54 protein-coding genes and 1 rRNA gene (1 of these 55 running past the window's edge) are annotated in these 57,671 nt (G+C 29.4%); 18 read left to right on the forward strand and 37 right to left on the reverse strand.

Annotation, left to right across the window (positions count from 1 at the left end; genetic code table 11):
* A 16S ribosomal RNA gene (locus MRZ80_RS06450) occupies positions 1 to 334 on the reverse strand; the annotation flags it as partial.
* Between the two features lie 590 nt (positions 335 to 924).
* Between MRZ80_RS06450 and MRZ80_RS06455 the strand changes: the two genes are divergently transcribed.
* Positions 925 to 1,272 carry a carboxymuconolactone decarboxylase family protein gene (locus MRZ80_RS06455; RefSeq protein ID WP_292537514.1) on the forward strand — a complete coding sequence of 116 codons (348 nt, stop codon included), beginning with the start codon at positions 925 to 927 and terminating at the stop codon, positions 1,270 to 1,272.
* Positions 1,273 to 1,316: 44 nt separating this feature from the next.
* Here MRZ80_RS06455 and MRZ80_RS06460 read toward each other — a convergent pair whose 3' ends face one another.
* Genes MRZ80_RS06460 through MRZ80_RS06475 form a run of 4 tightly spaced genes read right to left on the reverse strand, consistent with a single transcriptional unit; the run spans position 1,317 to position 3,948 of the window.
* Positions 1,317 to 2,054, reverse strand: coding sequence for a carboxymuconolactone decarboxylase family protein (locus MRZ80_RS06460; RefSeq protein ID WP_292537516.1), 738 nt, complete (start codon positions 2,052 to 2,054; stop codon positions 1,317 to 1,319).
* A 37-nt stretch (positions 2,055 to 2,091) separates the two neighbouring features.
* Positions 2,092 to 2,643, reverse strand: a complete 552-nt coding sequence (locus MRZ80_RS06465; protein ID WP_292537517.1) for a DNA-3-methyladenine glycosylase I — start codon at positions 2,641 to 2,643, stop codon at positions 2,092 to 2,094.
* A gap of 14 nt (positions 2,644 to 2,657) precedes the next feature.
* On the reverse strand, positions 2,658 to 3,671 hold the full coding sequence (locus MRZ80_RS06470) for a uroporphyrinogen decarboxylase family protein (RefSeq protein ID WP_292537519.1): 1,014 nt from the start codon (positions 3,669 to 3,671) through the stop codon (positions 2,658 to 2,660).
* A 22-nt stretch (positions 3,672 to 3,693) separates the two neighbouring features.
* Entirely contained in the window at positions 3,694 to 3,948 is a 255-nt protein-coding gene (locus MRZ80_RS06475) for a hypothetical protein (protein WP_292537521.1), read from the reverse strand.
* A 195-nt stretch (positions 3,949 to 4,143) separates the two neighbouring features.
* Between MRZ80_RS06475 and MRZ80_RS06480 the strand changes: the two genes are divergently transcribed.
* From MRZ80_RS06480 to MRZ80_RS06490, 3 genes are all read left to right on the forward strand, one after another.
* Positions 4,144 to 5,319, forward strand: coding sequence for a pseudomurein-binding repeat-containing protein (locus MRZ80_RS06480; protein WP_292537523.1), 1,176 nt, complete (start codon positions 4,144 to 4,146; stop codon positions 5,317 to 5,319).
* Between the two features lie 213 nt (positions 5,320 to 5,532).
* Complete coding sequence (locus MRZ80_RS06485; RefSeq protein WP_292537525.1) at positions 5,533 to 7,224, forward strand: ATP-binding cassette domain-containing protein; 1,692 nt, start codon at positions 5,533 to 5,535, stop codon at positions 7,222 to 7,224.
* Positions 7,225 to 7,249: 25 nt separating this feature from the next.
* Positions 7,250 to 7,642 (forward strand): universal stress protein, encoded by a 393-nt coding sequence (locus MRZ80_RS06490; protein ID WP_292537527.1) that lies wholly within the window; start codon positions 7,250 to 7,252, stop codon positions 7,640 to 7,642.
* A gap of 39 nt (positions 7,643 to 7,681) precedes the next feature.
* Here the strand turns inward: MRZ80_RS06490 and MRZ80_RS06495 are convergent, their stop codons facing one another.
* Positions 7,682 to 8,764 (reverse strand): adenosylcobinamide amidohydrolase, encoded by a 1,083-nt coding sequence (locus MRZ80_RS06495; RefSeq protein WP_292537529.1) that lies wholly within the window; start codon positions 8,762 to 8,764, stop codon positions 7,682 to 7,684.
* Positions 8,765 to 9,212: 448 nt separating this feature from the next.
* On the opposite strand from MRZ80_RS06495, the gene MRZ80_RS06500 reads away from it, so the two are divergent.
* From MRZ80_RS06500 to MRZ80_RS06510, 3 genes are all read left to right on the forward strand, one after another.
* Entirely contained in the window at positions 9,213 to 9,767 is a 555-nt protein-coding gene (locus MRZ80_RS06500) for a nicotinamide-nucleotide adenylyltransferase (RefSeq protein ID WP_292537530.1), read from the forward strand.
* A gap of 63 nt (positions 9,768 to 9,830) precedes the next feature.
* Positions 9,831 to 11,000, forward strand: coding sequence for an HD domain-containing protein (locus MRZ80_RS06505; RefSeq protein WP_292537532.1), 1,170 nt, complete (start codon positions 9,831 to 9,833; stop codon positions 10,998 to 11,000).
* A 5-nt stretch (positions 11,001 to 11,005) separates the two neighbouring features.
* Positions 11,006 to 11,245 (forward strand): pseudomurein-binding repeat-containing protein, encoded by a 240-nt coding sequence (locus MRZ80_RS06510; protein WP_292537533.1) that lies wholly within the window; start codon positions 11,006 to 11,008, stop codon positions 11,243 to 11,245.
* 304 nt (positions 11,246 to 11,549) lie between these two features.
* Here MRZ80_RS06510 and guaB read toward each other — a convergent pair whose 3' ends face one another.
* From guaB to rnz, 11 genes are all read right to left on the reverse strand, one after another.
* Entirely contained in the window at positions 11,550 to 13,040 is a 1,491-nt protein-coding gene (gene guaB, locus MRZ80_RS06515; RefSeq protein ID WP_292537668.1) for an IMP dehydrogenase, read from the reverse strand.
* Positions 13,041 to 13,175: 135 nt separating this feature from the next.
* On the reverse strand, positions 13,176 to 13,880 hold the full coding sequence (locus tag MRZ80_RS06520; RefSeq protein WP_292537535.1) for a (5-formylfuran-3-yl)methyl phosphate synthase: 705 nt from the start codon (positions 13,878 to 13,880) through the stop codon (positions 13,176 to 13,178).
* 26 nt (positions 13,881 to 13,906) lie between these two features.
* Positions 13,907 to 14,056 (reverse strand): hypothetical protein, encoded by a 150-nt coding sequence (locus MRZ80_RS06525; RefSeq protein WP_292537536.1) that lies wholly within the window; start codon positions 14,054 to 14,056, stop codon positions 13,907 to 13,909.
* A gap of 41 nt (positions 14,057 to 14,097) precedes the next feature.
* Positions 14,098 to 15,651, reverse strand: coding sequence for a phenylalanine--tRNA ligase subunit alpha (locus MRZ80_RS06530; RefSeq protein ID WP_292537537.1), 1,554 nt, complete (start codon positions 15,649 to 15,651; stop codon positions 14,098 to 14,100).
* Positions 15,652 to 15,686: 35 nt separating this feature from the next.
* A complete protein-coding gene (locus MRZ80_RS06535; protein WP_292537539.1) occupies positions 15,687 to 16,616 on the reverse strand; it encodes a triphosphoribosyl-dephospho-CoA synthase in 930 nt (309 codons plus the stop codon).
* A gap of 178 nt (positions 16,617 to 16,794) precedes the next feature.
* On the reverse strand, positions 16,795 to 17,766 hold the full coding sequence (gene hemB / locus MRZ80_RS06540) for a porphobilinogen synthase (protein WP_292537541.1): 972 nt from the start codon (positions 17,764 to 17,766) through the stop codon (positions 16,795 to 16,797).
* A gap of 81 nt (positions 17,767 to 17,847) precedes the next feature.
* Entirely contained in the window at positions 17,848 to 18,756 is a 909-nt protein-coding gene (gene speB / locus MRZ80_RS06545; RefSeq protein ID WP_292537543.1) for an agmatinase, read from the reverse strand.
* A gap of 143 nt (positions 18,757 to 18,899) precedes the next feature.
* Positions 18,900 to 20,480, reverse strand: coding sequence for a replication factor C large subunit (locus tag MRZ80_RS06550; RefSeq protein ID WP_292537545.1), 1,581 nt, complete (start codon positions 20,478 to 20,480; stop codon positions 18,900 to 18,902).
* Positions 20,481 to 20,497: 17 nt separating this feature from the next.
* Positions 20,498 to 21,457, reverse strand: a complete 960-nt coding sequence (locus MRZ80_RS06555; protein WP_292537547.1) for a replication factor C small subunit — start codon at positions 21,455 to 21,457, stop codon at positions 20,498 to 20,500.
* Between the two features lie 207 nt (positions 21,458 to 21,664).
* Positions 21,665 to 22,357, reverse strand: coding sequence for an SHOCT domain-containing protein (locus MRZ80_RS06560; RefSeq protein ID WP_292537549.1), 693 nt, complete (start codon positions 22,355 to 22,357; stop codon positions 21,665 to 21,667).
* A gap of 117 nt (positions 22,358 to 22,474) precedes the next feature.
* Positions 22,475 to 23,410, reverse strand: a complete 936-nt coding sequence (gene rnz / locus MRZ80_RS06565; protein ID WP_292537671.1) for a ribonuclease Z — start codon at positions 23,408 to 23,410, stop codon at positions 22,475 to 22,477.
* A 205-nt stretch (positions 23,411 to 23,615) separates the two neighbouring features.
* Here rnz and nadC point away from each other — a divergent pair, with 205 nt between their 5' ends.
* Positions 23,616 to 24,458: a carboxylating nicotinate-nucleotide diphosphorylase gene (gene nadC / locus MRZ80_RS06570; RefSeq protein ID WP_292537552.1), complete on the forward strand. Its 843-nt coding sequence runs from the start codon at positions 23,616 to 23,618 to the stop codon at positions 24,456 to 24,458.
* Between the two features lie 255 nt (positions 24,459 to 24,713).
* Complete coding sequence (locus tag MRZ80_RS06575) at positions 24,714 to 25,130, forward strand: hypothetical protein (RefSeq protein ID WP_320786689.1); 417 nt, start codon at positions 24,714 to 24,716, stop codon at positions 25,128 to 25,130.
* A gap of 171 nt (positions 25,131 to 25,301) precedes the next feature.
* Here MRZ80_RS06575 and MRZ80_RS06580 read toward each other — a convergent pair whose 3' ends face one another.
* From MRZ80_RS06580 to cbiM, 13 genes are all read right to left on the reverse strand, one after another.
* Positions 25,302 to 28,277 carry a DEAD/DEAH box helicase family protein gene (locus MRZ80_RS06580; protein ID WP_292537556.1) on the reverse strand — a complete coding sequence of 992 codons (2,976 nt, stop codon included), beginning with the start codon at positions 28,275 to 28,277 and terminating at the stop codon, positions 25,302 to 25,304.
* Positions 28,270 to 29,421, reverse strand: coding sequence for a restriction endonuclease subunit S (locus tag MRZ80_RS06585; RefSeq protein ID WP_292537558.1), 1,152 nt, complete (start codon positions 29,419 to 29,421; stop codon positions 28,270 to 28,272). The genes MRZ80_RS06580 and MRZ80_RS06585 overlap by 8 nt, the downstream gene beginning before the upstream one ends.
* 55 nt (positions 29,422 to 29,476) lie before the next feature.
* Positions 29,477 to 31,570, reverse strand: coding sequence for a class I SAM-dependent DNA methyltransferase (locus MRZ80_RS06590; protein WP_292537560.1), 2,094 nt, complete (start codon positions 31,568 to 31,570; stop codon positions 29,477 to 29,479).
* Between the two features lie 277 nt (positions 31,571 to 31,847).
* Complete coding sequence (locus MRZ80_RS06595) at positions 31,848 to 32,354, reverse strand: nitroreductase family protein (protein WP_292537562.1); 507 nt, start codon at positions 32,352 to 32,354, stop codon at positions 31,848 to 31,850.
* 27 nt (positions 32,355 to 32,381) lie between these two features.
* Complete coding sequence (locus MRZ80_RS06600; protein WP_292537564.1) at positions 32,382 to 32,990, reverse strand: ZPR1 zinc finger domain-containing protein; 609 nt, start codon at positions 32,988 to 32,990, stop codon at positions 32,382 to 32,384.
* A gap of 27 nt (positions 32,991 to 33,017) precedes the next feature.
* A complete protein-coding gene (locus MRZ80_RS06605) occupies positions 33,018 to 33,989 on the reverse strand; it encodes an AAA family ATPase (RefSeq protein WP_292537566.1) in 972 nt (323 codons plus the stop codon).
* 265 nt (positions 33,990 to 34,254) lie between these two features.
* On the reverse strand, positions 34,255 to 34,839 hold the full coding sequence (locus MRZ80_RS06610) for an Hsp20/alpha crystallin family protein (protein ID WP_292537568.1): 585 nt from the start codon (positions 34,837 to 34,839) through the stop codon (positions 34,255 to 34,257).
* Between the two features lie 212 nt (positions 34,840 to 35,051).
* Complete coding sequence (locus tag MRZ80_RS06615; RefSeq protein ID WP_292537570.1) at positions 35,052 to 36,089, reverse strand: GTPase; 1,038 nt, start codon at positions 36,087 to 36,089, stop codon at positions 35,052 to 35,054.
* A 67-nt stretch (positions 36,090 to 36,156) separates the two neighbouring features.
* Positions 36,157 to 37,533: a TldD/PmbA family protein gene (locus MRZ80_RS06620; protein WP_292537572.1), complete on the reverse strand. Its 1,377-nt coding sequence runs from the start codon at positions 37,531 to 37,533 to the stop codon at positions 36,157 to 36,159.
* 347 nt (positions 37,534 to 37,880) lie between these two features.
* The gene (locus MRZ80_RS06625; RefSeq protein ID WP_292537574.1) at positions 37,881 to 38,729 is read right to left on the reverse strand and encodes an ATP-binding cassette domain-containing protein; all 849 of its coding nucleotides are present in this window, start codon (positions 38,727 to 38,729) and stop codon (positions 37,881 to 37,883) included.
* A gap of 74 nt (positions 38,730 to 38,803) precedes the next feature.
* On the reverse strand, positions 38,804 to 39,616 hold the full coding sequence (gene cbiQ, locus MRZ80_RS06630) for a cobalt ECF transporter T component CbiQ (protein ID WP_292537576.1): 813 nt from the start codon (positions 39,614 to 39,616) through the stop codon (positions 38,804 to 38,806).
* Between the two features lie 109 nt (positions 39,617 to 39,725).
* Complete coding sequence (locus MRZ80_RS06635) at positions 39,726 to 40,022, reverse strand: energy-coupling factor ABC transporter substrate-binding protein (protein ID WP_292537577.1); 297 nt, start codon at positions 40,020 to 40,022, stop codon at positions 39,726 to 39,728.
* Between the two features lies 1 nt (position 40,023).
* Complete coding sequence (cbiM, locus tag MRZ80_RS06640) at positions 40,024 to 40,713, reverse strand: cobalt ECF transporter S component CbiM (RefSeq protein WP_292537579.1); 690 nt, start codon at positions 40,711 to 40,713, stop codon at positions 40,024 to 40,026.
* 447 nt (positions 40,714 to 41,160) lie between these two features.
* Here cbiM and pyrF point away from each other — a divergent pair, with 447 nt between their 5' ends.
* Positions 41,161 to 41,811: an orotidine-5'-phosphate decarboxylase gene (pyrF, locus tag MRZ80_RS06645; RefSeq protein ID WP_292537581.1), complete on the forward strand. Its 651-nt coding sequence runs from the start codon at positions 41,161 to 41,163 to the stop codon at positions 41,809 to 41,811.
* On the opposite strand, the gene MRZ80_RS06650 is transcribed toward pyrF, so the two are convergent.
* The 3 genes from MRZ80_RS06650 to MRZ80_RS06660 all read right to left on the reverse strand — a co-directional run bounded on the left by MRZ80_RS06650 (position 41,776) and on the right by MRZ80_RS06660 (position 44,515).
* A complete protein-coding gene (locus MRZ80_RS06650) occupies positions 41,776 to 42,318 on the reverse strand; it encodes a hypothetical protein (protein WP_292537583.1) in 543 nt (180 codons plus the stop codon). The genes pyrF and MRZ80_RS06650 overlap by 36 nt on opposite strands.
* A 72-nt stretch (positions 42,319 to 42,390) precedes the next feature.
* Positions 42,391 to 43,311, reverse strand: coding sequence for a deoxyhypusine synthase (locus MRZ80_RS06655; RefSeq protein WP_292537585.1), 921 nt, complete (start codon positions 43,309 to 43,311; stop codon positions 42,391 to 42,393).
* Between the two features lie 319 nt (positions 43,312 to 43,630).
* The gene (locus MRZ80_RS06660; protein ID WP_292537587.1) at positions 43,631 to 44,515 is read right to left on the reverse strand and encodes a CBS domain-containing protein; all 885 of its coding nucleotides are present in this window, start codon (positions 44,513 to 44,515) and stop codon (positions 43,631 to 43,633) included.
* Between the two features lie 465 nt (positions 44,516 to 44,980).
* Here MRZ80_RS06660 and atwA point away from each other — a divergent pair, with 465 nt between their 5' ends.
* Positions 44,981 to 46,579, forward strand: a complete 1,599-nt coding sequence (gene atwA, locus MRZ80_RS06665) for a methyl coenzyme M reductase system, component A2 (RefSeq protein ID WP_292537589.1) — start codon at positions 44,981 to 44,983, stop codon at positions 46,577 to 46,579.
* Positions 46,580 to 46,773: 194 nt separating this feature from the next.
* Here the strand turns inward: atwA and cofH are convergent, their stop codons facing one another.
* The 4 genes from cofH to hisA form a co-directional block, all read right to left on the reverse strand.
* Positions 46,774 to 47,823, reverse strand: a complete 1,050-nt coding sequence (gene cofH, locus MRZ80_RS06670; RefSeq protein ID WP_292537591.1) for a 5-amino-6-(D-ribitylamino)uracil--L-tyrosine 4-hydroxyphenyl transferase CofH — start codon at positions 47,821 to 47,823, stop codon at positions 46,774 to 46,776.
* Positions 47,824 to 48,087: 264 nt separating this feature from the next.
* Positions 48,088 to 48,360, reverse strand: a complete 273-nt coding sequence (locus MRZ80_RS06675) for a hypothetical protein (protein WP_292537594.1) — start codon at positions 48,358 to 48,360, stop codon at positions 48,088 to 48,090.
* A 104-nt stretch (positions 48,361 to 48,464) separates the two neighbouring features.
* Positions 48,465 to 48,914 (reverse strand): FAD synthase, encoded by a 450-nt coding sequence (locus tag MRZ80_RS06680; RefSeq protein ID WP_292537596.1) that lies wholly within the window; start codon positions 48,912 to 48,914, stop codon positions 48,465 to 48,467.
* 38 nt (positions 48,915 to 48,952) lie between these two features.
* The gene (gene hisA, locus MRZ80_RS06685; RefSeq protein ID WP_292537598.1) at positions 48,953 to 49,666 is read right to left on the reverse strand and encodes a 1-(5-phosphoribosyl)-5-[(5-phosphoribosylamino)methylideneamino]imidazole-4-carboxamide isomerase; all 714 of its coding nucleotides are present in this window, start codon (positions 49,664 to 49,666) and stop codon (positions 48,953 to 48,955) included.
* Between the two features lie 175 nt (positions 49,667 to 49,841).
* On the opposite strand from hisA, the gene truA reads away from it, so the two are divergent.
* The 7 genes from truA to tes all read left to right on the forward strand — a co-directional run.
* A complete protein-coding gene (gene truA, locus MRZ80_RS06690) occupies positions 49,842 to 50,708 on the forward strand; it encodes a tRNA pseudouridine(38-40) synthase TruA (protein WP_292537600.1) in 867 nt (288 codons plus the stop codon).
* 5 nt (positions 50,709 to 50,713) lie between these two features.
* Positions 50,714 to 52,024: a UDP-N-acetylglucosamine 2-epimerase (non-hydrolyzing) gene (gene wecB, locus MRZ80_RS06695; protein ID WP_292537602.1), complete on the forward strand. Its 1,311-nt coding sequence runs from the start codon at positions 50,714 to 50,716 to the stop codon at positions 52,022 to 52,024.
* Positions 52,025 to 52,200: 176 nt separating this feature from the next.
* On the forward strand, positions 52,201 to 53,505 hold the full coding sequence (locus MRZ80_RS06700) for a nucleotide sugar dehydrogenase (protein WP_292537604.1): 1,305 nt from the start codon (positions 52,201 to 52,203) through the stop codon (positions 53,503 to 53,505).
* A 95-nt stretch (positions 53,506 to 53,600) separates the two neighbouring features.
* On the forward strand, positions 53,601 to 54,602 hold the full coding sequence (locus tag MRZ80_RS06705; RefSeq protein WP_292537606.1) for an ATP-grasp domain-containing protein: 1,002 nt from the start codon (positions 53,601 to 53,603) through the stop codon (positions 54,600 to 54,602).
* A complete protein-coding gene (locus MRZ80_RS06710) occupies positions 54,599 to 55,660 on the forward strand; it encodes a hydantoinase/oxoprolinase family protein (RefSeq protein WP_292537608.1) in 1,062 nt (353 codons plus the stop codon). Before MRZ80_RS06705 ends, MRZ80_RS06710 begins: the two co-directional genes overlap by 4 nt.
* 101 nt (positions 55,661 to 55,761) lie before the next feature.
* A complete protein-coding gene (locus MRZ80_RS06715; protein WP_292537610.1) occupies positions 55,762 to 56,325 on the forward strand; it encodes a CDP-2,3-bis-(O-geranylgeranyl)-sn-glycerol synthase in 564 nt (187 codons plus the stop codon).
* Positions 56,326 to 56,602: 277 nt separating this feature from the next.
* Positions 56,603 to 57,671, forward strand: partial view of a tetraether lipid synthase Tes gene (tes, locus tag MRZ80_RS06720; RefSeq protein ID WP_292537612.1) — the 5' portion only. It continues 497 nt past the right edge of the window; the window shows 1,069 of its 1,566 coding nt (coding positions 1-1,069); it begins with the start codon at positions 56,603 to 56,605; the stop codon falls past the right edge of the window.

Here is a 57,671-nt window from a genome sequence, read left to right on the forward strand (position 1 = left end):
TGCTGCACCCCGTAGGGTCTGGAACCTTGTCTCAGGTTCCATCTCCGGGCTCTTGCTCTCACAACCCGTACCGATCATCGGCTTGGTGGGCCTTTACCCCACCAACGACCTAATCAGCCGCAGATCTATCCTTAGGCGAAAAACGTTTCATAAGCAAACCATTGCAGGCATAGCTTAATATCCAGTATTATCTTCAGTTTCCCAAAGTTATCCCAGTCCTAAGGGTAAGTTATCCACGTGTTACTGAGCCGTATGCCATGAATATGAATTCATTCGACTTGCATGGCTTAATCGAATCCCAATAGCAGTAGCTTCCGCCAGGATCAAACGGATTTACACATTTAATGTTGTAAATCAGTATCAATCTAAGCAGATTTTGTAGTAATTTACACACTGTTTTTATATTGTCTAGTAAATAAGAAGTATTTATTAGAAAAGTACAAAAAATTTCTTTTAAACTTAAAAAAAATCTAGCAGTTTTTTCACAATACATTATTTGCGGATGTATTGCACCACACAACCAAACTTTTAAACACAGTTATGTTTTCAAAGTTTTAGTTGTCTACACTTTGCGTTTAACATACATCAAACTAAATCACTACTTGAATTTCAAGTAGCTTTACTTTAGCTTTCAATATTATAAATGTTTCGTTATAATATAATAAGAAATATTATTGCTACACTTGGAAAAAACATTCAATCATAACAAAACATACTTAATGTTTTTGTTCATGTGTCTCGCTTTTTGTAGCACATACTATTCTCACAACACCTACCTTAACAATATAATTAGAAAATATTGCATAAATAATTAATTGAAAATACATGAAAAAATAACAGAAAATTAATTACTAAAAAACTATTTTAGAGTTAAAATTAATATTATCAAATATCTAAAAAGAAACATTTTAAAGGTGATTTATAATGGATGAAAATATGCAGAAATTTGCAAGTTCCCACATGCAACTTTTAAAAGAAGATTTTCCAGATCTTCACAAAAACATGATGGACTTTAAAAAAATAATATTTGAAGATAGTACTGTTGATAAAAGAACATTAAAACTTGTTGCAATTGCACTTACAGCAGCATCAGATTCTGAAATGCCTATACGTAAACAAATGAGTACAGGTATAAAACAATTTGGTTTTACAAAAGAAGAAATTATGGATGTTTTAAAACTTGTACTTTTAGTATCTGGAAAACCAGGATTTCTAAAAGCTGTAGGTATTATGTATGATGAACTTGAAAAACAAGGAAAACTTGATGAGTAAATAAAATTCTCATCATAATCCCCTCTTATATATTACTATTTTTTTTATTCTAATTTATTTAATACAGCTAGTACATTATGTATTCTTGGAAAACCTATGTATGGTATTAGTATCATTATCATTGCAATTAATTGATCATCACTAAATCCTACACTTTTACATCCTCTTAGATGTATTTCTAGTTGTGGTTCACATCCACGCATTGATATTAGTATTGCTATGGTTATTATTTCTCTTTGTTTATCATCTAGTCCTCCTCTTGCATAGAAGTCTCCAAATCCAAATTCTGAGATATAGTCCCATAGTCTTCTCTGATTTTGTTGTGTTGCTTGTATTTGATCTTCCATCCATTGTTTTCCATAATGTTGTTGTTGTATTTTATATCCTTCTTGTTTTCTGGTTTTTTGTGTTACTGTTGATTGTCCTGGTAGTGGTAGTGTTACTCCTTTTTCATCAAATACATTGTTTGTTATATCTATAAATTCATACATCTTTCCTATTCCAAGATATACTATTGACTGATATAACATTTCTTTTACTATGATTGGATCTAATCCTTCAACTATTGCCTCTGTTAGTATCTTTTCATATAACTTATGTGATTGATTTGCAATTAGTGTTGAAAGTATTAGTAGCATTCTTTCTGTAAATGTGATTTTTTCATATTCTTCTTTCAGATCATTTACTATGAAATTGTCTAGTATTTCAACTAGTTCTGGATCTGTATCTTTTAGTTGTGTGTCATATATTGAGATTTGTTCGATAATTTCATTATTTTCCATTTTTTCCCACTCTTTTCTAATCTTTTTTTTATAATTACTATTTTTTATACATGAAACAATCTGGTGTATGTGAATTTATCACACCTATTGCTTGGAGGTATGAATAGATTGTTATTGATCCTGTAAATTTCATTCCACGTTTTTTAAGATCATCTGATAGTCTATCTGAGATCTCATTTTGTGTTTTATCATATTCATAGATTATTTCATCTTGTATAAAATTTTTTAGATAATTATAAAAACTTCCATATTCATCTACTATTTGTTTGTATATTTTTGAGTTTTCTACTGATGCATTTATTTTAAGTTTGTTTCGTATGATGTCTTTGTTTTCATATAGTTGTTGTTTTTTTGTTTCATCATATTTTATTATCTTATCTATGTTGAAGTTATCATATGCATCTTTGAATGCTTTTCTTTTATTTAGTATGATTTCCCAGCTTAGTCCTGCCTGGAATGTTTCTAGTATGAACATTTCATATAGGTATTGTTCATCTTTTGTTTGTTGTCCCCATTCTTCATCATGATATTTTACATACTGGGGATTTTTCATGTTACACCATTTACATCTAGTCTTTTCTTCTGTCATGTCACATACTCTAATTATTGTTGGTAGTATTCATCTCTTGCTTTTATCATTTCATGTACATTTTCTTCAGGCGTATATGGTGGTACAGAACAGCTTGATGCTACTATGTCAATACCTTTATTTAGTGCTGTTTTTACCTCAGTATTTATCTGTGTTTTATCACCTAGTAGTAATGTTTTTGTTGAAACATTTCCACATACCTTTGTTTTTGATTGTGTTTTTGTTCTTTGTTCATTTACATAGTCAAGATCTACTATATTTTCTATACTTATTGCATCATAGTTACATGTTAGCATATCTTCTATTATTTCTGTTGAATTTCCACATACATGTAATATACTATGTGATTGTATTGAATCTGCAATATATTCTACTTCTTCTTTTATGAGTTTTTTAAATATTTTAGGATCAAGCAAGTCACATGAACAGCTTGGTTCACATATACATATTGCAGATGGGTTGTGTTTATCAATTTCTTCACAAAACATTATTAGTGCTTCTGTTATGACACTTATTGCTTCTTCTATTTCAAAGTACTCTGTTTTTATGTATTTGAGTAGATCTTCAATTCCTAGTAGTTGTCCAAGTAGTGTAAATGGTCCTACTACTCCTACTATTAATGGTACATCTGGATATTGCATGTTTATTTTATCCATTGCATCAAAGAGTATTTTCATACGTGATGAGTCTGTGAAGTTTTCTGGTATTTCTATGTCTTCTGGTTTGCTAAATGGTGATGATGCTACCTCCGGCATGTTTGATCCATCACGCATATCTATTTCACATCCAAATGATTGTGATTCTATTGTCATGTCAAATGGTATGTTTATTCCCTCAATTTTTGATGTATTATATGGTGCTGTTGCAAGTTTTACCATATCATCTACATTAAGGTGTGCTTCTGGAAATTGCACATCTAGATTTTGTCTGTATTTTATCAGATTTATTGTTGTTATTGGTGCTACTATTGTTTTTTCATTGTTGTTTTTATCATCTAGTATATCTGAAAATTTCTCTCTTAGTGTCATATTTATTATCTCACATCTAATTTTATTCGTCTTGTTTGTCTTCTTTTTCTTCTATTTCTGCTAGTTTTGCTTCCATTTTTGCAAATACTGTGTTTGCATCATATTCTCGTTTTCTTTCATCTCGTATATCATCTGGTAGTGGCATGTGAAGACCACATCTTGGACATTTTACTTGTCCTCCTCCACATCCAAATCCACAGTCACAACATCCTGAATTTTCTATGTCAAATTCACATCCACATATGTCACATGTTACCATATAATTATCATATTCCATAGGATTCACTCCCCCATTTTTTTAAGTATTGTAATTTTGTTTGAATTTAAAATTTTATTTTTATCTATATTATTGTTATATGTATATATGTTAAATATTTTTTAATATCTATAATAGTATTAATATATAATGTATTATATAACCAAGAAAAAGAAATTTTTAATATTATTTTTTCCTTTAGGAGGGAGGTAAGTTTTGAGTAAATTTAAATCAAAGATGGAACTTTTTATAGTTCTAATTTTAGTATTTGCATCAGTACTTCAATGTGTTAGTGCAACTAGTGTATTTCTAACATCTGATAATATTGGAGGATCTGATAATGACTTTGAAATGCTTAATGAAATTAAAGATTATATTATGGAATTTTCTAATGGTAAGCTTGATGTTATAGTTGACCCTGAATCTTCAACTCCTGGTGAGGGTACTCGTGCAATTGAAAGTAATTGTGATGTTAGTGTTAATTTTGCCGCTGTTGATTGTGGTAATTTGAAGCTTCTTGCTAAGTATTCAGCAGGTAGTGATAAACAGGTAATATTTGTTAATACTGGAAATCTTGACCTTGAAAGTCGTGATTTTATTAAAAGAGCATGGGATGATAATTATTCAGAAACATCTTTTGCTGCAATTGCAAGTCCTTCAAAGTTTTTAGATGATGCTGGTATTAGTTATATTCAGCCTCTTAAGAAGTTTCCAAATGCAGCATCAGATGGTGTATATACAAGATCTCAAAGTGATGTAAATAAGTATATTGCACAGGAAGTTGTTAATTCAATTAATAGCTATGATGCATCAGAATCTAAAAGTTATGATGAATCTCTTATATTAAAACATAATCTTCAACCACAAGTTATGGCAGAGGCAAGTAGTGCATATCTTGAAAGTAACACAACAGATAGTAGCATGAATGATACATATAATTCATATTCTCAGGCTCAACTTCTCTATCTTACATCATCATATCTTAATGGTAGTGCTCTTGTTGATCCTAAAGATTATGATGCACCATCAAATCCTCTTAAGTATTCATTTCTTACAAAGGATAGTTATTCCTACTATGACTATGTAAATATGGCAAAAACAACACAACAGTATATGAATGAAAATGGTCGTGCACCAGACTATATTACATATGAGGGTGCATATATTGGATATTATGACTTGCTTTATAACTTTGCAAAAATTACACAAAATCATACAACAAATTCACAGATGGGATTTGACAGATATTATAGCTTTGATAAGAGTAATGATTCAATACTTATAAATATGCTTCCTGTTGCAATTGTTGGAATTATAGTACTTGTTGTATTATATGCAATTAGGTCAATTTTCAGACGAAGATCACAAAGAAATAGACGTCGACGTTACTAAAGAAAAATTATATTCTCCTCTCCACACTTTTTTTTATACTTACTTTTTTTTAAATTACTGATTTAATTTTTAGAAAATTATTAAATTAGAAGATATAAATTAATAATATATAATAATGATGTTTTAGAGAAAAAATTTAAAAAAAAATTATAAAATTTAATTATTATTTTTCATTTTATAAAAAAAAATTATATTGGGAGATTAACAGGTAATATGATTAAAATTGAACATCTAACTAAAATATATAAATTAAATGATAATAGTATGATTAAAGCACTTGATGATGTAAGCTTTACTGTTGAAGATGGTGAAATTTATGGTATTATGGGAATTAGTGGATCTGGAAAAACAACTCTAATGCGTATACTAAGAGGTGTTGAAGGATTCGATGAAGGAACAATAACAATAGATGATACACAAATTACACCTGAAAATTATCGTGAACACCAAAATATGCTTAAAGAACAAAGTGCAATTCACCTACAAAGATCATTTGGATTATGGTCAAAAACAGTACTTGAAAATATAATTCATAAAATGGTAGGACTTAAAACTGGTGATGAAACAACTGTATTTATTAATGATGATGTAATTGAAGAATATAAAGATGAAGCACTTGATATTCTTGATACTGTAGGACTTAAACATAAGGCTGATCATTTTGCACCAGTACTTAGTGGTGGAGAAAAACAAAGACTTGTACTTGCACGTCAACTTATTAAGAAACCTAAACTTCTTCTTCTTGATGAACCTGCAACAATGAGCAGTCCTAAACTTAAAGATGAAATTCTTAAAACAATTAAGAAAATCAATGAAAAATATGGTACAACAGTTATTGTAGTATCACACATGCCAGAGGTACATATGGCTATTTCTGATCGTGTAATGCTTATATATAATGGTAAAGTTGAAAAAGTTGATGCACCTAAAGTTATTGTTGATGAATTTCTTGCACAAAAAGAGGATGAATATCCACTTGCAAAATGTGAAAATACAGATCCTATTATAAAGGTTCGCAATCTTACAAAAGACTTCTACTTATATCGTGGTGGTCATGTTCTTACAATTGAGGATGTGAACTTTGATGTATATGAATCTGAAATTGTTGCACTTGTTGGTAAAAGTGGAGCTGGAAAAACTGGTATTCTTCGTATGATTGCAGGATTTGATGATGCAGATAGTGGATCTATTGAAATACGTTGTGATGATACTTTTACTCGTATGGATGATTATGGTGAAAATCGTATGAAAATCCGTAAAAATCTTGGATTTATGCATCAGGACTTTAGTCTTTCACCAAATTCCACACTTCTTGAGCAGATGTCTACAAGACTTGCACCAAAAACACAGCAAGGATTTGAAAATGCAATTAAAAAGGCTGAGGAATTCAACTTATCTCGTGAATCTCTTGATATAATCTATCAGTTAACTGATCTTTCACGTGATGAGGCTATTACAAAACTTGAAAAGGTAAATCTTTCACCTGAAATTCTTAATATATTATTCCCACCTCTTACACTTGAAGATACAATAGATTATATGGCACCTATATTTGAGGCACTTGACTTACCTCTTCCACTCTTAAATCGTAAGTTTACAGAACTTTCTGGTGGACAAAAGGTTCGTGCTGCAATTGCTGCATCACTTGCATCAAATCCTGACATATTAATTCTTGATGAACCATTTGGTGATCTTGACCCTGTAACTCTTCGTATAGTTGCAAATTCACTTAAACAAATAAACCAGGAACTTGGTACTACAATTGTTATTGTAAGCCATACAATGGATTTCATCAAAGAAGTTGCAATGCGTGCAATTCTTATTGAAGATGGTAAAGTTATAGATGTTGGAGATGCAACAGAAATTGTTGATGAATTTATAGCAAAAGAGGAAAGTGAAGAATAAAATATTAGATGGAGTTGATTGTGTTATGTTTGAGAAAATTCTTGTTCCTATTGATGGATCTGAAATATCAAAAAAAGCAGTAAGTAAGGCTGTTGAGATGGCAAAAGAGTTAGGCTCTACTATTGTTGTTGCAAATATTATGAATCAGAAAAATAGTTTTTCATTTGATATGCAAGATGATGAATCTAGAGATTTTGTCAGTGCAATGGTTGACTATATTAAAGGTGAGGATGTTGCTGTTGAAAGTATGATCTTATTTGGTAGTCCTGAGTTTGATATTGAAAAAGTTGCACGTAAAAGTGAAGCTGATGTAATGCTTCTTGGATGTAATGTTAAAGAAAGTCTTGATGATCCTATTGGAAGTTTTACTAAAGCTTCAATTAGACATGTTAAACTTCCAATTATTCTTATAAAATAAGTAATATTTTATTTTTAATATTACTTATTCTTCTTTTTCTTATTTTTTTGATAGTATTATTTTATTTAGTTTTTCATTAATTATTTCAACCACATAACTTATAATGTCACTTTTTTGTTGTATCTTACATTCATTATTTATATGCATATAGTTTTCAGTAAGTAATTTAATAATTCCACCTACATCACCTATTGAAAGTAGACCATTTTCTACTTCATCTGCAAGATTTATAATCATACTAACCCATGCAATATTTTCACAATCATCACAAAAATCATATAATACAGATGCATAATCAGCTATATCAACATCATATTTATATGCATCATATAACACATCAAAATCAACATTAAATCTTGAAAGACGACTAAGAACATTTGCCTGATAATCAGGTGACATTGCAGTTTGAAGATATAAAGCCTTAAATGTAGCAGTACGTACAGCCTTTGCAATAACCTCTCCTAGTTTTGAATGCTTTCCTGCATTTTCAAGATGATTATCAGATGATTTATTTGAAATAACACATATACCATCAGTACCAGTACCTGTTGCAATATTTTCAGAATACTGACTTTCAAGCTTTAAATCCATAAGAGTAGATGATTTTGCCTCAGTTGCCGTTATAATAGCATTAATTAATGTACCAGCCTCTAGGTTTGCATCAATAAAAAGTATAATATTAATAGTTCCCACATTCTCATAGCTATGATCATATTCATAAAATGATGCACTATCACCTGCCTTAATACCATTTTTATCAGCACCAGCTGTAACTACTGCTACAACCTTAACATCACGATATATGACAGTTTCAATTGCATAATTATCCATACATGCAGATGTTATAAGACCAGCAGAACGACTACTATCAAGACCCAGATCTTCCATTACCAACTTTTGATAATCACAAAAATCCATAGTGTCAATTATCTTGTAATCTTCACATTCAACAGTCTGATTTAGAATATGTTTCATATTCTCATGATATCCACCATTATGCCATGAGGAGATCATAACATTATTTTGACATTTAAGATCAAAAACTATAGATTTATGATGAATATTTACATCAATATTATTATCTGAGTAAATATTTCTAAAATAGTAATTATTTTTTAACATGATAAAAAAATTCATCCCTAATTAAATTATTAATATAATTAGTATGTTTTAAAAAAAGTAGTATAATAAAGTTTTTATATAAAAGAGAATAGTCCTTAGCGGAGTCGAACCGCTGTCACAAGATCCAGAGTCTCGTAGGATTGCCACTACCCTAAAGGACTATTTATTACTGGAATATGAAACCATAATAATTTCATATCTATATAATAAATATGTTATGTTTAAATATTTAAATTTTATTAATATAATGAAATAAAAGATAAAACTTAATAATATTAAATAATTTTCATAAAAACTAATCTACTTTTTAGAATAAATTATGATTTTTGTAATTTTTTTAGGATTTTTCTATCATTTGTATAATATTTTTTATTAAACTATATATATTAATAAAAATCAATATTTAATCAATTAATTTAAAATAAATTTATATAATAGGTATTAAAAGATGAAAAGAGACTTAATAGTTGGAAGAATGCAACCAGTACATAAAGGACATCTAAATGTAATTCAAGAAACACTAGATGAAGTTGATGAACTAATTATTGGTATTGGAAGTGCTGAAAAAAGCCACACATTATCAAATCCTTTTACTGGTGGAGAAAGAGTATTGATGCTAACAAAAGCTTTAAGAGAATATGATATAGATCCATCAAAATACTACATCATACCACTTGAAGACATAGCATGTAACTCTCTATGGGTTGGTCATGTGAAAATGTTAACACCACCATTTCGTAAAGTAATATCAGGAAATGCTCTTGTAAAACAATTATTTGCAGAAGAAAACATACCACACAAACAACCACACCTATTTAATAGAGAAGAATACTCAGGAACAGAGGTAAGACGAAGAATACTTAACAATGAAGATTGGCAATCACTTCTACCAAAATCTGTTGTTAAAGTAATTGAAGAAATTAAAGGTATAGAACGTATACGTAACATTGCCCAAAAAGAAGTTAGTGAAATAGCTTATGAAAAAAAGACTAATCAAAACTAGGCATTTTTACATGGCAAAAAAACTTTAGAATTGGGAAAGTTAAAATAAGAAGATGGTTACATTATGGGATTTATAAGAGATAGTATTCATGGTGATCTACACCTAACTGACTTTGAACTTGAAATTCTAGATACTGTTGAAATGCAGAGACTACGACGTATCAAACAGTTAGGATTTACTAATCTAATATATCCTGGAGCTAATCATACAAGATTTGAACATTCAATAGGAACTCTACACTTAGCTGATAAACTTGCAAGAAGACTCAACCTTGATAGTGAAATTATTGAATTGTTAAGAATATGTGGACTACTTCATGATATAGGACACACACCCTTTTCTCATGTAACAGAAAGAGTACTTAAAAATGACCATGAAACTAATACAAAGGAAATAATAAAAAACTCAACAATAACAGATATACTAAATAAGAAAATTGACCCAGAACTTGTCGTAAATATTGTAGATGGAAAAACTAAGTACGGAAAAATAATAACAGGAGATCTTGATGTAGATCGTATGGATTATCTTAAACGTGATTCATACTATACAGGTGTTGCATATGGAATAATTGATACAGAACGATTGCTCTACAGCCTAAAATATCATGAAAATGAGCTTGTACTTTCATCAAAAGGTGTTCAGGCTGCAGAGTCAACTCTTCTTGCACGTTATTTCATGTATCCTACAGTATATCAACATCATACAACACGTATTGTTAATGGAATGTTTAGAGTAGCACTTAAATGTCTACTTGATGATAAGGCAGTAACAGAAGATGAACTTAAATATCTTGATGATGGAGATCTTATAAATATTGCACGAAATCATGATGGTATTGTTAAAAAGACTATGGAAAATATTGATACACGACACCTCTACAAGAAGACTGATTCAATAACACTTAGTCTGTATGAGGATCCTGAGAAAATTGTTAATATGAAAAAGAAATACTTAACACAAGCAGAAGAAGAAATAGCACAAGACCTTAATATAGATCCACAAGAGGTAATTATTGACATACCAGAGGAATTATCATATAAGAAAATGTCAATACAAGTTGAAACACCAGACGGTCTTAAGGCACTTAGTGAGGTTTCAACAATAATACAATCACTAAAAAAGGCTCAGTATAACTATGCTGATGTTGCACTATTTATGTCAGAGGAAAATAAACAAAAAGCTATTAATAAGAACATAAAAATAGATAATTATCTTAACTTACCAGTGTGATAGGTATGAAGTATGAAAGAAAAGTAAAAAAAGAACTTAGCAAATCTGAATATTCAAAGTTTATAAAAGAAGTAATAAATTATAATCAGGATCATAGAGAACTTGCACAGTATATTCTTATTGATGATACTAAAGTTTTCAAAAATGAATATGTTGAAGCTATAGAATCTGTAAATAAGTTCATACTAGAAAATGGTCGTGAACCTGAAAAAGTAACAATCTATGAAAAACATAATCATTCATAGATTAAAATTTAGAAGTTGAAAAAAAATTAGTTGTGAATATTTTAACCACCAGAAATAACCTTTTTTTATTTTCTCTTTTTTTTATTATTTTTACATTGAAAAAATTAATTTTATAGAAAAAATAGTATCATTTCTTTATTTTTAGGCGGAGATCAAATATCTATTTTAAAAAAAATAATAAAAAATAAAAGGATAATTTTAACCCCAGATATCTAAATTTGATATCAACTTATAAAAAAAAAGATGGGGAAAATAAATTTGGGGGAGAATTTAATTTATTTATTTTTATAGTTAATCTTTGAATTTAACTTCTTGGATTGTAGTTTGGACTTTCATTTGTAATTGTTACATCGTGTGGATGACTTTCAGACATACCATTAGGTGTAATATGTACAAGTTCTGCTTTTTCATGCATTTCCTGAATTGATGCTGCACCAACATATCCCATTGATGATTTAAGACCACCCATAAGTTGATATACAATTTGACTTGCAGCTCCTTTATATGGTACAACTCCTTCAATACCTTCAGGTACAAGTTTTGTTGAATTCATGTTACTACTACTGTTTGTTGAGTTCTGGAAGTAACGATCTTTACCAGCACCAACACCACCAGTCATAGCACCAAGAGATCCCATTCCACGGTATTGTTTATATTTACGTCCATTTCTTATTGTCATTTCACCAGGTGATTCTTTAGTACCTGCAAGAAGACTTCCTACCATAACAGCATTTGCTCCTACAGATAATGCTTTTGCAATATCACCAGAATAACGTAGACCACCATCAGCAATTACAGGTACACCATAGTCTTCTGCTACATCTGCAACACTTGAAACTGCACTAAGCTGTGGAACTCCTACACCTGCTACAATTCTTGTTGTACATATTGAACCAGGACCAATACCTACTTTTATACCGTTAATTTCTGCTTTAAGAATATCTTCTGCTGCTTTTGCTGTTGCAATGTTACCAAGAAGTACATCTGATTCTACATTTTTATTCATTTCACGAACTGATTCTATAATATCTGTTTTATGTCCATGTGCACTGTCAATTGCAATAATATCTGCACCAGCATCACTAAGTGCCATTGCACGATCCATATCAAACGGTCCACATGCAGCTGCAACCATGTATGCTCCTTTTTTATCTCTTGCTGCATTTGGATATTTTTTATGTTCAAGAATATCTTTCATTGTTACAATACCAACAAGTTCACTATTATCTGAAACAACAGGAAGTCTTTCAACTTTATTTTCATATGCAACATCAAGTGCATCTGCTGTATCTGTACCTTCTGCAATTGTTACAACGTTTTGTGTCATAAATTCTGATACTTTACGATTTAGGTGACGTCCATGTAATGGTTTTACATCACGACGACTTATAATACCAACAACAACATCGTTATCATCAACTACTGGAAGTCCGCTGATTTCTTCAAAGTCCATGATGTCTTTTGCTTCACTTACTGTTTCATCAGGTGATATTGTTATAACTTCACGTACTGTTAATTCATTTGAAAGTTTTACTTTTTTAACTTCTTTTACTTCATCTTCAATTGTAAGATTTCTGTGGATAACACCAAGTCCACCTTCACGTGCAAGTGCTATTGCCATTGGTGCTTCTGTTACTGTATCCATTGCTGAACTTACAACAGGTATGTTTAATTCATAGTTTGTTGAAACCTGTGTTTTAAGTGTAACATCTTTAGGTTCAATTGATGATAATCCTGGTTTTATAAGGAAGTCATCATAGGTGTATGTATCTTCAGCTTTTGTTAATTTATCCATATATTTGCTCAAATTATAATCCCCCATTTTTTTAATAATTTTTACATCTTTCTGAAAATAAGTTTTTATTTTTAAAATAAAAAAAAATTTAATAAAAAAAAAATATATTAGTATTATTTTTATTTAATATAATAATTAAATGTTAGCTTTTAATTGTTCAACTAATTTATGATCAATTGTTCCATTATTACGATCATTACCTGTACATACACAGCCACGAACACCCATAATGTCACAATTAATAGATTCTAGCATTTCAATATCATTAGCATTTACAGATCCTGCAAGTGCTACTTTAAGACCATAACTATGTGAAATATCAGTAAATTCTTTTAATTGCTCAGAATTCAGGTGATCTGTAAGTCTATGACCATCTTTTATGTATGTATCAAGCATTGCAAGATCACAGCCACTATCATGTGCTACTTCTGGAATATCCATATATTCAACAGATCCAACTTTATATGCATCAGCATATCCACATGCAACAACAGTAATGGATTCATCATATTCTTTAACTGTTCTTACAACAGCTTCCATTACTTCCATTGCTTCATCATAGTTTTCAGGCCCATAAAGTCCTACTTTTACATAGTTTGAACCTGAAACTGCACATCCTAGTGCTGCAAGTGATACTGTACCAGGTTTATATGGTACATCACCTATTGTTGTACTTACAATCATATCTTCATCTGCAAAATCACTAATTTCACGGATAACCCATGGGAAGTTTGCACCAAGTGATCCTTCCTTAGGATTTTTCACATCAAGTATGTCTGCTCCACCTTTTACTGCTTGTTTTGCTTCATCTATATTTATTGCACTTACTAGTAATTCCATCCTAAAAACCACACCATTAATAATTTTTAGAATACTTTTAATTCTTTTAGAAGTTTATCTCTTTCTTTTTTAAGTTGATCAATTTTATCCTTGTTTTCATCTTTATTTTCTTTTTCTAACATTTTTATTGTGTTTGTTACTGCTTCAAGATTAAGTTCTAATGTATTGTATACCATAATATTTTTCCTCCATCAAATTTTTTTTATTTTATATATTTCTAGAATTGTTTTATGTTACATGTAACAGGTAAGTTTCTAAGCCATCCAATGTCACTTTGATATAACATACGTATATCTTCAATTCCATATCTCATCATTGCAAGTCTTTCAATTCCAAGACCAAATGCTGCAACCTGGGTTTCTACACCTAGTGGTTCAAGTACTTCTGGTCTGAACATTCCAGATCCACCAAGTTCCATCCAGCTTTTCTTTTCTGGAACATATATTTCAGATTCAACTGATAAGTAGGTGTATGGGAAGTATGCAGGTCTGAATCTTACTTTAAATCCTAGTTTTTTATAGAATTGTTTAAGAATTCCTAGAAGATTTTTAAAGCTCATATCTTCTCCTGCAACAATACCTTCTACCTGGTGGAATTCAGGGAGATGTTTGTAGTTGATTGTTTCTCGTCTAAATACACGTCCTACTGAGAACATTTTAAGTGGTGGTTCATTTTCACTTAGATGTCTTACAGATAATCCTGTTGTATGTGTTCTTAGAACGATCTGTTTTGCAACTTCTTCATTCCACTGGTATTTCCATCCTTCTGATCCTGTATTTCCACCATGTTCATGTTCTGCTTTTGTCATTTCAACAAGTTCACGACTTGGAAGTTCAGCTTTTGGTGGATTTTTTACATAGAATGTATCTTGCATTTCACGTGCTGCATGATCTTGTGGCTGGAATAACATATCAAAGTTCCAGAATGCAGATTCTAGAATTGTTCCTTTTGCTTCATCAAATCCCATATCTATGAAGATGTCACGAATTTCCTCAATTGTCTGCTGAAGTGGATGAATTTTTCCAGGATAGTTTTTTGGTGCTGATGCATTAATATCATATCCACGGTAGTGGAGATTTTTCCATGAACCTGTTTTTAGTTGTTCATGTGTAAGTTGTGTTGCTTCATCTTGTATTTCAAATCCATGATCAAGAATTTGCTCACCAAGATCTTTTAATTTGAAGTCAAAGTCTTGTCTTGATTTAATATTGAAAAGTTCTTTTCTTTTTGAGAACTGTTTTTGTATTTTCTTAAATTCTTCTGGTATTTCATTATCTGCAATATCTTTATGATCTGCTAGGAATTTTAGGAATTTGTTTTCTTCTACATTATCTGTATCTACTTCTTCAGCTTTTGGTTGTATTGCAAGTTTTCCCTGATTCATACGTGCCCATTGGTTACGCATAAGTGTTCCTATTGCAAAGTTCATCTGTTGACGTGTTACTTTTGCTTTTTCTATGATATCATCTATTGCAACTTCACTTTTTCCTTCTTTTTTAAATTGTTGTAATGCTTTTAGAATTCTGTACTCTGGAAGTCCATTTTTTGCATAGTCTTCTCCTTCTTTTGAAAGATTTATGATATCTGTAGAATTTTTATGCATAGATATTATATTTTTACTTGAAAGCATACCTGCTGCACTTGTAACAGCTTTAAGTGGCATTTTTGTTTTCTGTGCTATTTCTTCTGGTGTAAGATTTGAATCTTCTTTTAATTGTTTTAATAATTTTTTTTCATAAAGATGTAATTTATTTATTGTTTTATCTATCATTTTATTGTTAATCTCCCATTAAATTAGTTTTAGTTCTATATTCCTGTTATTGAATACTTATCAACTAGTCCTACAAATAATGATGCTGCTGTAAAATCAGCAGTTGTTCCAGGATTATATTTATGATCTATAAGGTAGGAGTCAAAGTTTTTCAGTGATGTAAGTCTATCTTTTGTTGCGATTGTTGTATTTTTTAATATTTCATTTGCTTTTGATGAGACTTTTTTTGCAACTTTTTGTCCATATTTTCTTTCAATTAATGTATCTGGAGTACTTGCTAGTATGTTCAGATATACTTCGATTGTAACATCGTTTATTTCATATTCAGATTCATACTTTGCATAGGTAGGATATCCATACTTTGATATTACAGGTAGTTCATTGATTAGTTCATATGATATTTTATCATAGTCCTCTGACATCTTAAGTAAGTCATAGATGTTAATGTGATTGTTTCGTATATCATCAAGTGTTGATGCTTGATTTACATCATAGTCTTGTGTTTTACCTTCAAGTCCACCTGCATCTGCCATAGATATTGCCTTTACTAATGCAACTGCATCGTCTACTTCAGTATTTTTAATAATAGTATCTAATGTTTTTTGTAATTTATTAATTGGATTTTCATCAACTAATGCACCAAATGTTGCAGCTATTGGTATTAGAAGCATACTTATGCCAAGATTTGTATTTGTATGTGTTAGAGTATTTGTTCCCCTGACACAGTCAAATATACATTCTCCTATTCCAATATCATTTAACATATATGGATATGATTTATGTCCATTATATGCTGCAATATACAATGGATCTCGTATAGATGCACTACTTATTAGAAAATCTTCATATTTCATATCACTAAAGTCCTGTGTTCTGTGTACATTTCCAGGCTTAGGATATCCACTAACTTCAAGTAATGTTGCTATTTCACCAAGCTTTGCTATATCTTGAGTAGTTAAATTCATATCTCATACTGTCTCCTAAGAAAATTTTTTTATTTATCTATTATTAATTAAATTTATGTAAAAACAACATTATTAATATTACTTTAATATAAAGAAATGTTCTAAAATTATAGGGTTGTTATTTAAAAAAATAAAAAAATAAAAAGGGGGATGGTTATGGAATAAAAAATATTTTTTTTTATAAGTCTTCTGCTAGCATTGGTACAAAGTAGCTTATTATCATATCTGCACCAGCACGTTTTATACTTAGAAGTGTTTCATAGAGTAAGTCTTTTGTAATGTATCCTTTTTCTATTCCTGCACAGATCATTGAATATTCACCACTTACCTGGTATGCTATTGTTGGCATTTTAAATGTCTGTTTTACTTCACGTAGTACGTCAAGATATGCAAGTGCTGGTTTTACAATTATTGCATCTGTACCTTCAAGTACGTCAAGTTCTACTTCACGTATTGCTTCATTGAAGTTTCCTGGATCCATCTGGTATGATTTTCTATCACCAAAGCTTGGTGCTGAATCTGCTGCATCTCTAAATGGTGCATAGTATGTTGATGCATATTTTGCTGCATATGAAAAGATTGGTGTATTTACATAATCATTTAAGTCAAGTGCTGTTCTTATTGCATCTACACGTCCATCCATCATATCACTTGGTGCTATTACATCTACACCTGCATCAGCATAGCTTACTGCTATTTTTGATAGATATTCTAGTGTTGGATCATTTTGTACATATCCATCATCATTGATTATTCCACAGTGTCCATGGTTTGTATATTCACACATACACACATCACCTAAAACAACAAGATTTGTCTGTTCTTTTAGTGCACGTATTGTTTGTTGAATTATTCCATTAGGATCATATGCACTTGATGCTACTTCATCTTTATGATCTGGTATTCCAAAGAGTATTACAGATGTTAGTCCTTTATCTTCTAGTTTTCCTGCATATTCTACTGCATCATCTACTGAGTATCTGTATTGTCCAGGCATTGTATCGATATGTTTTGGACTTCCATTTTTTGCTGATTCTTCTATATATAATGGGTAGATGTAGTCGCTCATGTCAGGTTTTGGTGTTTCACTAAACATTTCACGTATTCTTTTATCTGCTCTCATTCTTCTTAGTCTTGTTGTTGGAAACATTTTAAATCTTTTCTCCTGTAAAATTTAATTTCATTATTTATTTAATTGAAGTTATGTTTTTTAATATATTTTATATTTTTATTAATTTAGGCTATTATCTTGTGTTGATTTATGTGTTAGGAAATCATATATTACCTTTGCAGCATTTATTGATGTTACATCACCTATTGTATCTGATGATACCTCAACTACGTCAAGTCCCACCACATCTTTATTTGATACTACCTCTATTATATCTTCTACATCACGTGGTGTTAAGCCACATGGTGCTGGTGTTCCCACACTTGGTGCATAGGCAGGATCAAGTACGTCAATATCTACTGTTATATATACAGGTGAATCTATTTTATTTAATGTTTTTAGTATTTCATCTTTTCTATCAAAGATGTCATAACTTGTATAGTATGATATGTTATCTTGTGAATTTACATATTGAAGTTCATCATATTCAGCAGATCTTATACCAAGTTGTATTATCTCTCGTGGATTGTGTTCTGCAACTCGTCTTAGTACTGTTGCATGTGAAAATTTCTCATCAAGATAGGTGTCACGCATGTCAAGGTGTGCATCAAGATGAACAACAGTTAAGTCATGAAATAGTTCATGGTCATAGTCATAAATTGCACCAAGTGTTCCATTTGTTATTGTGTGTTCTCCACCTACTGCTATTGGCTTTAATCCCATTTCAAGAAGTGTTTTTGTTGTATCTTCTATCATCATATTTGTCTTTTCATAGTTTCCATTATTTAATGCTACATCTCCTATATCATAACATGGTGCTGTTACATGCTTATTAAAACGGAGGTTGTATGCTTCAAAGTTATATGATGCTTCACGCACAGCCTTAGGTCCATATCTTGCACCTGATTTATATGTGGTTGTACTGTCAAATCCTACTCCAAAAAATGCATATGCACCATCTATGTAGTCATCATCATCGAGTGGTTGTGAAAATGCAAAGTTCATCATATTATCTGCATAAAAAAACATAAAAATATCAACTCCCTAGTATTATTATTTTGAAATTTTTATTTTATAATTGAAAAAAAGTTTTAAAAAAAAATTAATTAATAAAAGTTGAGAATTTTATTAAAACTTATCCATCCTCAACTAAAATATTGTGCTTATTTTTTTTAGAAATCAAACAATGTTGTCTGTTTTGATTTAGGTTTATCATCAGATTTTTTAGGTTCTGTTTTTTCCTTTTTATCAGCTGTTTTTGTATTATCTGAGTTTTTAATTTCAGGTTTATGTGTTGTTGTTTTTTCAACTTTTACCACTGGCTTTTCATCAACAATATCATCTGTTAAATCAAGAAGATTTCCACCACTTACTGCTGGTTTATCTTCAACTTCTGCTTCAACTGATTGTTTTTCATTGATGTTAAAGTTATTTAAGCTAGCATCCCTTTGAAGTTTAGCTTCTTGTTGTTTTTTGTACTCATCAACTTCCATTTTTTGTTGTTTTTGAAGTTCTTTTTCACGTTTCTTTGCAATGGATGCAGGGATCTTACGTGGACGGAATAGTTTTACTTCATCATCTGTTAATTTAAAGTATTCTTTAAGATCATATGCCTGTTCATTATCCTTAAACATTTCCTTATAATATGGTATTTGACTTTTAAGTTGTGCTGGTGATGTGTGAAGTTTAACACTCATCTTCTGTGTTACAGCATCAATGAGCTTGTTTTGTTTTCGTGCCTTTGATGCTCTTGCATATACAGTTGAGTTAACAAAACGTCCAAATTTATGATATTTTTCATGTTTTGCATTTGCAACACCACGCCCCATAAATAGAAATGCATACTTCCAGTAGACATAGTTTTGTGTTCTAAATGCACGTCCAAGGTTAATATCTGCAAGTGATATCATATCATATGCCTTTGCAACTTCCTCTGGTTTTTCATATTCACGTGGAATATTTTCAGCAAGAAGTTCAATTAAAAACTGTGGCTGTGCATCAGTATTCATTGCCTCTTTTATGTGTTGTGGATTTTTACTTTTAAGAATAATTGTAAGTGTATCAAAGATTCCATTTTTTGTATCTTTCTTTTTAACTACATTTACATCATCCATTGTTATTGATTTTTCATCATCAACAATTGCCTCAAGTGATGTAATTGCAGATCTAAGATCTCCTGCACTTTCACGGCTAAGATGCATAAGAGCATCAGGGTCAAAGTTTATTCCCTCATTTTGACATATACGACGCAGTTGTGCATTAATTGATGGTGATCTTATCTTTGTAAATTTAATAACTGTTGAATTATTCTTTATTGATGCAATATTTTTACTATATGGATCATTTGCCATCAAGATAACTGGCTGTTTTGCTGTTTTTATTGTTTCATTAATTGCACGTCCACCACTCCTATCATGACGTCCTGATATACCATCAACTTCATCAATAATTATAAGCTTATATCCCTGGTGGAATAAACTACGTGTTTTTGATGATTCACCAACAGTTCTTTGTATAAGATCATATGATCTTTTATCACTAGCATTAACTTCTATAGTTTCTGAAAAATATTCCTTACCAACTAAGTGTGCAATTGTTGTCTTTCCAACACCAGGTGGTCCTACAAGTAGTAGTGGCTTTTGTGCTTCTCCTGCTAACCATCGACTTGCCCATGTTTCGATTTGGTCTTTAATTTTTCCATTTCCAACAACATCAGCAAGTGATTGAGGAGCATATTTTTCTACCCATTTCAATTTAATTGCTTCCCTTTTTATTTTTTAACTATTAAAAACTTACTAAGTAATGCTTCAATTTGAAGTCTTGCATTTGCTCCTTCACGGATACGATAGTCACATTCACTGATATATTCCATAAGTTGAATAAAGCTATCTTCACTTATTAAATCCTCAGATGACATAGCTACAACTTCCTGGTATATCTGTGTTATAAGGTCATCTCCACTTACACCATCAACAATCATTACATCACGAAGAAGATTACGTGCACTCATAAAGTCATGATCAAGTGCTTTTAGTATGATTTTTCTAACGCTTTTAGGCTTTGCCTTATTTACAACATCGTTCACTGCATCTGCTGTAACTTTTCCTTCTGTTGTTGTTGATGCTTGTAGTATGTTTATTGAACGTCTCATATCACCTTGTGTGAAGTATACAATATTTTCAAGTGCTGCTTCTTCAACATCAAGATTTTCACATTCTGCAATATATTGTAATCTTTTAATAACCTGTCCTGCCTTAATTGGTGTAAAACGGAATATTGCACATCTTGACTGGATTGGATCTATTATTTTTGATGAATAGTTACATGAAAGTATGAATGATGATGTTTTTGTATACATTTCCATTTCACGTCTTAGAGCTTGCTGTGCATCTTTTGTCATGTTATCTACCTCATCAAGGAAGATTATTCTAAATGGTGCACCTACAGCTTTAAGTTTACAGAAGCTTTTTATCTGGTTACGTACAGTGTCAATTCCTCTTGCATCTGATGCATTGAGTTCTAGGAAGTTTTGTTGCCAGTATTCTCCAAGTAGTGATTTTGCAAGTGCTATTGCACATGTTGTTTTTCCCACACCTGCTGATCCTGTAAACATTATATTAGGTAATGATTCTTCTTCAACATACCTATTTAATCTTTTAACAATCTGATCTTGTCCTATTACATCATCTAATGTTTTTGGTCTGTATTTTTCTACCCATGGTATATTCATTGTATTATTCACCCATAAATTTTATGAAATTTATATTAAAGTTATATTTTCTTTTATTTTAAAAAATTAGTTCTTTATTCTATTAAGTTAATTGTTTATTATATTTGTAAATTCTTAAATAAATTATTTTATGAAAAGCATTATTTTAGATAAAAAAATTTTGTATAAAAAAAAATATAATAGTTGGGGGAGGTTATGGTGTTTTATTTAAAGATCTAGTAGTTGTTTTTTCTTAGCTTCAAATTCTTCTTGTGTTATAATTCCATCTTCTTTTAATTCATAGTAGCGTCTTATTTCATCTACTGGATCTTTCTTTTCATCTACTACATCTATGTTTTCATCAACAACTGGTGTATTATTTACAGGCATTTCATCTACTTTTACATCATTAAATGGCATATTTTGTTGTGGATGTGCATCCATAGATGGTGCTGCATCCATTGGTGCCTGTTGAGTTGGTGCCTGTTGTGCCATTGTCTGTTGTTGTAGTGGATGATTTGGTTGTGGCATGCCCTGTTTTGGTTTTGGCATTTGACTATTATTTTTTGGTTGTTGTTTTGGTGCTTCTTTTTGTTTCATTTGAAGAATTGTTTCATAGAATCTTTTAAATTCTGGATCATTATCATCTAAACCTTTAAGAACAAGTGTTTGATTTCCAATTCCAATGTATATTTTTGGTTCATTTAGGAAGTTTCCTTCATCAAGTTTTAGTGATAGGATCTGTGAAAGATTAAGTCTTGGAATTGTCTTATTTTCATATGATGTGAAGATTATGTCACGTCCTTTAAGAACTACTGAACATTTTCCATATCCATCCAATTTTATTCTTCCTACTGCTTCCCCTTTATTTATGTAAGGTATTAATTCTGGATCTATTTCTTCTTTACTAAAAAATGACATTATTATCACGATCTATTTTTTTTAAAGTTGGAATGTATTTAAATACAAATCATTAATATTATCTTATAACTTTTTTCATATTTAATAATTTAATCTTATTAATATTATTTTAATTGTTTATTTAAGGTTTTTAATTACTGTAGGCTTTTTATTTTCAATTACTAGTTGCATAAAATCATATGCATAGTGTGTATTTTCAAATACAGCTTTTGCTTCATCTTCAAGTTCTTTTGATTCTGTGTATCTGTTTGACAGGTGTGTTAACACTAAAAGATTTACACCTGCATCTTTTGCAATATATGCTGCATCTTCAGCTACTGTATGTCCATTTTCCTTTGCTTTTGTGCGTATATCTTTTGTAAATGTTGCCTCATGAATTAGTACATCAGCATCACGAGCAAACTCCACCATTGCATCACATGGTATTGTATCACCACTAAATACTAGTTTTATACCTTTACGTGGTGGTCCTGTTACTTGTTGTGGTTTTATTATTTTTCCATCAACTTCAACATCTTCTCCACTTTGTAGTTTTCCAAATAGTGGTCCTGGCTTTATTCCTAGATCTATTGCTTTTTGTCTTAGGAATTTTGGCTGTCTTATCTGTTCTATTTTATATGCATAGTCTGGTACTGTATGTTTCATTAGCCTTGCTTCTATTTTAAAGTCATCTTGTCTGTATACTTCACAGTTTTGTTCTGTTATTTCATGTGTTATTATTTCATATCCTATTGTTGCATAGCCTAGATGTTTTATATTTTCAAGTAGTTGTCCTATTCCTTTAGGCCCATAGATGTTAAGTGGTCTGTCTCGTCCTCTGAATGCTAGTGATTGTATAAGTGCTGGAAGTCCTAGTATGTGATCTCCATGAAGGTGTGTTATGTAGATATCATCTAGTTTCATTGGACTTATTTCTGCTTCCATTAATTGTTTTTGTGTTGCTTCTCCACAATCTAGTAGTATCATACGATCTGATACTTTTACAACTATTGATGTATGATTTCTTTTTCGTGTTGGAATTGCTGATGCTGTACCTAAAAATGTAACTTCTATAATAAACAGCCCCTATTGTATTATTTTTTTTGTTAAGAGAGGATGAAGATTTTCTCATCCATTTTCTATTAGTATAATATAAGTTTATGTTTTTTAATTCATTTAATTATTTTATATTAATAATAAAAACTATAAATATAATACAATAATAGAGAAATAAACTTTTTTAAATTTAAATAAAATATTTATGGGGAAATGATTATTAATGACTATTTTTAGTGATGATCGTATTATTGAAAATATATATGATGATATAGGATTTGAAGATATTACAACAAACAGCTTAGTAGATGATGATAAATGGGCACAGGCAACAGTTATATGTAAAGAAGATGCAGTAATTGCTGGTATGGATGTTGCATGTTTTATTCTTGAATACTTTAATTTAAGTATTGTAAGTCAATACTTTGATGGAGATAAAGCAAAAAAGGGTGATGTAATACTTGAATATGAAGGAAGTGCAAAAGACATACTAATATCAGAACGTAGCATACTTAACTACCTAATGCATCTTAGTGGTATTGCAACAACTGTTAATAAAACAGTAAAAAGAGTTCACAAAGTTAATCCACATATTCGTGTTGCAGCAACACGTAAAACCACGCCTGGTCTTCAAAAGCTTGAAAAACATGCAGTTGAAATTGGTGGTGGAGATGCTCATCGTTTCCGTCTTGATGATTGTATACTAATTAAAGACAACCATATTCAAGTTGTGGGAAGTGTTATTGGTGCAATTGAAAAGGCAAAAGAAAATACAAGCTTTACAAAAAAAATTGAAATTGAAGTTGAATCAACTGATGATGCACTTAAAGCTGCAATGTTTGGAGCTGATATTGTAATGCTTGATAATATGACACCAGATGAGGTTCAAAAAACTACTAATGAACTTAAAAAAAGGTACCTTCGTGATAATATACTAATTGAAGTTAGTGGTGGAATTACACCAGATAATATCATGGATTATGTTGATTGTGATATTGATGTTATATCAAGTGGATTTCTAACAAACAGTACAAAGTCTGTTGATATGGGACTTGACATATTATAAATTTGATTCCATGTAAAATAAACATACATTATAAAATATGATAAATTCATTTAATTATTTAATAGATTTTATGTTTAAAAGTATTTTATTTTAAAGCAATCTTTAATAATTTAAGATATATTTATAAAATAAAAACAACATAAATATAACATGAGAATATTCAAATGAGTACTAAAATAAATAGTCATCAAATGTAATATTCATAAGGAGAATTATATTATGGAAGAATATAACAACAACATAGAAAATGAAGAAATCATAGAAGAAGAATTTAATGAAGAAGCATTCGATGAAATGGTGGATGATGAAGAAAATGAAAAACTACCATTTGCAAAAGCAGAAGTAGTTCGTCTTATGAAACAACACCTAGATGATGACAAAATGATAAGAGAACGTGTAAAAGTAGAAATGAACAAATTCCTAGGTGACGTTCTTGAAAATGTATGTAAACAATTAAATCAATACCCATATTCAACAGTAGAATATGAAATGCTTAAAGAATCAACATACCCATACAGAAACATTGAAAGAATCAATGAAGAAAAACTAAGAATCCTAAAACACCTAGATGCAATAAAAGCAGACTGTGACGCACTAAGTATGGATGTTAAAGCAACACTTAAAATCAACGACAGACCAGATCAAGACGAAGAAGAAGACGATTTATTCTAAGTCAAAAAAATAAAAATATATTACAATCCCCACCCCCAATTTTTACCTTTTTTTTAAAAAAAATATTAAATTTATAATAATATTTACATAACTAATCTAAATATTCATCTAAAAAATTAAATTCTAAAAAAAATAAGAAAAAAAAGAGAATTATAATATTCAACTAATTTTTTATGATAATAATCCTTTGTAAATATCATCAAAAATAATACCTTCAATTCTTTCTCTTGATTCCCTGTCCTTAATTAGTAATGAACTTAAATCTTTTGTAGAATCTGATGAATTTACTAAGTTATTAATCAAATATTGTTTAAAACTATTCTTATCTGACTCATTACTAAAAACTGAGGATCTAAATTCTTCTTTAGAATTATTTTTTACTGAATCTTTTAAAATACTAGAATTAATCATATCTTCTTTTATTTTATTTATTAATGAACAACCATCATCAATATCAAAATCCTTTCCTTTTTGATCATGAAGCATTTTAAGTATTTCAGATAAATGAATTTCTTTATCATCTACACTTACAATATTACTACTTTGATTAGTTCCATGTATTATCTCATTTTCACAGATAATACCTTTATGATATTCATCTTTTTTTTGTTGTTTAACTTCACTAATAGCAATAAGACCATCTAAGTTACATTTAAATTCATATTGACTTTTCAAATATGTACTTAAAGATGAAAATAAATTATATTTTATATGAAGAGATTTATCTTTAAAATCTGAAGATAAAGTTAAAAATTCATAAACTCTGATAAATTTATGTATTAACTTTCTAAGTTTATCTCTTTCATCTTCTGGAATATTTTCAATCTTTGAAATTTCAGATTGAATAAATTTAATTAATTCTTTTGTATTATTATTATCACTTAATGATTTATTGAAATTTCTAAGATCTTCCATGCTTATGTTATAATATTTATTAATCTTTAATTCTAATTCATAGATACTTCCTACTGATAAGATATCACCTAAAAGTGTTGTTTGAGTATAATATTGTGAAAATGCTTCTTTAATATCTTTATAATCGTTTTCAAAGTCAAGAATAAAAGTATTCTTATTTGATGAATATGTTCTATTAAGTCTTGAAAGTGTTTGAACAGCATTAACTCCTCTTAATTCTTTACAAATATACATTGCACAAAGTTTTGGTTGATCAAAACCTGTCTGATATTTATTTGCAACAATTAATATTCTATTTTCATCTTTATCAAATACACTTGGAAGTTTATCTGCAGAAAATCCATTTATACTCTCTTCACTAAATTCACCATCATATCCTTTAAGTTTTACCTTATCTGTAAAAGCCACAAGAGGAATATTAATATCAAGATGCTTTTCAGCAATATATTTTTTAATAGCTAAGTAATATTTAACAACAGCTTCTCTTGATGAGGTAACAATCATAGCTTTAGATTTACCACCTAGTTCACCATTTACATTACATAAAAAGTGTTTAATTATAATTTCTACTCTTTGTTTAATATTTTCATCATCGAGTGAAATAGCTTTTTTAATTTCACCCATTGCTTCACGTGGCTTATACTTGGGATCTTTTGATGTTATCTTCTCAATATTACAATATGTTTCATATGTTGTGTAATTTTTAAGTACATCAAGAATAAATTTTTCCTCTATTGCTTGTTTCATAGAATATATATGGAAAGGTTCTTTTTGTCCTTTATTATTTTTTCTTCCGAATAAATTTAATGTTGAATCTTTAGGTGTTGCTGTAAAAGCAAATGTTGAAATATTATCCTGTTTTCCATGAGCTTTCATATCCTTTTCAATAAACTGATTAGGTGTATCCATACTTTCTTTTGATGATAAAGTTTTATATACAGATCGCATTTCCTCACCTGAAGTTGAAGAATGAGCCTCATCAATAATAAGAGCAAATTTCTTATTTTGCATAGATTGTACTTTATCTATTATGTAATTAAATTTCTGAATTGTTGATATGATAATTTTATTATTTCCCTCCAAAGCTTCGGCAAGATCAATAGATGTACAACTATTATCCATAGACTTAATAAAACCTCCTTGATGTTCCAGACTATTAATTGCATCTTGAAGTTGTCTATCAACAACTATACGATCAGTAATAATTAAAACACTATCAAAAATAATTTCATCAGACTCATTATGAAGAGAAGCTAACCTATATGCAAGCCAAGCAATAGACTTAGTTTTTCCACTACCTGCACTATGCTGAATTAAATAGTTCTTAGATGAACCATTAACCATGACATCTTCAAGAATTTTATGCACAACATCACGCTGATGATACCTTGGAAAGATTAATGATTTTTCTTTAACAATATTACCTGTATTTTCATCAACAACTCTTTTTTCATCTAAAAAAATAAACTTACTAATTAACTCAATAATTGAATCCTTAGTTAAAATATCCTCCCACATATAAGAAACTTTACAAACTTGATCATCATCACTAGGATTTCCAGCACCCTTATTTATACCACTTCCACTACCCCTATTAAATGGTAGAAAAACAGTGGAATCTCCATCAAGTTTAGTTGTCATATAAACATTTTCAAGATCCATTGCAAAATTAACAAGACAACCACAATTAAACTTAAAAAGTCTTCCATCAGGATCTCTACTCTCTTTATACTGATCAATAGCATCATAATAAGATTGACCTGAAAAATTACTTTTAAGCTCAAAACTCATAATAGCAAAACCATTAAGAAAAATAACAAGATCAACTCTTTCCTTATCAGATGCATGAACCTCTTCAATAACAGATAAAATATTATTACCATAATTTACTACAAGATCATCATTAAAAGAGTTAGCAGGCTTATTATACATCAAATTAACCTTAATATTTGAAATAGTAACACCATGTTTAAGAGCATAAAGCAAACCAGTATCATTTTTGATAACTCTATTAATCTCACTAACTATCTCATTAAGATCTCCATGATATACTTCTTTAAGTTCACTTAATGTATCAGGCTGAGTTTTAGATAAAAAATCAAAAAATAAGTCACAATCCATAGCACAAGATTTATCAAAATCATGACTTTTTCTTATAATAAAATTATTTTCATCCTTAAGATAATTAATAAAAAACCTCTGAAAATCACATTCTTTAAGAACATTAATCATCTACCATAACCTCTTTTTTACCTGTCACATACTCATAAATAAGAGACTTCTCATACTCCTTAAGAACCTCTAACTGCTCCTCTTTTAAAGCAATAACTTCATCAATACTAGAAACCTTCTCATCTAAATACTCAGCAATTTCTTCTTGTTCTTTTAATGATGGTAATGGAATATATTGATTTTTTATTGTTGTTGCTGTAATTAATGGTTGTGCAGTTCCTGAAGCTAATAAATCATATGGTAATAATTTAAGTACATAATATAAAAATCTAAGATTTATATGAGTATTATTTTTAATTATTAATGCATTATCTGATACCCAAACATCTTTAACTATGAAAAAAGTTCCAGTAGTTTTTACTTTTGCTCCAACCCTTCCCATTATTAAAACTTCCTCATATACATTTTTTTTATTTATATTTCCAATTTTTCCATTTGCACCCATGATATCATATTTACCATTATCTACATAATCATTCTTTGAAACATATTCACCACTATTAATACTACAAACACTTTTTATTTTGGAAGTTCTCCAGTTTTCAGGTATCTTATCTATCCATTCAACACCACTATCTTTCAAAGAAACATTATCATCAAGTCCCCTTGTAACTACTTCAGAAATTAATGATAACTTATACTCTTTAAGAATTTGAACTTGTTCTTTAATTTCATGAGAAATTTCATTTATATCTGAACATTTTTTATTTAAATAATTTGTAATTTCTTTTTGTTCTGATATTGGAGGAAGTAAAAAAGGCATACTTTTTAGAAAATTTCCATCCACATGTGGAATTCCCATCCCATTAGTATTCTTTTTAAGTTCAATTTCCATAAATTTTAAATAAAATTTTCCATAATCATTTATTAATTTCTGATGATTCTTAGATAATATTGCTGTTGTAGAAGGTGCATATCCTTTAGGATGATCTAAAATAATTTCACCTGCTTTAGATCCATCCCATAATAATAGAATATCATCTTCTTCTACTAAATCACCATCTTCAGCATATTTTAACACTACATCTTTTCCCCTAATATAATCCATAGATAAATATGGAGTTAAAGAGTTATCATCATAAAATTTAGAAGGTAATTTAGCTTTTTTAATATTATAAACAAATTTAAGTCTTAATTTTCCCAATGATCTGGAATTACTCCAAGCCATTCAACTCCACTATCTTTAAAATTAGACATTTTTAATCTCCTAATTTATTAACCTTTTCATTCATCATCTTTTCTAATTTAAGAAATTTATCTAATAGAATATTACTTGAAGTTGGTTTCTGATATTTGTAAAAACACTTATTGAATGATATTTCAGCTCCTTCTTTTTTGGAATCCTTTTTAGCTGAAATTCGCGTATTTTCATTTACAAATGGTAATACTTCCTTTTCAAAATATTCATTAATATTTACAGTAGATGGTATAATTTCTGTAATTTTTGAATCTGGTTCAGTATCATATCTCACTCCTCCTCTTTTATTCCTCTCAGGAGGTAAAGTTTCATCTCTAACTGAAAGACCTTTCATAATTTGATTTACCTTATTTGTGAGTTCTTTTTTACTATTAAAAATATCTTTAAGAATATCTAATAGTATTGGTTCAAATTCTTCTGAAGTTGTATAAATTTCATCTGAAATATTATTTGTTAATGAATCCATAATTGCATAATATGTAGATTCATTTTTTCTAAATTTTTCAAGTTTTGTTTTATCTTCTTTTTTAATTTTTTCTCCATTCAATTCTTTATTTAATAATTCTTCATATTTATTTTTATTAAAAAAACTTGATAAATTAGATTCACTCATTTTATTTATTCTTTCTTCAGTTATTGCATAATTTCTTTGAAGTGGTTGTTCTATTGTATATTGACATAATATAAATTCTTGATTATCATATATTTTTGAGTATTCATTTTCTTCAAAATCATGATATAACTTTGTAATTTTTTCTATATGTTCTGGTCTTATTTCATATTGTTTATTTCCTAATGAATTTCCTAATTTCTTTTTAAATGAAGATGCATCTATTAACTGAATTTTACCTCTTCTTTTTTCTGATTTATTTTTAGATATGATCCAAATATATGTGGAAATTCCTGTGTTGTAAAACATATTATCTGATAATTGAATTATTGATTCTACATAATCATTTTCAAGTATCCATTTTCTTATTTTAGAATTACCTGAGGTTATTGTTCCACTAAATAAAGGTGAACCATTTGATATTATTGCTGCTCTTCCATTATCTGCTAGTTTATTTATTGATGATTGTAAGAAAAGTAACTGCATATCTCCCCCATTAGGTACTCCTGCAGGAAAACGTCCATTTTCTTTTTTGGCTTCTTGATTTACTGCATTTTCCACTCCTTCTGCTGCTTTTTTACCTTTCCATGCTAATCCAAATGGTGGATTTTCAAATAAAAATCGCATTTTCTCATCTTCAAAACAATCAGAAATCATAGTATCTTGAAGTTTAATATTACTTGTGTCTTGTCCTCTAATTAGCATTTCAGCAAGACATAATGCATATGATTCTGGATTTACTTCCTGTGAGTAAAGTTTTACATTTGCATCAGGATTTTCATGTAAAATATAATCCATTGCTGTAGTTAGCATTCCTCCTGTTCCTGCTGCTTGATCAAGAATTTTCACTATTTTTTGTTTTTCATTTAAAACATCTTCACAACCTTCAGATAGTACCAATGAAACCATTAAACGAATAATATCTCTTCCTGTATAATGATCTCCTGCTTCTGCATTTTCTGAAAATCTTCTTATAAGATCTTCAAAAATATAACCCATTTTTATATTATCCACATTTTTTGGATTTAAATCAACTTCACTAAATTTTTGTATAACTTCATTTAATCTATTAGATGCGTAAAGTTTTTCTATTTCTCTTTCAAAATCTAAGTTTTTAATAATATCAACTACATTTGGTGAAAAAGCATTAATATATTTTTTAAAGTTTTCAACAATATTTTCTTGATCATCTAATAATTTTTTTAGGGTAAAATCACTTTTATTGTAAAATTGATGTTTTGAAAAAGTATATAACACTTCATCTGGATAATTATCCTTATTTTTAAGTACTTCTTCTTTTGTATCTTCAAGTGCACATTCAAATCTTCTAATAACTACCATTGGTAGTATAACATCTTTATATTTATCACTTGTATATGGTCCTCGTAGTTTATTTGCTATATTCCATATCATATCAGATTCTTTTTTAATATCTACTGAATTATTTTCATCCCATACTGTAAATGTTGTATTTTCTTCAGACATTACATTCCCTCATTATCTTTTTTTAAATTATTAAATTAAGTACGAAAAATGAATATAAATTATTATTTTTAATTAAAACACTTGCAAATAGTTTTATAATATTATTAATTCCATATTTTTTTAATTATACTGAATAAAAGTTCTTTCATTTTTCTAATATTTCTTTTAATATATTATTTAGTATTAAAAAATAATAAAATTTACAGTATTATGCTATGAAAAAAAAGTTTTTATAAAAAAAAGAGATAAATTGGTGGTTATAGTTATTGAAATATCCTTAGATATATTCAACTAGTTCACTTAATTCTTTACGTGGTGCATCACGTGGCTGTGCATCTGGATATCCTAGTGGTGTAAGAAGTACAGGATGTTCTTCATCAGAAAGATCTAGTAGTTCTGCCATTGCTTTTTCATGGAATGCTGCAATGTAGCATGTTCCAAGTCCTAGTTCTGTTGCTTGTAGTATCATATGATCCATTACTATTGTTGCATCTATTTCATTAAGATTTTTTATATCCCATGGTCTTGTCCATGCATCGTTTGCTTTACTTACAACTGCAAGTACATATGGTGCTTGGACTATCCATTCTTTATTGTATGATTTTAGTATTGCTTCACGATTTTTCTTTGTATCAATTACATATACTTTGAATGCTTGACTATTTACACCTGTTGGTGCAAGTTGTGCTGCTTTTAGGATTTTTTCGAGTTTTTCATCTTCTACAGGGCGATCCTGGTATCCTCGTACACTATATCTTTTTTCTATTACTTCTTCAACTGACATGTTAATTTTCCTCCATTATATTATTATTTATTCATCTTCTAGGTCGTCTTCATCTATTATTGTAAATCCTGTTTCTAATGATTCTGCTTCTTGTTGTGTTAGTATTTCCATTTTTGCATCATCATCATCTATCATACTGTTTCCAAATGGATCTTCAAGTATCAGGTCCACTGTTTTATCTCCACTTTTTACAGCGAAGATGTTTCTTAGTATTGCCAGTGCATTGTCTTGTATTTCATCGTTTCCATCATTTAGTAGTAGTGCCTGGTTTACTGCATCTTCAAATCTATTTAGTATTCCTTCTACATTTGATACATATCCCTGTGATTTTGATCCTGGTTCTACTTTTAGTCCAAGTTCTGGTATTGTTAGTGTTGCTGTTTGTGATTTTGCAACTCTTGAATTTAGTTTCTGAGTATCTATCTTTAATGTGTATCTTGAAGGATCATGATGGTCGAGACATATATTGTCTGCTGATTGGTATCCACATTTTTCACATCTTACAGCAGTTTCTAGTATGTTTCCAAAGTATGGTATGTTGTCTGTTTTGTTTGTTACAACTAGTGTGTTTTCAGAGTTACATACAGGACAGTCTGATCTCATTTCATTATCTTGTTTTTCATCTATTTTTTGCATCTTGACACCATATATTTTATTTATTTTTTAGTTTTCATCTTCTTGTATATTATTTATCTCGCTTTTATTATATAGTAGGTTTTTTTCTTTAAGTTCACGTATTATCTTATTTAGTCGTCTTTTATCTGGTGCATATATCTTGTGTGAGTAGATGTTATCTGATAATTCAAATAGTGCTTCTAGTGATTTTCTTTCATTTGTTTTTCTATCTTCATCATCTATGTTTCGTGTTAGTTGATTTTCATCATCTATACATCTGATAAATGGCTGACTAAATCCTGGAAGATAGTAGCCTACATTTACTATTCGTCCACAATTGTTTGTAATTATATCTTGTGCTTCTCCTATTTTATCAATAGGGTTTTTAAGATAGATTATTTCTGATACTTCATTTATATATTGCATCATCTTTTTAATAGTTTCATCTTTATCTGTATTGTTATATATTACAGGTACCTTGAAAAGTTCTGCCTTTTCAATTAAATCATTATTAATAATACGATTTTCCTTGAAATAGTCAAGTTGTGTTCCACCACGTTTTATTGCCATTGCACGTTGAATAAAACGTTCCTTGTGTGTTTGTTCATCTGTTGTAAGAATAAAAAAGTATACATGTGCAAAGTTTTCAAACTGTTTAACATCAATAAGACCAGGAACAAGATGTACACCTTCTATGATAATTGAATCCTTATCACGTATTGATCTTGCAATAACTTTTTCAATTGCTGGAATTACAAACGATGAATGTTCCTCAAATCCTGCTACTATTAGTTTTTCTTCATCTGGAAAATTAAATTCATCACGAAGAGATGTATATGCATCATATGATGATTTATGTAGTGCTGGTGCATACTCAGATCCTATAACTCCACGTACTATTTCACGTATAAAATCTGTTTCAATTAAATATTTTATATCGAGTTTTTTTGATATTTCATATGCAATAGTTGACTTTCCCACACCTGATGCTGAACCAATTAAAATTACATAAGGCTTCATTTAAATCACACCTTCTTAAAACAATTACATTATAATAATACACATATTCATTAATTCTATTTTTATATTAAAAATATATAATTTTTCAACAATCTAATAATACTTTTAATTAAATATTATAGTTTTTAATACTTATCTATTTTAATAGGATAAATATTTTAATTAAAAAAAAGAAGATTTTTACTTTAAATTTTTAAATATAACAATAAAAAAAAAAGGAATAATATTTTAATTATAAAAAAAAAGGAGAAGTTGAAAAGAAAATTTACATTATTTCTACGTCAACTTTTCTTCCTTTAATTTTAGGTACTGTAATTGTAAGTACAGAATCTTCAAATTCTGCTGTTACTTCATTAATTGCTACTTCTTCTGGAAGTGGAATTACAGTTTTTGTTAATCCTGAACATCTTGTACTTTTAATTAATTTTACATCTTCTGGTATATCTTCTGGGAATGTTGCATCTACTTCTATTGATTCTGTTGAAATTTTAAGTGATACATCATCTTTTGCTACACGTGGAAGATCAATTTTTGCTACAAGATCTTCTTCTGTTACATATAAATCAAATGCTGGTTTGTTTGTTCTTAATTCTTCTACTGTTTTATTAAATTCTGACTGTTTTGATTTAATATTTTCAAAGAGATCTCCAAGTATACGATCAGCTGCTTTTTTAGCTTCATCTTTTACTTCATTACCATATACTTCATAGTCTACACTATCAGTTTTAGCTTCACTTTCATCTGCTTCAACTTTTTCATCTGCAACTTTTTCTTCAACATCTATCTTTTCTACTTCTTCAACTTCTATTACATTTTCATCTTTATTTTCTATATTTTTTTCATCTGCCATTTTATTTGACCACACTATAAATTTTTATAATACATAATTTTAGTAAAGTATTATTTAAATATTTGTTATTTTTACATATTAAATCCTTTTAAAATACATAAAAAAGTATATGAAACTATGAAAAAATATGAAAAAAATAGTTTAGTTAAAATTTTAGTTAATATATTAAAAAAAAAGTATAAAAAAAAATAAATAAGTGAAGATGTGTATATTTATTTTCTTGGATGTCTTAGTTGATACTTTTCATTGTATGCATCAATTTCATCCTGTTTTCCAATATCCTCAATTAGAGAACGTACATCCTCAATACAGCTTAAATCATTAATACTTGTCTTAAATATTGGATCATCAATTTTTGCTGAGTATTCCTCAATTATTGATTCATCCTCGAGAAGATCAGTCTTATTAAATAAACATATCATTGGTGTGTCAAATACATCTTTAATTTCACTATATAATAGGTACTGATTTTCCATTATATATCCTGATGTTTCAGATGGATCAAAAATGTAGATTATAACATTTCCAAGATGTTCAAGAGCAGCAATTGCATTTAATTCTATTTCATTCATATCATCAATTGATCTATCAAGAAGACCTGGTGTGTCAATTATCTGATACTTTTTATAGTTACGTTCATAGTTTCCTATTTGAAGTCCCTGTGTTGTAAATGGATAGTTTGCAACTTTTGGTGTTGCATCTGTAATATTATTTAGAAGTGTTGATTTTCCAACATTTGGAAATCCTGCAATTACAGCACGTATAGCATTAAAGTTAATGTTTGGCATATTTTTAAGTTCACGTTTTGCAAAGTCAAGGAAGTCAAGTTCATCTTCTATTCTTTTTACAACAGATACAATTCTTCCATATGCCTCTTTTCTTATTGGTATTGCACTGAGTGAATCAGATTTTCTAATTTGTGATGTATACTGTGCTTGGATCTGTTTAAGTACACCAAGTGCCCAGAAAACAGCACCAAGAGAATGTTTATACTGATCTATTCCCACCACAATATCTATGTAGTCCTGGTAGAATTCTGGTAATTCCTCAAGTATTGGTGTTTCTGTAATTATACGATTAAATGTTGCATTAATTGTATCACATGCAGTATCTACTCTTACTTCTTCTATTCTTTTTCCTTTAACACGTGGGTGTAGTTTTGAGCTTCTTACCTTTGATGCTGCTCTACTTGCACGGTTAAATCCTTTATCTATCAGCTCATCTGGTGTTGGTATTTGTGGTAATTTCATTTATTACAACTCACTAATTATCATTTTTTATTATTTTATCTATCTTTATTTATCTCAAATTATTATCTTATTGGGATCCACCAACTACAGCTTCAGATACTTTAATATGTGGTCCTCCATCACCTACAGGTGCTGTTTGTCCATCTTTTCCACAGAATCCTACACTTAAATTAAAGTCTGAACCTACACCTACTACATGATTTAGTATGTCAAGTGTACTTCCAGAGAGTGACACATCACGTAGATGATCTTTAAGTTCTCCATTTTCAATAGTGTATGCTTCATCAGCATTAAATTGGAATACTCCACGACCAGTATCTACTTGTCCTCCACTTGATCCTTTAAGATAAATACCATCATGCATATCTTCAATTAACTCATCAAATGATGAATCACCTGGTTTAATATATGTATTACTCATACGTACAATTGGCTGATCTTTTATTGGTGATCTTGCATTTCCACTTGATTCCATTCCAAGTTTCTGAGCAGTTTGACGTGAAGAAAGAAGTGATGTTAAAACACCATCTGTTACAAGTGTATTTTTTGATGTTTTTGTTCCTTCAACATCGTATTTATAGTATCCGAAACCATCTTTACGTGATGCATCATCAATAACTGTTATTAGTTCTGATCCAATTTTTTCTCCCATCTTATCTTTTAGTATTGAATCGTTTTGAAGTATTATATCTGCCTCTGATGCATGTCCTAATGCTTCATGTATAAATACTCCTGCAAGTTCAGAATCAAGTATTACTGGGAACTTTCCACTTGGTGGTGTTTTTGCATCAAGAAGACTTATAGCTTTTTTTGAAAGTTCTTCTCCAAATTCATTAAGATCTGCATTTTGAACTATTTCAAATCCTCCAACTCCACCAATGCTGTTGTGTGAAAATTGCATAATATTTCCTTCATTTGCAACACAATTCATTGAAAAGATTAATCTATTATTATTTGATAGTATATTCATAGATTCTGTACTTAAAAGAAGGTTTTGTGATTGTGCTTCTGAAAATGTAATACTTGTACTTTTTATTTCATCTGCAACTGCTGCATTATTTGCATCTTTCATTGCCTGGATTTTTTCATCAAAGTCTACATCTTCAATTTTAAGTTTTGCTTCTGATTTAACAACATCTTCTTGTGGATTTGCCTTTGTAAGTTCTACATCACTTCTTAGTTTTGATGCAAGTTGTACAGCTTTTTCTGCTACTTCTTCTACTTTTGATATTTCTGTTGTATATGCTGATCCCCATGCTCCATTTTTAAGTACTCGTATTGATACAGCAAAGTTTATTCCTGTATCTACATTGTCAATTTTACCATCTTTCATGATGATAGCATTGTTTGTTGAATCTCCTACTCTTATGTCTGCATAGTCTACTTTTGGGTCTATTTTATCTATTACTTTTTGGAAATAATCCACATCAATTGGATTTGTCATAATCATTTTGCCTCCCTTTATAGTTTCTATGTAATATTTCATTTTTTATGTTAAAATGGGATTTCTAATATTAAATCTGAGAAAAAATATAAAATTTAGTTATAAATTTTAACATAAAAAAGATTCTTCTTTTTATTAAAAAAATAGTTTAATTTAATTTTAATTTCTCTTTTCATAATAATACTAAATTTAGTTATATAATAGTTATGTTTTTATATTAATAAATAATTTTTACATATAAATAGAAAAATACCTGATAACTATTATGAAAAAAATAAGATTTAATAATTTTTTATCTCAAAAAAAGATTTAAAAAAAAGATGGAGAGTATTAAATTAATTGTAAATCTATTTATTTAAAAGTTTAAGAACTGCATCGTATGCATCAGCTGCTGTTAGTGGATATCCTTCATATTTGAAATCTACATCAGGATTTTCTGATAGTTTTTCAAATAATTCTGCAATCCATGGAAGTCTTAGATTTGCTTCTTCTATAGTTGCATGATCTGTAAATACTTCACGACAGTTTCCTTCTTTAATAATTCGTCCATCTGTTATTACTTTTACATCATCTGAATATAATGGAACTAGATCTACATCGTGTGTTGATATGATAATTGTCATACCTTCACGATTTAGGTCATATAGTAGTTGCATTATTTTTGATGCACCTTTAGGGTCAAGTCCACTTGTAGGTTCATCAAGAACCATAATTCTTGGCTGCATTGCAAGAATTCCAGCGATTGCTACACGTTTCTTTTGACCTCCACTTAGGTGGTGTGGTGCTTTTTTTGTGTAGTCTGCCATTCCTACTTTTTCTAGTGCATCAAGTGATCTTGCTTTTACTTCTTCTTCTGATAATCCCATATTCATAGGTCCAAATGATACATCCTCTATTACTGTTGGTGCAAATAGTTGATCATCAGGATTTTGGAAAACAATTCCTACCTTGGATCTTGCCTTAAGTAGGCTTTTTTTGTTGTATTTAAGTTCTTCTCCTTCTATTTCAACAGTACCACTTGTTGGCTCGATAATTCCATTGAAGTGTAGAAAGAGTGTACTTTTTCCTGCTCCATTTGTTCCCATGAGTGATATCATTTCACCTTCATGGATTTGTATGCTGATTCCTTTTAGTGCTTCTGTTCCATCAGGATAGTTGTATTTTAAATCTTTTGTTTCTAAAATTATATCGCTCATATAAAACCCGATTCCTGTTATGATTATACTTAATTTATATTCTTACCTTATATTAAATTAGCATCTTTTTTTATCTATACATGTATTAAGTATGGTATTACATTAATTGATCCTGTAATGTATACAAAATACATTAAAGCTACTAAAAATACTACAAGTACTATCCAGTGTAGTATTGGTACATCATGTATTGATTCTCCATTATCTACAAATGCTAAAACACCATCATATCCTCGTGCTGCAAGTGCTTTATACGATGTTTCACCCTGATCCCATGTTCGTATAAATACCATTCCAGCAAGTGATCCGAGACATGTCATCCAGCTTTTATATGATGTATATCCAAGTCTTGTTTTTTGTGAATTAAACATTGTACTTGTCACATCTAAAAACATGAATATGTATCTATACATTAGTATTGCTAGATCTGTAAATATTGTTGGAAAATGTAATTCATTAAATATTGCAAATATTCTATTTACAGGTGTTGTTGTTATTAAAAATGCTAGGGCTGAAAATCCACCCATCACCTTAAAGAATACTAAAACTCCACGATTAAGTCCATCTGCTGTTATTCCCCATCCAAAGAGTCCTAGTGACCATATCTGATCTCCTACTCCGAAGAAGAATGCCATGAAAACTACTGAAATTAATGCAAATGCAAATGGTATTGATAGAAATGTAATATAGAATTTCTTTGGAATACCTGCCTTAAATACTGTAAGTATTGAGCAAAATATCAGTAGAAATATTGGTGCAATTGGTGAGTTTGCAAATAGGTTTATAATTAATATACTCAAAGCAAAAATTGTCTTATAGTAGATATTACTATCTGTTAGGTTATTATTCATTGAATAATAATCCAGTGTATCTTTAAATATTGACATATATTAAATCACCATAATAATAATTTAAGAAAATATTTGAGAAAAATAAAAATAAAAAAAAATGAGAAAAGTAGGGAGAAGATTTATAGTTAACTAATTAACTTTATATCTATTGTTCTACTTTTCCGCCTCTGTTCCATTTACCGAATACATATCCGATGATTAGTCCACCGACAGCTGCTTGTAAACAGAAGATTAAACATTCAATTTCTCCACTAGGTGGTTCCCAGAGTGGTTCTGCCCATACTTCATAGTTAGGGTTTTGTACCGCTACTTGATCTCCACCTTGATCGTCTGATCCACCGAAGTATCCATCGTCTTCACCGTGACCGTTATATATTGTAAGAGGTGCAACGATTAATACTGCGACAATTATTAATCCGATTATTGTTTTTGTATCAACCATTTTAATTTGCTCCTGCTTGTTCTTTAGCCAATTCTTCTTGGCTTAATACGTGTAATTTTACAAGTATATCTGGTCTTGATTTAAATACGTAGTCGTAAATGATTGTTGTTAATATACCTTCTGCAATTGCAAGTGGTATTTGTGTTACAGCGAAGATTCCAAGGAATGTTACAATAGCTGTTGTGATTGATTCACCTGGGAATGCAAGTGAAAGTTGTACTGCTGTTGTTACATATGTTAATAAATCTGCTATAAATGCTGTAAAGAACATTGATATTGATGAAGATACATTCATTTTTCTTAGTGCTTTCCATACTAACCATCCACAGAATGGTCCTACAATACCCATTGATACAATGTTAGCACCTAAGGTTGTAAGTCCACCGTGTGCAAGAAGGATAGCTTGGAATAATAATACGATTACTGCTAGAACAGCTGTAACTGCAGGGCCAAAGTATACTGTACCTAGTCCGTTACCACATGGGTGTGAACAACTTCCTGTTACTGATGGCATTTTTAATGATGATAAAATAAACATGAATGCTCCTGATAATGCAAGAAGTGGTTTTGCATCGTCAGTTTCTGCAAATGCTTTTTTTATCTGCATTAATCCATAAATTACTACAGGAATAGCTACTATAAACCATACAGCACACCATTCTGGAGGCAAGTAACCTTCCATAATGTGCATATTAGTTTTCCTCCATATAAAATATATTAATTTATGTTTAATTTTTAATTGTAATTATCTCATTTAATTTTATCTTATTGATACTAAATGATAATTAATTATTGATTTATTAAATAAAATATTTATATATTTTGGTATTGTATTAAAAAAAGGTTGAATTAAACAATTTTAAAAAAAAATGATAATAATTAAAAAAGAAGTAATACAAATATATTTAAAATTAATCAATTTAAAAATAATTGTATTTTTTTATAAAAAATATGTTTTTATTTAATAAGAACTAATTAAAAAAAATTTGTCTACTTTTTAATTTTTTTTGAATAATTTAATATTAAATCTTTTATTATAAATACTCTTCTATAAAATTAAATACACATCTTTAAATCTGAAAAACCTACAACTAATAAAAATAAAATTTTTTTACAAATAAAAAATAGAAATAATACTATGAAAGTTAAAAATCAAATAATACTAGCATTAGATGTTGAAGAAAAAAACAAGGCATATGAAATACTAGATGCTGTAGAAGACTACCTTGATACAATAAAAATAGGATATCCACTAACACTAGCACTTGGACCTGAAATAATTCAGTCAATAAAAAAAGACTACAAAGTAAATATAATAGCAGACTTTAAAGTAGCAGATATCGATGCAACAAATGAAAAAATAGTAAAAACAACACTTAACTGGGGAGCAGACTCAATAATTGTACATGGATTTACAGGAGAAGATAGTGTTCTTGCATCAAAAAATATGGCAGAAAAACTAGGAAAAGAAATATTTCTATTAACTGAAATGTCACACCCTGGTGCTGATAAATTCCTAAAACCAGTATCACTTGACATTGCACAGATGGGAGTAGATCTTGGAATAAAAAACTATGTAGCTCCTGCAACAAAGCCAGATAGACTAAAAAAAATAAGAGAAGTTGTAGGTGATGATGCATTTATCATATCACCAGGTGTAGGATTCCAGGGAGGAAGTGCATCTGAAACTCTAAAATACTCAAATGCTGCAATTGTAGGACGTAGTATATATAACTCACAAAATCCAAGAGCATCAGTTGAGGAAATTATTAATTCTATTAAAATGTGATCCTATAAATTCATAGGATAAATCAAATAATAGAAAATCAACAAATGTAATTGCACTAAAATTAAAGTTACAAAACATACTACCAGGTAGATACATATTAACAATACCAATTAATGAAAACAATAGAACTGCTATTTTTAATGCATATCTATACTTAAAGAAGGTTGTAATAAAACCTCCTTTATTATTTTCAATTTGTTTATCTGAATAATCATTACCCTTCTCATCAACAAATGCAGCAATAGTACATACAACAAGACATACCAGGCTAAAATGTGGAAATCCTGCAATTGCAAGAATTACAATAAAAAGTATTGCAGAAATTATATGATTAATACTATCAACCTTACTTGCAAGGGCAGTTCCAATTAATATACTTAGAAATATACATGCTGCATCTGAATTTGTAACAGATACAAGAAGTGTAAATATAACACATAATATATCTGTTATAATTGCAAGTTTCTTATTGCCTGCTTCATCCATAAATTCATCAGAAAGTTTCATAAAACATCCTGATGCTGCATAACAAATCATGTCAAATAAAATAATAAATCATCCCTATTTTTTTTATTTTAATTATTTTTCTATTCTATCAAGAGCACCAGCTACAATTAATGGGAAAAGTACTGTTGCATCACCTATTACTGTTACAAGATTTGAACCTTTCTTTGCCTTTGCCCATGATTTTGCCTCCTCAAGAGGTGCACCACTAAGACTTCCAGATTCACTACGATCAAGTGTTATCTGAATTCCTGCATCTATTCCACCAGTAAGTATGTTTGATGCAAGTGTGTAATGTTTAGGAAGTCCTCCACCAAGCATACATGCTGTTACTTTTTTAGAATCATATACAAAGTCTGAAAGATAGCTCATATCATCAACAGCACTTATTGTAAAATCATGATCTTGACAGTAAATCCATAGTTGTAATCCTATCATACAATCAATAAGACCTGGTGCAAATATTGGCACGTTACGTTTTGCTGCTGTTTTTATGAATGATTCATCATCATCAATATTAAGTCCTATCTGGCGTATGAAGTTTTGTATTGATATTGTTGTATATTCTTCATTTATCTTTGCAAATACTTTCTGTATTTCCTCTTCAAATACTTCAAAATCATCAGCATGTGTGTAGATATCTGCTATTCTTCCAATTCCACTATCTTGTAATTCTTCATCTGGTCTTCCTGTTGATTTGTAGTGATTTCCTCCAAATGCTTCTACAAGGTCATGTGTTAGATTTGCTCCACTTGATATTATAAGATCAACATATCCTTTATCTATCAGATCTCGTACAACTTTACGAAGTCCTCCTGGTATCATTGGTCCTGCAAGACTTAAAAATATTTTTGTATCCTCATCTTCTATTGAATCGGCGAGTAGTTTTGTTGCATGTGATATACGTCCTGCTCCAAGTACTCCTGATTCATCAAGTTGTGTTATAAAATCATCTACTGTCATATTTTCTGTAATTTCTAAATGTTTAACTTGCATAATTTTTAAACCCCATTGATTATATCAAAATTTTTTTAGTAATTGTATTATATATTAAAATAAAAGAAAAAAAAATAATTTTTTTTCATCCATGTTTTGATGAACTTGTTTATTATATAAAATATATTATTTAATATTTAAAATATTTTTATTTTATAATGAATAATTTTAAAGAATTTTACAATGTCCCAATATAAAAAGAGAATTCTAATTAAAAAAAAGAGAAGAAAGAAAAAAATTATACTAAAACCTTTTTTTCTATCTGAAAAGCTGTAGTTTTGCTACTGTATTGTAGTATATTTTTTCTTATATTATATTATTATTTTATTAATGTTACAAGAGTTTTAAGAATATCTGTAAATGTTATAACTCCTGCAATTTCTTTACTGTCATCTACAAGTACAAGTGATGATACATTGTTTTGTTGTAGTAGATCCATTGCTGTTGTAAGACGGACATTATCTCTTGATGTAAGAATTGTTGAATTCATAAATTCTGATGCTTCCCTCATAAGACCATTTTCTGCAACAGTTTTTATAATATCTTCTGCTCGTACAACACCTATTATTTCACCATTATCAATTACAGGTGCACTTTTTATATGATTTTCTGAAAATAACTGACAGATCTCTGCTACCTTCATTGTTGATGTTATTGTCTTAACAACTGGTGTTGCAACTTCTTTTGCTGCAATATTTGGTATACTTAGTATTGTTTTTGATTTAATAAGAAGTACATTGTCAACATCGTCACGACCTATAATTTTACCTAGAATTGTAAGGTTGTTTACTGGTGTTGGCCCAATTTTTATTTCATCATCAAGATCTAGTTGTTTAATATCTCCCATTACAGATATTGTTGCTTCACAATCTCCTGGTCTGAGTATACTTGTAAATTCTATTTTATATACAGATATATCTGATACAACTTTTCCATTTACATATATTGGTACATGTATTTCACATGGATCATTTACAACATTTAATGTTTGATATGCTTCAAGTGTAGGTTTATATCCACCTCTTGGTCCTGGTACACCCTGAACTAAACCTAAACTACGTAGTGCTTGCATTTGATTTCTTATTGTTCCTGAATTTCTACCCATAAGTTCTGCTATGCTTTCACACTTAACAGATGTACATTTGGCTTGTCTGTATAGATTTATTAAACTTTGTAGTATTTCTTTTTGTACAGTAGTAAGCATTTTATATTCACCATCATCCCCTGACTATTATATGCCCAGTTTATTTTTTTAATAGTAAAATTATCTTTTAATTATAAAATAATCCATAATTTTTTTGATTTTATTTTTCATTATAACTAAAAAATCTAATTTTAATATTATAATATTTAAATTTTCTATAATAAAATTTTTATTATTAATAATGATGATTTTTCAATAAATAGTGATAAATTAATATGAACTTTAAATTCATACTATTTAAAGTAATTAAAAAATATTGAAAAAATAGAAAAATAATATGGAAACTAGAAATTTATTGAATTTATTATACTAAAGTTTAATTTATTAAGAAACAAAAATAAAAAATATTATATACATATAAATTAAGTTTTAAAATAAACGAACATTAAAAATATAATATAAAAATTTTATTTTACTTTAAAAAACATGACATATAAAAAAAAATATTGTATGGGTGTTATTATAATGAGCTTTATAGAAGTTAAAAATGTTACAAAAAAATTTGACAATACAACAGTACTAGAAAACATAAATCTAGAAATAAATGAAGGAGAAGTACTGGGAATTCTTGGACGTAGTGGATCAGGAAAATCCGTACTTCTAAATATGCTTCGTGGAATTGATGAATATGCACCAGATGAAGGAGAAGTAATAATACACGTTGCATACTGTCCTGAATGTGACTACATGGATTCACCATCACACATAGGAAATACATGTTCATGTGGACATAAATTCGAAGAAAAAGAAATAAACCTCTACAACACATCAAAAAAAGAATTTGCATCTGTAAAAAGAAGAATTTCAATCATGCTTCAGAGAACATTTGCACTCTATGAAGAAGAAACAGTTCTTGAAAACATCATGAGATCATTTGAAGATCAAAGAAATGAAGATAACATAAACAAAGCAATAAGTCTTCTAAAAATGACACACATGGAACACAGAATCACACACATTGCACGTGATTTAAGTGGAGGAGAAAAACAGAGAATTGTACTTGCACGTCAACTTGCAAAAAATCCAATGCTATTTCTTGCTGATGAACCAACAGGAACACTTGACCCAAAAACAGCACGTCTACTTCACAATGCACTTCTTAGTGGTGTAAAAGAAAAAGAAATTACAATGGTAATAAACTCACACTGGCCTGATGTAATAGAAGATCTATCAGACCGTGTAATCTGGCTTGAAGCAGGAAAAATTAAACAAGAAGGAGAACCTGCACCAATAGTTGAAGAATTTAAAAAAGAAATTCCACAAGTTAAAAAACATGAACAAGTAGAAGTTGGAGATCCAATAATTGAAATGGAAGACCTTAAAAAATACTACTTCTCAGTATCACGTGGAGTTGTAAAATCAGTAGATGGTGTAACACTCAAAATTAATGAAGGAGAAATTGCAAGTATAGTAGGTCTTAGTGGAGCAGGAAAAACCACACTATCAAAACTTATTGCAGGACTCATCGAACCTAGTGAAGGAGAAATAAAAGTAAGAATTGGTGATGAATGGATCGACATGTCAAAAGTTGGACTTGCACACAGAGGACGTGCAACAAAACATATCGGACTACTACACCAGGACTTCAGCCTATATCCATATAAAACAATTCTTGGAAACTTAACTGAAGCAATAAACCTTGACTTACCAGCTGAATTTGCAAAAATGAAATCAATACATGTACTTACAGCTGTAGGATTTACAGAAGAAGAAGCAGCATCACTCCTTGAAAAATACCCAGATCAGATGAGTGGAGGAGAAAAACACAGAGTAGCAATTGCACAAGTTCTCATAAAAGAGCCAAGAATTGTAATTCTTGATGAACCTACAGGTACAATGGATCCTATCACAAGACGTGATGTAACAGAATCCATACTTAATGCACGTGAAGAACTTGACCAAACATTTGTAATTATATCACACGATATGGACTTTGTACTTGAATGTTGTGATTCAGCAGCACTTATGCGTGATGGAAAACTACTAGATCAAGGAAATCCTGAATCAATAGTAGAACAATTAACATCACAAGAACGTACAAAAATGTTCAAAAATGATTTCTAGATAAAAAAAATAATGTACACAGAATTATATTGGAAGATAATTTATATATTTTCCAATACTCCTTAAACTCCCATTTATTTATAAAAATAACTTCTCTTTTTTAATAAATCACATTATAGTAAAATTACAATAAATAACTTAAAAATAGGTTTTTTACAAAAAAAAATAGAATAAAAAAAAAGTTTTAAAGGTGGTTAAATATATTCATACTTTGTTGTTCTTTGTTGTGGAATACGTCCTATATCTTCAATTAATGTTTTTATACGACTTACAGGTAGATATCCACCATATCCTCCACCTGCTGCTGTTGAAATTTTATCTTCAATCATAGTTCCACCAATATCATTAGCACCACAATTTAGTGCTACTTGTGTCATTCTAAGTCCAAGTTTTACCCATGAAACTTGTATATTTTCAATAACATCAGATAATATAATTCTTGATATTGCATGAAGTTTTAAATCCTCAACTCCTGTTGCACCATTTGATATTTTACCTAGTTCATTGTTTTCTCCAAGAAATGTCATTGGTACAAATTCTGTAAATCCATGAGTTTCTTCCTGTATTTCTTTAAGAAGAAAGATATGATCTATACGATCCTGCCATGTTTCTATACTTCCATACATTAATGTTGATGTTGTAGGAATTCCAAGTTCATGTGCCTGTTTTACTACATCACACCACTGTTTTGTTGTTAATTTATTTGGACAAATTTCATGACGTATTGAATCAACTAGTACTTCTGCTGATGCTCCTGTCATTGTATCCATACCAGCATCTTTAAGTTCAACTAGAGCTTCTTGTGTTGTGATTCCAGAATTAACTGATGCTTGATATACCTCAGCAGGTGATAATGCATGAAGACATATGTCATGTTCATCTTTTATCTGTTTTATAAGATCACAGTAGTATTTAATATCCATATCTGGTGTTACTCCACCAAAAAGACAGATTTCTGTTGCTCCTATTGCCTCACCTTGGCTGATACTTTCTGAAATTTCCTCATTTGTCATTCTGTATTTTTCATTATCTCTAAATGAACAGAATTTACATCCTATCATACAATGATCTGTAATGTCAATAGCCTTATTTACAACGTATGTTACCTTATCTCCCACTATTGTCTCTCTTAGTTTATCTGCTGTATCATATAATTCAAATTGACTTGTTGATTTTATAAGATCTAATGCATCTTTTTTTGTTATCTCATTGTTTAAAGATTTTTCATAAATACTTTCAAGCATATTAACATTTCCCATTTTTTTACAATTATTTTATTTATTTTTGAAAATATTTTCTAAAAAATGAAATATTTTCACTCCACCTTTATTTTTCTTATATTAATATTTTTCAAAGTAATATAATATAAAATTATTATTAAATATGACATTTATTATTAAAAGTAGGTATTTTTACTAATTATTTTATTGTCAATAAATTTTATCAAAAAAAATAGTTTTTCATTAAGGGTGGTTAAAAAGGAAAGTAGAAATAAGTTTTAAATAAACTTATTCTGGAAGCATAATTTTCCAAAGATAGTATACTTCTTCTACTTTATCTTGTTTTTTAGATCGTTTTTTGGATTTCTTTTTAAGAGTAGATTCTTCTCCCATCCAATCTTCAACATTGTTATCTAAATATTCTGCAATTTCTTCATCATAATAACGTGTACCTATTGTATAACATTCAGGTTCGTTACGAATGTAGATGATTCCGCCACCTTTTTCTTCCATGATATCAGTAATTTTTAGTAAGATATCGAAATATTCTTTTGCTACCATTATCTAAGAATCTCCCTTAAGTTTAATCATAAAATAAATATTATATTAATCTTTGTTTTATATACTATATTAATATTATTATAAAATATAATCTTATCTTTTATTTAAAGATCACATTCATCAAAATATTTTTCATTAAAATGTGTATTTTTTATCTTTTTAATTATTTTACATGAACTATCAAGCTCAAATTCCTTATATGAATCTATTTTAACAGCTTTAACATCAATACCAATAGATTTTAATTGTGCTTCTAAGTTTTCAGGATTAAACTTCTGATCAGGACCTATTGCTATAATGTCAGGTTTTTGTTCTTTAACAATTTTAAATGGATCATCCTCATCTCCAATAAATGCTTCATCAACACAGCCAAATGCATTTACCATTTCACAACGCTGTTTTTCACCAATTACTGGGACTTTCTTATGTTCTTTTACTGTTTTATCAGTTGCAATTACAACAACTAGATGTGCATCTGCACCTCCAAGCTTTCTTGCCTCATTAAGATAGAATAGATGTCCAGGATGAAGTATGTCAAATGTTCCTGTAGCCATTACTTTAATTTTAACTACCTCCCCAATTTTAGATATTTTTAGTCCTGGTATTTTAATGCTTCTTTAAAGTCTATTAATCCCTTATAGAGTGCTGATCCTATTACAACATAGTCAGTGTTTATATCACGTAGTACTTTAAGATCATCAACTGATGTTATTCCACCAGAATAAATTATTGGTATTTCTGATTTTTCAATTAATTCTTCTGCTATACTAAGATCAATTCCACCAAGTAATCCTTCAACATCCACATTTGTAAATAATATACTACCTGCACCTTTTTGTTGGAAGATCTGTGTATATTCTAGTGGTGTTTTATCTGTTGATTTCTGCCATCCATGTGTTAATACTCGATTATCTTTACTATCAAGTGATATACAAATTTGATCTGGTGTGTATTTATCAGTTAGTGAATCTAGAATATCAGGATTTTCAACTGCCATTGTTCCAATAATTACAGTATCAACACCCATATCTAATAGTTTCTGTGCATATTCAATTGAACGTATACCTCCACCCATTTGAACTGGAACAGTTGTTTTTTCAACAATTTCCTTAATTATTTCAAGATTCACTCCACTTTCAAGTGCTCCATCAAGATCTACAATATGTAATCTTTTTGCTCCCATCTTCTCCCATTTTAGTGCAACTTCTACGGGATCATCAATTACTACCTGTTCTGTTCCAGGCTTTCCTTGTACTAGTTGAACACATTTTCCATCTTTAATATCTACAGCAGGTATTATAATCATTATATATCCTCCAAATTAATTTTCTTATTATTACTTGAATTATTAGTTTAAAATTTTTTATTTCTTTTTACTATAATTTAAATTCTTAAATTAATACTATATTATGATTTAGATTTTCTTAATAATAAATTATGTAAAAAAAATTATTACTACTAAATTATAAATTTATAATATAATGAGACGAGTAGCATTAAAAATAGCATATATTGGTTCTAAATTTCATGGATATCAAAGACAGCCAGATTATCGTACTGTTGAAGGTGAACTTCTCAAAGTATTTAAGGAAACTGGCATTATTGAAGATACATGGAAGGCACATTATTCAGTAGCAGGACGTACAGATAAGGGAGTTCATTCAACTGCAAATGTAATATCATTTATTACAGATGAAGAAATTTATATAAATAAACTTAATGGACTTCTTCCTGATGATATTAAGATAGTTGCAGAAGCACGTGTACCATACTCATTTAAGGTACGTTTTCCACAAACACGTACATACACCTATATTCAGCCCATAGATCCATTCTATGGTGAAAGTATTGATATTGATGCAATGCGTGAGGCAATAAATTTATTTATAGGTGAGCATAATTTCCGTAATTTTTCAAAACGTAATGAGAAAAATCCAAACCGTGAAATTACACATGTTGACCTTAAATGTGTAGATGATGTACTTGTATTTACAATTGAAGGTAAAAGCTTCCTATGGAATATGGTACGTAAGATGGTAAAAGCATTACTTCATGTTGGATATCATGAACTTACAGTTGATGATATAGAAGAACTTCTACAGCCTAAGGAGTTACGTCAGTATATACGTCTTCAACCTGCAGCTGCATGTGGACTTATTCTTAGTGATATTAACTATAAAAATATTAAATTTAAGGAATCACAGTATGCAAAAGATAAACTTGCAGGATATCTTAAAGAGGAATATCTTACAAACAGACAAAAGATGATAACAGATAAACACTTAATTGAAATACTAAAAAGTGACAATGAACCATTAACAACCACAAATAAAAAGATAAAAGGGTAATAATTATGAAAATAGCAATAGTTCTTGGGACAAGACCTGAAATTATAAAGATGTCACCAGTAATTGATGAAATTCAAGAAAATAATACAGACTTTATAATAATACATACAGGACAACATTATGATTCAAAGATGTCTGATCAGTTCTTTATTGATCTTGATCTTCCAAAGCCTGACTATAACATTGGAATAGGATCAAATACTGCAATAGAACAGATAAGTACTATTATATCAAAACTTGAAGAAATACTAACAGATGAAGGTGTTGATATTGTACTTGTACAGGGTGATACTAATGCTGTTGCAGCAGGTGCTATTGCTGCAAATAAACTTAAAATACCAGTAGGTCATATTGAAGCAGGACTTAGATCTTATGATAAAAATATGCCAGAGGAAATTAACAGATTAATTGCTGATAGTTGTTCTGCACTTTATTTTGTACCAACTGATAAAACAGCAATTAACCTTGTAAATGAGGGAGTAGATCATAAAAATATCTATATTACAGGAAATACAATTGTTGATGCATGTAAACGTAACATTGACATTGCAAAAGAAAAAAGCACAATCCTTGATGATGTAATATTTGATGAATATATCACACTTACTCTTCACAGAGCTGAAAATGTAGATGATCCTAATCGTCTTGCAAACATCATAAATAGTCTTATAAATCTCAGATATAATATTGTTCTTCCTCTTCATCCACATACAAGAAAATCACTTGATGCAATTAATTTATATGATGAACTTGCAAGTTGTGAACATATCCAGATAATGGAACCTCTTGGATATCTTGATTTTCTTGCATTAATATCAAATACTAAGCTTATACTTACAGATTCAGGTGGTCTTCAAGAAGAGGCAATAACTCTTGACATTCCATGTGTTACACTACGATATAATACAGAACGTCCTGAAACTATTGATGCTGGTGGAAATATTCTAGCAGGAACAAATTCAACTGAAATAACAAATAATATTCAAAATATCTTAGATAATAGTGATGTATATGCTAAAATGGCAGGTGCAATAAATCCATATGGTGATGGTACATCTGCTGAAAAAATATATAATATTATAAAAGAGCATTATGATCTTAATAGTCTTAAAATAGAAGCAGCAAGTGAGGTTGTTGACTTTGAAGGATATGAACTTATAAGTATTAATGATGATATCACAACCTCTGAATTTGAGGATTTATATCCTGGATGTATAATTCAGCAGGTATTTAGTGGTTCAAAACAAGTATATCTTGGTGTTGATGATAACTTAAATGGTATGAATGTTATTGTTAAGAAATTTAAGATAAATTAAGATGATACATTTTTATTTTTCTACTCTTTTTTTCTACTTTTTTTTATTATTCCTAAAAAATTAATGATAATATAAAATATTAGTATTTCTATATTTATATTATAAGAATCAAAAAATTATGGGAAAAATTAGTTATTTTTTGATATAAAAATTTTTATGGGGAACTGTTATATAAAATGAATTTTAATACTCAAAAAGTTGCAATATTTGGTCTTGGACATATTGGTCTTCCTACAGCTGCAATACTTGCAAATAATAAGATTAATGTTCTTGGTGTAGATGTTAATGAAGATACTGTTAATGCAATAAATCAATCAAAAGTTTGCTTTAAAGAACCTGGTGTTGAAGATTTACTAAAATCTGCCATAAGTGATGGATATTTCAAGGCAACATGTGATCTTAGAGGGGCAGCAAGTGAATGTAATGTTATGATTATTATTGTTCCTACACCTGTTGATTGTGAATGTAATGCTGATTTATCATATGTTATATCTGCATGTGAGAGTATTAAAGATGGACTCAGCAAGGGCGATCTTGTTATTGTTGAAAGTACAGTTCCACCTGAAACTGGAATTAATGTTATAAAGCCTATACTTGAAGAGTCTGGTCTTATATGTGGTGAGGATTTCCTCCTAGCATATAGTCCTGAACGTGCACTTCCAAACAATACAATCTATGAAATGACACATAATGTACGTGTTGTTGGTGGATATAATAAGGAAAGTAGTGATGCTGCAGCAGAACTTTATAGTAATATTACATGTGGTGATATTATTAAGGTTAAATCTATTACATCTGCTGAGATGATTAAGCTTATGGAAAATACTTATCGTGATGTTAATATTGCACTTAGTAATGAGTTTGCCATGATTTGTGAAAATATTGATGTTGATGCACAGGAAGTTATTTCTGCTGCAAATTATCATCCACGTGTAAATATTCATACACCAGGTGCTGGTGTTGGTGGTCATTGTATACCTGTTGATCCATACTTTTTAATTCAAACAGCACAAAAATATGGTACAAAAGCAAGTCTTATACAACAGGCACGTAATATAAACAATATGATGCCACAACATGTTGTTGATATTGTTGAGCAATTTAAGGATAATGATAAGGACAACTTTACTGTTGCTATTTTAGGTGTGGCATATAAGGGAAATGTTGATGATATACGAGAATCACCATCTATTGATTTAATAAAATTACTAAATGAAAAAGATAATATTACAACAGTTGCACATGACCCATACGTTGATAGTAGTATTATTGAATCATTTAATATAAAAGCTGTTGATTATGATGAAGCATTATCTGCGGATTGTGTAATTATTATGTGTGATCATGACATATATCGTGATATTACACCATCTATGATAGAAAATAAGTTTCTTATATCAACAAAGCCTATTGTTGATGCTGATAAATTCCGCCAAAATGGTGTGAATTTCCAGGCAATAGGAAACATTAAAAAGGAGTAAAATCATTCCTTTTTTCTAAAATCAAATTCTTTTTTTTGAAATACTATTTTTTTAACTTTGAATAAAATTTATTTTAGGAGTGTATTTATATTACTATGAAATTTCTAGTCTTTGAATATTCATCAATCTATTTTCAGGAAAATATTATATCTGAGGGATTTTCAATGCTTCGAGAAATTCTATATGATCTTGATGTTATTGATGAATATAGTGTTGATTATCTTATAAATTCTAAATTATCAATAGATAATCTGAGCAAATGTAGACCTATAACAGTTAATGATAATTTAAATGAGTGGCTTAGGTGTAATATTAAAAGCTATGATTATATAATATTTATTGCACCAGAAGATGAACATCTCCAGTATGAAATAACAAAGATAATAGAAGATGAAAATATCAAAAAAATTGCATCAGATTCTACAACATCTGACATCTGTTCATCAAAAATTAAAACATACAATAATATATGTGATGTATTAAAAATTCCAACACTTAAAGTTGAAGTAGACAATATATGTAGTGATGCAATTTCAGAGTTTATAGATGAAAATAAAACATGTATCATAAAACCTGATGATAGAACATCATCTGATTTCATATATAAAATACATTCACTAACTGAATTTAGAAAGATAATTAAGTTATATAAAGATGAGAATATTAAAGTTGCACTTCTTCAGAAATATATTAAGGGTGAATCAATTAGTATAAGTGCAATATGTAGTAGAGATGATTCAAAAATAATAAGTATAAATTCACAACAAATAACTGAGCAAGACGACAATAAAATAGCATATAATGGATGTATTACACCCCTTAATCATCCACTAAAAGATGAAATTATTAAAACATCAAAGAAGATAATTAAACAAATTCCAGGTCTTTATGGATTTATAGGAATTGACTATATAATAGATGATAATAAAATCTACATGGTTGAAATTAATTCACGTTTCACAACACCATTTATAGTATTGTCTGAAAATTGTAGTGAAAATCTTATGAAGATAATAATAGACTATTGTATAGATGATAAATGGAGTAGTATTAAATTTAAAGATAATGGAGAATTTTATAAAGGAGATATATTATGAAGTATATGGGACTTGATATTGGTGGAGCAAATACAGATTGTGTAATAGTTGAATTTGACAGTGAATATAATGTATTGTCAATTGATAAAGATAAGTATTATCTTCCTTTTTGGTCTGATCATGAAAGACTTCCTGAATGTCTTCTTAAATTAAAAGGTGAAAATAATATTGATGTTATATGTGTTTCAATTACAGCAGAGCTTGCTGATTGTTATATGACAAAAAAGGAAGGTGTTCTTGATATAACATCAAAGGTTATGGATACATTTACAAGTGAGGATGTTTATTTTGTTACATTTGATGGACTAAAAGAGTATGAGTATGTTAAGGACAATCCACTTTCTGCTGCAGCTGCAAACTGGGTTGGTACTGCAAATGTTATAAAACAGGTACGTGATGATTGTATCTTTATGGATATGGGAACTACTACAACTGATATTATTCCAATTAAAGATAAAAAGCTTGCATCAAGTGGCTTTAGTGATACTCAACGTCTTGGTAGTGGAGAGCTTGTATATACTGGTCTTCTAAGAACTAATGTTGCTGCAATTGTTGATAGTGTGGTTGTTGATGGAGTTAAAACAAGCATAAGTAGTGAGTTATTTACAACAACAGCTGATGTTAACATGGTTCTTGGAAATATTACATCTAGTGAATATACAACTCCTACAGCTGATGGTAAAGATAAATCATTACTTGCATCTAAAAATCGTCTTAGTCGTCTGGTATGTGGTGATATTGACACAATTTCAGATGATAATATTGTATCTATTGCAAATGAGGTTTATGAAAAACAGGTACATCAAGTAGCAGAAGCACTTGCAAAAGTTATTAAAACAACAGGTATTAATTGCATTGTTTTATCTGATATTAAAGGTGGTAGTGTTTGTATGGATGCAGCAGGCAGATTTGATGTTGAAGTTATTAATCTTAAAGATTATATTAATGGTGATATTATTTCAATTATTACAGCTGTTGGTGCAATTAGTATGTATATTGAAAAGTATACAACTGATGATGTTAATGTTTTAGAAAAGATTTATGAATATTTTAATTAGATTTTCATTATCATCTTTGTATAGGTATTTATTAATAGTAAATAATTATATAAATAAGTAATAATAAACTTTTAAATTTATAAAGACTCGAGGTAAATTAAATGGATATAACAACTTTGATAATTTACTCCATTTACCTTATGATTCCAGCATACTTTTCTAATAGTTCAGCATTAGTATTTGGTGGTGGAACTCCTATGGATTTTGGACATTATGCATGGGATAATCGTAGACTTATAGGTGATGGAGTAACATGGAGAGGACTTGTTGGTGGTGGTCTTCTTGGTACATTTGTTGGAGGATTATTAGGTCTTCTTGCAGATTTTAATATTGGATCATACTATTTTATGATTTCAGCATCACAGATAACATTTCTTTCAGGAAAAATACCTCAAGGATTATTACTCGGATTTTTATTAGGTTTTGGAGCATTAATTGGTGATGCAGTTGGAAGTTTTCTTAAAAGAAGACTTAACTTCAAAAGAGGACAGGCAGTGCCACTTCTTGATCAGCTTGACTTTGTTGTTGTAGCACTTCTTTTTGCATCAATTGTAATTCATATTGACTTTATGGTAGTTATATGCATATTTATTATCAGTATATTCCTTCACCTTGGAGCTAATATGTTTGCATACCTGATAAATATTAAAGATGTATGGTATTAAATTAATGGAACCATGAAAAAAAGTAGAAGTATGTGGAATAATTTTTACATATCTTTTTTTTAAACACCAATATTTTTTTCTTTTTTTTATTAACATTTACAATAATAATTATTAATCATGATAAATTAAACAATTATTATAAATAATAGAATGAATTATATTATTATTAGATAAAATAGATATAGTATTTAGTTTAAATATAAATATATTAAATATTTTTATACTAATAATATTTTTTTATGAATTAAAAAATAAAAATTACTTAATAACAAAATAAATGCGGGGGGAATTTCAAATTACACAATATAATGACACAAAAAGCTTATGTCCTGAATGTCTTGAAATTTTGGATGCAAAAGTCTATTCAGAGGATAATAAGATATATATTGAAAAAACATGCCCAGAACACGGAAACTTTAAAAATACATACTGGCACAATGAAGATGCATATGAAAAAACAATTAAATATGAAGCAGAACCTCACCAGTTAACAAATCTAAAAGAGGCATCAGGGGAATGTCCATCAAACTGTGGACTATGTAAACAACACCAAAGTCAAACAATTCTTGGATTAATAGATGTTACAAATAGATGTAACCTTAGCTGTCCAATATGTTTTGCAAATGCTGCAGCATCAGGAACCTTATATGAGCCAACACAAGATGAAATAAGAACTATGCTAAGAGCACTTCGTAAAAATCAGCCTGTAAAAACACCAGCTATACAATTTTCAGGTGGAGAACCTACAGTACGTGATGATATTGTAGAACTCATTAAAATAGCAAAAGAGGAAGGCTTTGTACATACACAAATTGCAACAAATGGTATTGCACTTGCAAATAAAGAAAACCTAGCACAAGAACTTAAAGATGCAGGACTAAACACAGTATATTTACAATTTGATGGTGTTACAGAAGAACCATACCTTAAAACACGTGCTGCAAACATTCTTGATAAAAAACTTCAAGCTATAGAAAACTGTAGAAAAGCAAAACTTGGAATTGTACTTGTACCAACACTTGTTAAAGGAATAAATGAAGATCAAGTTGGAGATATCATATCATTTGCTCTTAAAAACCTTGATATTATCCGTGGTGTAAACTTCCAACCTGTATCATTTGCTGGACGTACACCTGCAGATCAAGTTGAACAACAACGTATTACAATTGATGACTTTGTATCTGAAGTTGAAAAACAAACAGACAAAGCAATTACAAAAGATGCATTCTATCCAGCATCAGCTGTTGCTCCATTTTCAGATTTCATAGCAGCACTTAGTGGAAGTGAAGCTGAAGTTACACTTACATGTCATGAACATTGTGGTGTTGGAACATATGTATTTAAAG

It is taken from the genome of Methanosphaera sp. (assembly GCF_022768985.1).
Classification (GTDB): domain Archaea; phylum Methanobacteriota; class Methanobacteria; order Methanobacteriales; family Methanobacteriaceae; genus Methanosphaera.

Bases quoted from the DNA above. Each gene is read 5' to 3' on its own strand.
- atwA (WP_292537589.1), top strand. From the start codon at position 44,981: ATGAGCTTTATAGAAGTTAAAAATGTTACAAAAAAATTTGACAATACA.
- MRZ80_RS06530 (WP_292537537.1), bottom strand. From the start codon at position 15,651: ATGATAGATAAAACAATAAATAAATTACATCTTTATGAAAAAAAATTA.
- MRZ80_RS06605 (WP_292537566.1), bottom strand. From the start codon at position 33,989: ATGAAGCCTTATGTAATTTTAATTGGTTCAGCATCAGGTGTGGGAAAG.
- MRZ80_RS06525 (WP_292537536.1), bottom strand. From the start codon at position 14,056: ATGGTATACAATACATTAGAACTTAATCTTGAAGCAGTAACAAACACA.
- MRZ80_RS06680 (WP_292537596.1), bottom strand. From the start codon at position 48,914: ATGGCTACAGGAACATTTGACATACTTCATCCTGGACATCTATTCTAT.
- MRZ80_RS06650 (WP_292537583.1), bottom strand. From the start codon at position 42,318: ATGAAACTTTCTGATGAATTTATGGATGAAGCAGGCAATAAGAAACTT.
- MRZ80_RS06460 (WP_292537516.1), bottom strand. From the start codon at position 2,054: ATGGAAAATAATGAAATTATCGAACAAATCTCAATATATGACACACAA.
- MRZ80_RS06655 (WP_292537585.1), bottom strand. From the start codon at position 43,311: ATGCAAGTTAAACATTTAGAAATTACAGAAAATATGACAGTAGATGAT.
- MRZ80_RS06470 (WP_292537519.1), bottom strand. From the start codon at position 3,671: ATGACACTAAGAGAGAAATTTTCAGATATACTAGATGATAAAAACAAC.
- MRZ80_RS06555 (WP_292537547.1), bottom strand. From the start codon at position 21,457: ATGAATATACCATGGGTAGAAAAATACAGACCAAAAACATTAGATGAT.
- MRZ80_RS06485 (WP_292537525.1), top strand. From the start codon at position 5,533: ATGATTAAAATTGAACATCTAACTAAAATATATAAATTAAATGATAAT.
- pyrF (WP_292537581.1), top strand. From the start codon at position 41,161: ATGAAAGTTAAAAATCAAATAATACTAGCATTAGATGTTGAAGAAAAA.
- cofH (WP_292537591.1), bottom strand. From the start codon at position 47,823: ATGCTTGAAAGTATTTATGAAAAATCTTTAAACAATGAGATAACAAAA.
- MRZ80_RS06675 (WP_292537594.1), bottom strand. From the start codon at position 48,360: ATGGTAGCAAAAGAATATTTCGATATCTTACTAAAAATTACTGATATC.
- MRZ80_RS06715 (WP_292537610.1), top strand. From the start codon at position 55,762: ATGGATATAACAACTTTGATAATTTACTCCATTTACCTTATGATTCCA.
- cbiQ (WP_292537576.1), bottom strand. From the start codon at position 39,616: ATGTCAATATTTAAAGATACACTGGATTATTATTCAATGAATAATAAC.
- hemB (WP_292537541.1), bottom strand. From the start codon at position 17,766: ATGTTTCCAACAACAAGACTAAGAAGAATGAGAGCAGATAAAAGAATA.
- MRZ80_RS06520 (WP_292537535.1), bottom strand. From the start codon at position 13,880: ATGGAATTACTAGTAAGTGCAATAAATATAGATGAAGCAAAACAAGCA.
- guaB (WP_292537668.1), bottom strand. From the start codon at position 13,040: ATGGATAAATTAACAAAAGCTGAAGATACATACACCTATGATGACTTC.
- MRZ80_RS06615 (WP_292537570.1), bottom strand. From the start codon at position 36,089: ATGAAATTACCACAAATACCAACACCAGATGAGCTGATAGATAAAGGA.
- speB (WP_292537543.1), bottom strand. From the start codon at position 18,756: ATGTTTTTTTATGCAGATAATATGATGAACTTTGCATTTTCACAACCA.
- MRZ80_RS06625 (WP_292537574.1), bottom strand. From the start codon at position 38,729: ATGAGCGATATAATTTTAGAAACAAAAGATTTAAAATACAACTATCCT.
- MRZ80_RS06490 (WP_292537527.1), top strand. From the start codon at position 7,250: ATGTTTGAGAAAATTCTTGTTCCTATTGATGGATCTGAAATATCAAAA.
- MRZ80_RS06700 (WP_292537604.1), top strand. From the start codon at position 52,201: ATGAATTTTAATACTCAAAAAGTTGCAATATTTGGTCTTGGACATATT.
- MRZ80_RS06635 (WP_292537577.1), bottom strand. From the start codon at position 40,022: ATGGTTGATACAAAAACAATAATCGGATTAATAATTGTCGCAGTATTA.
- MRZ80_RS06560 (WP_292537549.1), bottom strand. From the start codon at position 22,357: ATGTCATTTTTTAGTAAAGAAGAAATAGATCCAGAATTAATACCTTAC.
- MRZ80_RS06580 (WP_292537556.1), bottom strand. From the start codon at position 28,277: ATGATTAATGTTCTTAAAGAATGTGATTTTCAGAGGTTTTTTATTAAT.
- wecB (WP_292537602.1), top strand. From the start codon at position 50,714: ATGAAAATAGCAATAGTTCTTGGGACAAGACCTGAAATTATAAAGATG.
- MRZ80_RS06535 (WP_292537539.1), bottom strand. From the start codon at position 16,616: ATGAATTTAACTACTCAAGATATAGCAAAGCTTGGTGAAATAGCAACA.
- MRZ80_RS06500 (WP_292537530.1), top strand. From the start codon at position 9,213: ATGAAAAGAGACTTAATAGTTGGAAGAATGCAACCAGTACATAAAGGA.
- MRZ80_RS06505 (WP_292537532.1), top strand. From the start codon at position 9,831: ATGGGATTTATAAGAGATAGTATTCATGGTGATCTACACCTAACTGAC.
- MRZ80_RS06510 (WP_292537533.1), top strand. From the start codon at position 11,006: ATGAAGTATGAAAGAAAAGTAAAAAAAGAACTTAGCAAATCTGAATAT.
- MRZ80_RS06610 (WP_292537568.1), bottom strand. From the start codon at position 34,839: ATGGCAGATGAAAAAAATATAGAAAATAAAGATGAAAATGTAATAGAA.
- MRZ80_RS06705 (WP_292537606.1), top strand. From the start codon at position 53,601: ATGAAATTTCTAGTCTTTGAATATTCATCAATCTATTTTCAGGAAAAT.
- MRZ80_RS06600 (WP_292537564.1), bottom strand. From the start codon at position 32,990: ATGCAAAAAATAGATGAAAAACAAGATAATGAAATGAGATCAGACTGT.
- cbiM (WP_292537579.1), bottom strand. From the start codon at position 40,713: ATGCACATTATGGAAGGTTACTTGCCTCCAGAATGGTGTGCTGTATGG.
- MRZ80_RS06595 (WP_292537562.1), bottom strand. From the start codon at position 32,354: ATGTCAGTTGAAGAAGTAATAGAAAAAAGATATAGTGTACGAGGATAC.
- truA (WP_292537600.1), top strand. From the start codon at position 49,842: ATGAGACGAGTAGCATTAAAAATAGCATATATTGGTTCTAAATTTCAT.
- hisA (WP_292537598.1), bottom strand. From the start codon at position 49,666: ATGATTATAATACCTGCTGTAGATATTAAAGATGGAAAATGTGTTCAA.
- MRZ80_RS06660 (WP_292537587.1), bottom strand. From the start codon at position 44,515: ATGCTTACTACTGTACAAAAAGAAATACTACAAAGTTTAATAAATCTA.
- MRZ80_RS06455 (WP_292537514.1), top strand. From the start codon at position 925: ATGGATGAAAATATGCAGAAATTTGCAAGTTCCCACATGCAACTTTTA.
- nadC (WP_292537552.1), top strand. From the start codon at position 23,616: ATGACTATTTTTAGTGATGATCGTATTATTGAAAATATATATGATGAT.
- MRZ80_RS06590 (WP_292537560.1), bottom strand. From the start codon at position 31,570: ATGTCTGAAGAAAATACAACATTTACAGTATGGGATGAAAATAATTCA.
- MRZ80_RS06465 (WP_292537517.1), bottom strand. From the start codon at position 2,643: ATGACAGAAGAAAAGACTAGATGTAAATGGTGTAACATGAAAAATCCC.
- MRZ80_RS06475 (WP_292537521.1), bottom strand. From the start codon at position 3,948: ATGGAATATGATAATTATATGGTAACATGTGACATATGTGGATGTGAA.
- MRZ80_RS06495 (WP_292537529.1), bottom strand. From the start codon at position 8,764: ATGTTAAAAAATAATTACTATTTTAGAAATATTTACTCAGATAATAAT.
- MRZ80_RS06710 (WP_292537608.1), top strand. From the start codon at position 54,599: ATGAAGTATATGGGACTTGATATTGGTGGAGCAAATACAGATTGTGTA.
- MRZ80_RS06620 (WP_292537572.1), bottom strand. From the start codon at position 37,533: ATGACAAATCCAATTGATGTGGATTATTTCCAAAAAGTAATAGATAAA.